49 protein-coding genes, 1 tRNA gene and 1 pseudogene are annotated in these 48,817 nt (G+C 59.0%); 16 read left to right on the forward strand and 35 right to left on the reverse strand.

The annotated features are described in order from the left end of the window. Nucleotides 1–184 precede the first annotated feature (184 nt). From CT676_RS27440 to CT676_RS27455, 4 genes are all read left to right on the forward strand, one after another. Nucleotides 185–760, forward strand: a complete 576-nt coding sequence (locus CT676_RS27440; RefSeq protein ID WP_071917092.1) for a hypothetical protein — start codon at nucleotides 185–187, stop codon at nucleotides 758–760. A 55-nt stretch (nucleotides 761–815) separates the two neighbouring features. Next, entirely contained in the window at nucleotides 816–1,163 is a 348-nt protein-coding gene (locus CT676_RS27445) for a DUF3088 domain-containing protein (RefSeq protein ID WP_085400925.1), read from the forward strand. Nucleotides 1,164–1,334: 171 nt separating this feature from the next. Next, nucleotides 1,335–1,910 carry a cysteine hydrolase family protein gene (locus CT676_RS27450; RefSeq protein WP_085400923.1) on the forward strand — a complete coding sequence of 192 codons (576 nt, stop codon included), beginning with the start codon at nucleotides 1,335–1,337 and terminating at the stop codon, nucleotides 1,908–1,910. A gap of 121 nt (nucleotides 1,911–2,031) precedes the next feature. Continuing rightward, nucleotides 2,032–2,352: a hypothetical protein gene (locus CT676_RS27455; RefSeq protein WP_085400922.1), complete on the forward strand. Its 321-nt coding sequence runs from the start codon at nucleotides 2,032–2,034 to the stop codon at nucleotides 2,350–2,352. A gap of 42 nt (nucleotides 2,353–2,394) precedes the next feature. Here CT676_RS27455 and CT676_RS27460 read toward each other — a convergent pair whose 3' ends face one another. The 3 genes from CT676_RS27460 to CT676_RS27470 are packed head-to-tail and all read right to left on the reverse strand — an operon-like array spanning nucleotide 2,395 to nucleotide 5,065. Further along, nucleotides 2,395–3,663 (reverse strand): NAD(P)/FAD-dependent oxidoreductase, encoded by a 1,269-nt coding sequence (locus CT676_RS27460; RefSeq protein WP_135215754.1) that lies wholly within the window; start codon nucleotides 3,661–3,663, stop codon nucleotides 2,395–2,397. Nucleotides 3,664–3,672: 9 nt separating this feature from the next. Further along, on the reverse strand, nucleotides 3,673–4,383 hold the full coding sequence (locus CT676_RS27465; protein WP_085400920.1) for a dihydrofolate reductase family protein: 711 nt from the start codon (nucleotides 4,381–4,383) through the stop codon (nucleotides 3,673–3,675). 19 nt (nucleotides 4,384–4,402) lie between these two features. After that, entirely contained in the window at nucleotides 4,403–5,065 is a 663-nt protein-coding gene (locus tag CT676_RS27470) for a heme-binding beta-barrel domain-containing protein (protein ID WP_063985871.1), read from the reverse strand. A gap of 143 nt (nucleotides 5,066–5,208) precedes the next feature. On the opposite strand from CT676_RS27470, the gene CT676_RS27475 reads away from it, so the two are divergent. The 3 genes from CT676_RS27475 (at nucleotide 5,209) to CT676_RS27490 (ending at nucleotide 9,042) form a co-directional block, all read left to right on the forward strand. Further along, nucleotides 5,209–7,122, forward strand: a complete 1,914-nt coding sequence (locus tag CT676_RS27475; RefSeq protein WP_244623280.1) for an ATP-binding protein — start codon at nucleotides 5,209–5,211, stop codon at nucleotides 7,120–7,122. 899 nt (nucleotides 7,123–8,021) lie between these two features. Then, entirely contained in the window at nucleotides 8,022–8,249 is a 228-nt protein-coding gene (locus CT676_RS27480; RefSeq protein ID WP_084795314.1) for a DUF3551 domain-containing protein, read from the forward strand. A 409-nt stretch (nucleotides 8,250–8,658) separates the two neighbouring features. Continuing rightward, entirely contained in the window at nucleotides 8,659–9,042 is a 384-nt protein-coding gene (locus CT676_RS27490) for a PLDc N-terminal domain-containing protein (protein WP_028147401.1), read from the forward strand. A gap of 561 nt (nucleotides 9,043–9,603) precedes the next feature. Here the strand turns inward: CT676_RS27490 and CT676_RS27500 are convergent. The 5 genes from CT676_RS27500 to CT676_RS27515 form a co-directional block, all read right to left on the reverse strand. Further along, a complete protein-coding gene (locus CT676_RS27500; RefSeq protein ID WP_244623282.1) occupies nucleotides 9,604–10,101 on the reverse strand; it encodes a hypothetical protein in 498 nt (165 codons plus the stop codon). Nucleotides 10,102–10,209: 108 nt separating this feature from the next. After that, nucleotides 10,210–10,365: a hypothetical protein gene (locus CT676_RS44330; RefSeq protein WP_155794856.1), complete on the reverse strand. Its 156-nt coding sequence runs from the start codon at nucleotides 10,363–10,365 to the stop codon at nucleotides 10,210–10,212. A 384-nt stretch (nucleotides 10,366–10,749) separates the two neighbouring features. After that, on the reverse strand, nucleotides 10,750–11,172 hold the full coding sequence (locus tag CT676_RS27505) for a hypothetical protein (RefSeq protein ID WP_135215756.1): 423 nt from the start codon (nucleotides 11,170–11,172) through the stop codon (nucleotides 10,750–10,752). 196 nt (nucleotides 11,173–11,368) lie between these two features. Beyond that, nucleotides 11,369–12,298, reverse strand: a complete 930-nt coding sequence (locus CT676_RS27510; protein ID WP_167768179.1) for a dienelactone hydrolase family protein — start codon at nucleotides 12,296–12,298, stop codon at nucleotides 11,369–11,371. A gap of 14 nt (nucleotides 12,299–12,312) precedes the next feature. Further along, on the reverse strand, nucleotides 12,313–13,209 hold the full coding sequence (locus CT676_RS27515) for a hypothetical protein (RefSeq protein WP_135215758.1): 897 nt from the start codon (nucleotides 13,207–13,209) through the stop codon (nucleotides 12,313–12,315). An 80-nt stretch (nucleotides 13,210–13,289) separates the two neighbouring features. Between CT676_RS27515 and CT676_RS27520 the strand changes: the two genes are divergently transcribed. After that, nucleotides 13,290–13,517 (forward strand): helix-turn-helix domain-containing protein, encoded by a 228-nt coding sequence (locus tag CT676_RS27520; protein ID WP_193560912.1) that lies wholly within the window; start codon nucleotides 13,290–13,292, stop codon nucleotides 13,515–13,517. Between the two features lie 30 nt (nucleotides 13,518–13,547). Here CT676_RS27520 and CT676_RS27525 read toward each other — a convergent pair whose 3' ends face one another. From CT676_RS27525 to CT676_RS27540, 4 genes are all read right to left on the reverse strand, one after another. Further along, nucleotides 13,548–13,871, reverse strand: a complete 324-nt coding sequence (locus CT676_RS27525) for a DUF3768 domain-containing protein (RefSeq protein WP_135215759.1) — start codon at nucleotides 13,869–13,871, stop codon at nucleotides 13,548–13,550. Between the two features lie 107 nt (nucleotides 13,872–13,978). Beyond that, nucleotides 13,979–14,599 carry a hypothetical protein gene (locus CT676_RS27530; RefSeq protein WP_135215760.1) on the reverse strand — a complete coding sequence of 207 codons (621 nt, stop codon included), beginning with the start codon at nucleotides 14,597–14,599 and terminating at the stop codon, nucleotides 13,979–13,981. Between the two features lie 216 nt (nucleotides 14,600–14,815). Beyond that, the gene (locus CT676_RS44775; protein WP_244623284.1) at nucleotides 14,816–15,739 is read right to left on the reverse strand and encodes a hypothetical protein; all 924 of its coding nucleotides are present in this window, start codon (nucleotides 15,737–15,739) and stop codon (nucleotides 14,816–14,818) included. Between the two features lie 137 nt (nucleotides 15,740–15,876). After that, a complete protein-coding gene (locus CT676_RS27540; RefSeq protein ID WP_135215762.1) occupies nucleotides 15,877–16,452 on the reverse strand; it encodes a site-specific integrase in 576 nt (191 codons plus the stop codon). 251 nt (nucleotides 16,453–16,703) lie between these two features. Between CT676_RS27540 and CT676_RS27545 the strand changes: the two genes are divergently transcribed. Further along, nucleotides 16,704–17,438: a hypothetical protein gene (locus CT676_RS27545; RefSeq protein ID WP_135215763.1), complete on the forward strand. Its 735-nt coding sequence runs from the start codon at nucleotides 16,704–16,706 to the stop codon at nucleotides 17,436–17,438. A gap of 420 nt (nucleotides 17,439–17,858) precedes the next feature. Then, nucleotides 17,859–18,611: a DUF5131 family protein gene (locus CT676_RS27550; protein WP_135215764.1), complete on the forward strand. Its 753-nt coding sequence runs from the start codon at nucleotides 17,859–17,861 to the stop codon at nucleotides 18,609–18,611. Nucleotides 18,612–18,613: 2 nt separating this feature from the next. Here CT676_RS27550 and CT676_RS27555 read toward each other — a convergent pair whose 3' ends face one another. The 5 genes from CT676_RS27555 to CT676_RS27575 form a co-directional block, all read right to left on the reverse strand. After that, on the reverse strand, nucleotides 18,614–19,444 hold the full coding sequence (locus CT676_RS27555; protein ID WP_244623286.1) for a three-Cys-motif partner protein TcmP: 831 nt from the start codon (nucleotides 19,442–19,444) through the stop codon (nucleotides 18,614–18,616). Nucleotides 19,445–19,582: 138 nt separating this feature from the next. Then, the gene (locus CT676_RS27560; protein ID WP_135215766.1) at nucleotides 19,583–20,032 is read right to left on the reverse strand and encodes a hypothetical protein; all 450 of its coding nucleotides are present in this window, start codon (nucleotides 20,030–20,032) and stop codon (nucleotides 19,583–19,585) included. Nucleotides 20,033–20,241: 209 nt separating this feature from the next. Continuing rightward, the gene (locus tag CT676_RS27565) at nucleotides 20,242–20,775 is read right to left on the reverse strand and encodes a hypothetical protein (protein ID WP_205124612.1); all 534 of its coding nucleotides are present in this window, start codon (nucleotides 20,773–20,775) and stop codon (nucleotides 20,242–20,244) included. A 31-nt stretch (nucleotides 20,776–20,806) separates the two neighbouring features. Further along, a complete protein-coding gene (locus CT676_RS27570) occupies nucleotides 20,807–23,917 on the reverse strand; it encodes a hypothetical protein (protein WP_135215768.1) in 3,111 nt (1,036 codons plus the stop codon). Nucleotides 23,918–23,934: 17 nt separating this feature from the next. Then, a complete protein-coding gene (locus tag CT676_RS27575) occupies nucleotides 23,935–25,287 on the reverse strand; it encodes a hypothetical protein (protein ID WP_135215769.1) in 1,353 nt (450 codons plus the stop codon). A 32-nt stretch (nucleotides 25,288–25,319) separates the two neighbouring features. Between CT676_RS27575 and CT676_RS27580 the strand changes: the two genes are divergently transcribed. The 3 genes from CT676_RS27580 to CT676_RS27590 are packed head-to-tail and all read left to right on the forward strand — an operon-like array spanning nucleotide 25,320 to nucleotide 33,089. After that, nucleotides 25,320–28,535, forward strand: a complete 3,216-nt coding sequence (locus CT676_RS27580) for an SNF2-related protein (protein WP_135215770.1) — start codon at nucleotides 25,320–25,322, stop codon at nucleotides 28,533–28,535. A 46-nt stretch (nucleotides 28,536–28,581) separates the two neighbouring features. Further along, a complete protein-coding gene (locus CT676_RS27585; RefSeq protein WP_135215771.1) occupies nucleotides 28,582–30,375 on the forward strand; it encodes a site-specific DNA-methyltransferase in 1,794 nt (597 codons plus the stop codon). After that, nucleotides 30,372–33,089, forward strand: coding sequence for a DEAD/DEAH box helicase family protein (locus tag CT676_RS27590; RefSeq protein WP_135215772.1), 2,718 nt, complete (start codon nucleotides 30,372–30,374; stop codon nucleotides 33,087–33,089). Before CT676_RS27585 ends, CT676_RS27590 begins: the two co-directional genes overlap by 4 nt. Before the next feature lie 164 nt (nucleotides 33,090–33,253). Here the strand turns inward: CT676_RS27590 and CT676_RS27595 are convergent, their stop codons facing one another. The 8 genes from CT676_RS27595 to CT676_RS27630 form a co-directional block, all read right to left on the reverse strand. Beyond that, nucleotides 33,254–33,499, reverse strand: coding sequence for a hypothetical protein (locus tag CT676_RS27595; protein ID WP_135215773.1), 246 nt, complete (start codon nucleotides 33,497–33,499; stop codon nucleotides 33,254–33,256). 119 nt (nucleotides 33,500–33,618) lie between these two features. Next, nucleotides 33,619–34,149 (reverse strand): hypothetical protein, encoded by a 531-nt coding sequence (locus CT676_RS44345; protein ID WP_167768180.1) that lies wholly within the window; start codon nucleotides 34,147–34,149, stop codon nucleotides 33,619–33,621. 117 nt (nucleotides 34,150–34,266) lie between these two features. Further along, a complete protein-coding gene (locus tag CT676_RS27605) occupies nucleotides 34,267–35,424 on the reverse strand; it encodes a hypothetical protein (protein WP_135215775.1) in 1,158 nt (385 codons plus the stop codon). A 24-nt stretch (nucleotides 35,425–35,448) separates the two neighbouring features. Beyond that, the gene (locus CT676_RS27610; protein ID WP_167768181.1) at nucleotides 35,449–37,164 is read right to left on the reverse strand and encodes a DUF927 domain-containing protein; all 1,716 of its coding nucleotides are present in this window, start codon (nucleotides 37,162–37,164) and stop codon (nucleotides 35,449–35,451) included. Between the two features lie 233 nt (nucleotides 37,165–37,397). Next, a complete protein-coding gene (locus CT676_RS27615) occupies nucleotides 37,398–38,261 on the reverse strand; it encodes a hypothetical protein (RefSeq protein ID WP_135215777.1) in 864 nt (287 codons plus the stop codon). Then, the gene (locus CT676_RS27620; protein WP_135215778.1) at nucleotides 38,258–38,752 is read right to left on the reverse strand and encodes a hypothetical protein; all 495 of its coding nucleotides are present in this window, start codon (nucleotides 38,750–38,752) and stop codon (nucleotides 38,258–38,260) included. The genes CT676_RS27615 and CT676_RS27620 overlap by 4 nt, the downstream gene beginning before the upstream one ends. Further along, nucleotides 38,749–39,210 carry a hypothetical protein gene (locus CT676_RS27625; RefSeq protein ID WP_135215779.1) on the reverse strand — a complete coding sequence of 154 codons (462 nt, stop codon included), beginning with the start codon at nucleotides 39,208–39,210 and terminating at the stop codon, nucleotides 38,749–38,751. The genes CT676_RS27620 and CT676_RS27625 overlap by 4 nt, the downstream gene beginning before the upstream one ends. A gap of 384 nt (nucleotides 39,211–39,594) precedes the next feature. Continuing rightward, nucleotides 39,595–40,230, reverse strand: a complete 636-nt coding sequence (locus CT676_RS27630; protein WP_135215780.1) for a hypothetical protein — start codon at nucleotides 40,228–40,230, stop codon at nucleotides 39,595–39,597. 212 nt (nucleotides 40,231–40,442) lie between these two features. On the opposite strand from CT676_RS27630, the gene CT676_RS27635 reads away from it, so the two are divergent. Together CT676_RS27635 and CT676_RS27640 are read left to right on the forward strand one after the other, a co-directional pair. Then, a complete protein-coding gene (locus CT676_RS27635; protein ID WP_135215781.1) occupies nucleotides 40,443–40,691 on the forward strand; it encodes a hypothetical protein in 249 nt (82 codons plus the stop codon). Then, complete coding sequence (locus CT676_RS27640) at nucleotides 40,688–41,725, forward strand: tyrosine-type recombinase/integrase (RefSeq protein ID WP_135215782.1); 1,038 nt, start codon at nucleotides 40,688–40,690, stop codon at nucleotides 41,723–41,725. Before CT676_RS27635 ends, CT676_RS27640 begins: the two co-directional genes overlap by 4 nt. Nucleotides 41,726–41,790: 65 nt before the next feature. On the opposite strand, the gene CT676_RS27645 is transcribed toward CT676_RS27640, so the two are convergent. The 9 genes from CT676_RS27645 to CT676_RS27685 form a co-directional block, all read right to left on the reverse strand. Further along, nucleotides 41,791–41,866 (reverse strand) — tRNA-Phe (locus CT676_RS27645). Between the two features lie 184 nt (nucleotides 41,867–42,050). After that, a complete protein-coding gene (yacG, locus tag CT676_RS27650) occupies nucleotides 42,051–42,233 on the reverse strand; it encodes a DNA gyrase inhibitor YacG (RefSeq protein ID WP_028151429.1) in 183 nt (60 codons plus the stop codon). Nucleotides 42,234–42,378: 145 nt separating this feature from the next. After that, complete coding sequence (locus tag CT676_RS27655) at nucleotides 42,379–43,008, reverse strand: Maf-like protein (RefSeq protein ID WP_085400916.1); 630 nt, start codon at nucleotides 43,006–43,008, stop codon at nucleotides 42,379–42,381. Between the two features lie 146 nt (nucleotides 43,009–43,154). After that, a complete protein-coding gene (locus CT676_RS27660; RefSeq protein WP_085400915.1) occupies nucleotides 43,155–43,622 on the reverse strand; it encodes an arsenate reductase ArsC in 468 nt (155 codons plus the stop codon). 132 nt (nucleotides 43,623–43,754) lie between these two features. After that, nucleotides 43,755–44,252 (reverse strand): UPF0262 family protein, encoded by a 498-nt coding sequence (locus CT676_RS27665; protein ID WP_071909262.1) that lies wholly within the window; start codon nucleotides 44,250–44,252, stop codon nucleotides 43,755–43,757. Then, entirely contained in the window at nucleotides 44,249–45,544 is a 1,296-nt protein-coding gene (gene hisD, locus CT676_RS27670) for a histidinol dehydrogenase (protein WP_085400914.1), read from the reverse strand. Before hisD ends, CT676_RS27665 begins: the two co-directional genes overlap by 4 nt. Before the next feature lie 145 nt (nucleotides 45,545–45,689). Further along, entirely contained in the window at nucleotides 45,690–46,139 is a 450-nt protein-coding gene (locus CT676_RS27675) for a DUF2948 family protein (protein WP_063986739.1), read from the reverse strand. Between the two features lie 81 nt (nucleotides 46,140–46,220). Next, nucleotides 46,221–46,880: an NAD(P)H-binding protein gene (locus tag CT676_RS27680; RefSeq protein WP_085400977.1), complete on the reverse strand. Its 660-nt coding sequence runs from the start codon at nucleotides 46,878–46,880 to the stop codon at nucleotides 46,221–46,223. Between the two features lie 26 nt (nucleotides 46,881–46,906). After that, the gene (locus CT676_RS27685; RefSeq protein WP_135215783.1) at nucleotides 46,907–47,845 is read right to left on the reverse strand and encodes an SDR family oxidoreductase; all 939 of its coding nucleotides are present in this window, start codon (nucleotides 47,843–47,845) and stop codon (nucleotides 46,907–46,909) included. Between the two features lie 84 nt (nucleotides 47,846–47,929). Between CT676_RS27685 and CT676_RS27690 the strand changes: the two genes are divergently transcribed. Further along, a complete protein-coding gene (locus tag CT676_RS27690) occupies nucleotides 47,930–48,583 on the forward strand; it encodes a TetR/AcrR family transcriptional regulator (RefSeq protein WP_085400912.1) in 654 nt (217 codons plus the stop codon). Between the two features lie 83 nt (nucleotides 48,584–48,666). Here the strand turns inward: CT676_RS27690 and CT676_RS27695 are convergent. After that, nucleotides 48,667–48,817, reverse strand: a pseudogene (locus tag CT676_RS27695) (IS110 family transposase); the annotation flags it as partial.

Consider the following 48,817-nt stretch of genomic DNA (forward strand, 5'->3'; position numbering starts at 1 on the left):
ATCGGTCTGGCAGCAAGTGGCCTGCTAGGACGGGATGGGGCGATCGGATGAATCGCCGATGGGTGGTGCGGTGGTATTCCAGTCGGGTTTAGCTGAACAAACGGGATCGCAACCAATTTGTGGTTCGCTCGTTGTTGAGCGGAACTTTTCCGCCGCCGTGGCCCCCTGGCATACGAGCCTGATGATGCGCCTCCGCCGACCGGTCCTCGCCGCGGCCCTCGCGACTCTCGCAAGCCCTTGTTTTGCCGAGTCTTCCGCGCCCATCCCCGTCAACAACCCGCCGGCGCAGAACGCCTTCATCGACCTGCTGGCGCTGATGTCGGGCCACTGCAAGACGCTGAAGGTCGCGGGGCGCACCTTCGCGTGCAAGACGGTGGCTTACGCCCATGGTGACAAGGGCCGGGTCAATTTCGCGGTCGCCGTCGACGATCCCTCCGACGCCAACCATGTCGTGTCGTTCTCCGGCGAGAACGGCCAGCGCGCGGACGACAATTCCTACGAGCTGCGAATCGACCGCATGCTGCTCAATTCCAAGGACCGGCCCAAGGTCGACGGCCTGCCGGTGCCGGCCGAGCAGACCTCGACCGGCGTCTGCCGCCAGACCGGCAATTTCGCCGCAAGGAAGGTGACGGACGTCACCTGCACGGCGACCGACAGCGAGGGCCGCCGATACGAGCTGCTGTTCGTCTCCGACGGCAAGCCGGTGAGCGTACGTCGCATCCGGCAATCGTCGCCATCGATCCAGGATCCGTTCAAGTAACGGCATCATCCGCTGCTGCCGGCATGTATGATCGCGCCATGCTTTGGAGCGATTCATGACGCGCGACCGCCTGTTTCTGCTGCGCCCTGGCTTCGAGGACCCCGCCTTTCCGGGTCAGCGCTTCTATTGCTGGCATTGCGCGCTGATCGAGGGCGTGCTCGCCTCGTTTCCGCAGCTCGCCGAACAGCTCGACGTTGAGCGCATCGCATGGCCGCGGCCAAGGCTGCCGGTGATCGCGCTGGTCGGCGAGGAGAACCAGTCGCTGCCGCTGCTCGTGCTGGCCGACGGGACGACGTCGCCGCATCAGACCGGCAGTCACCACGGCCGCACCTTCATTGCCGACAAGGACGCGATCCTCGCCGCGCTCACTGAACGCCACGGGTTTCCCGATCCGCATCCGTGAGGGCCGAGCACGCGCGCAGCTCTCCGTGTCCCGGACGCAGTGCGGCGCGTAGCGCCGCTCCGCAGAGCCGGGGCACGAGAGCTGTCGCGAAACGAGGGAAAATCGACATTGCCTGCCACGTCGGTCGCCCCGCATACTTCGCGCAGCAAGCAAGTCTGGAAGCCGCTCCTTATGTCCCACTCCCTCCCCGCCCTCGTCGTCGTCGACGTCCAGCGCGCATTCGACGAATGGGAGGCGGCCGGCAAGCGGCGCAACAATCCGGACGCGGTGGCGCGCATCGCCGATCTGCTGAAGGCATTCAGGAAGCGCGGCGCGCCGATCTTCCACATCCGCCACGAGGGCACGAAGCCGAATTCGTCGTTCCTGCCGCAAAGCTCCGGCTACGCGGTCAAGGACGAGGCGCGCGAAGCGCCGGGCGAGGCGGTGGTCGTCAAGCGCGTCAACAGCGCCTTCATCGGCACCGATCTCGAGACACGCCTGCGCGCAGGCAACATCACGACGCTGGTAATCTGCGGCGCCACCACCAATCATTGCGTCGAGACGACGACGCGGATGGCCGGCAATCTCGGCTTCGACGCGAGCCTCGTGCGCGATGCGACCTGGACCTTCGACCGGATCGGACCAGATGGCGACAAGCATTCGGCTGAAGAAATTCATGCGATGACGCTGTCGAATCTCAACGACGAATTTGCGCGCATCGTCGCCGCCGCCGACGTGATCGCTTCGCTCGAAGCGATGCGACAATAGATCGCGCCACATCATTCACACGTCGATCGGAACTACGTCTGCGTCGTTTCGACGCCCGCACTGGCCGGAACGCAGCGGACAGCCATCTGTTATCACGCGACTTCTCAACTGGAGTGATGACATGAAGTATCTCTTTGTCGCGATGGCTGTAGGTGCTGCGGCGCTCGCCGGCGGATCCACGGCCAACGCGGCGGGCAAGGCCAGCGCGAAGCAGAACGCGCCAGCCGGCCAGTCCACCGACATCAGCGCGCAGCACAGGCACCACCACCACGGCCATCGCCATCACCAATGGCGCCATCACCACCACGGCTATTATCGTCCGCACTACCGGAACTATGGCTATTACCCGCGGCACCACGGCTATTACGGCGGCGGACCGTACGGCTATTATGGTGGCGGAGGTCCCGGCGTGACGTTCAGCTTCGGCGGCGGCCGCTGGTGAGAGTCTGGTGAGAGTTAAGGCCCGCCTTGTGCGGGCCTTTTTTCATCCCCGCAAAATCATCTCTGCGGTCTCCAGCCCGCTCGCCAGCGCCGCCTCGACTGTCCCCATGTCGCGGCCGCGATAGAGCGCTTCGCCGGAGAACAGTACCGGACCGTCGGCGCGCGCAAGGATCGCCTGGGCCTCGCGCGTCCGCGGCGTCGCCCAGGAATAGGCGCCGCGGGCGAAGGGATCGTGCAGCCAGTTGGTCGCCGCAGCCGCCACGAGATCGCGCGCGATGTCGTCGCGCGACACGCCGAAGATGACCGCAAGCGAATCGACCCCGGCATCGATCAGCCCTTGCCGATCGAGCTTCGCAAGCTCGGCCGTGCGCGGCCCGCCGAACCAGCCGGTGAGCACGGGATGCTGGTCCGGATGCCGCGTCCACCACACCGGAATCGACTGGTCCGAGAGCAGGAAGGTCATGTCCGCGAGGTCTTCGTTTCGCTCGCGCCACCACGGCCGCGCGAACCGCAGCAGGATTTTTATCACGCTGCCGAAGCCGATATCGTCAGCTGCCGCAGCCTTCGCGCGTGCGGGCTCCGGAAGCGCGATCTCGCGCAACAACGGCAGCGGGACGGTGAGGATCGCGCGATCACAGCCATGCACGTCGCCGCCGGCACAGCGGACGGCCAGCGCGCCGCCCGTCTCCTCGATCGCCGACACCGCGCGGCCGAAGCGAAACGTCACGCCAAGCCCGCGGCACTCGCTCGCCAGAAAATCGATCAGCGCGCCGTAGCCGCCGACGATGCGCGCTTGGGTGTGATGCCCGCCGTCCATCCATTCCTCGCGCAGCGCCAGCGTCGAGGCGCGCTCGGGGTCGGCGGCGTCGTAGCCCTCGACCATGCGCTCGATCGAATGGCGCAGCCGGTCATACCTAGGCCCGGCGAAGTGGCCGCGGAGGAAATCGGCAACCGTGAGATCATCCTTCAACGCCCCTAGCGCGGCGTACAGCTCTGCCTCGTGCGGATCGTGACGGTCTTCGTGGGAGAGCCTCGTGCCGTCAAAGCTCCACTGGGTGCCTTCGATCTCCTGCAGCGACAGCCCCGCCTCGCGCACAAGCTTGCGCGTGACCGGCGCCTCGCCATGGACGAATTCCGCGCCGCCATCGGCGGGGTAGCCGAACTCCGACGCCGGCAGCGGATCGATGCGCCCGCCGCAGCGCTCGCGCGCCTCCAGGATCGTGACCGTCCTGCCCACGCGTGCCAGCTCGCGCGCCGCCATCAGCCCGGCCGCGCCGGCACCGACGATGACGATGTGCTCCAATTGTCCCATGCCGATGCCTTACTTGGGCATCGCTTGCGGGTCGTTCTTGATCAGATACCGCAGCAGCAGAACGCCACTGCCGAGGTCGCGCGTGCTCTCCAGCGTCATCGCGGCGAGCGGCGCGCGCTTGTCGCTGTCCGCGTCCGTCGAATCGAACACGAAGGGTGCGCCCCTGGCGCCATCGATCGCGGGGCTGAGGATCAGGTTGAATTCGTCGATGAGACCGGCGCGCAGGAAGGCCCCATTGGCGACGCCGCCGCCCTCGACCAGCAAGCGCTTCACGCCGAGCTCGCGATTGAGGATGTCCAGCGTCAGCGCCAGGTCGATCTCGGACTTGCCGGCGAAGATGTAGGACACACCCTCGCCGCGCAGCCCGGCCAGATGCGAATCCGGCACGCCCTCGGTCAGCACCACGACGATCGGGTCACCGCCAATGTCTGACCGGCCCCAGCCGATCTTGCCCTGCGCGTCGAGCACGACGCCATAGGTTTTCGCATCGCGCCGCGCGAACCAGCTTTGGCGGGGAAATGTCTCGCCCGCCGTTGCGGGATAGGGCTTGCCCTTGGCGAACTCGGAGCCGGTGACGCGGCCGATCACCCAGGCGTCGCCGCCGAGTTCGTCATGGATCTTCTCGAACCAGTCTGTGCCCGCCCCCTTCGGCCGCCAGCGGCTGGGATGCGTGCGGCCGTCCAGGCTGGAATGCATCAGGCAAATGACGTAGGGCTTCATGCAATTCTCCGGGTACGCTTCAGGCCGCTGATCCATCGCGCCCGGCGCGATCCTTCACGATCACCGCCAGCGGATTGAGCTTGGGCGGCGCGACGAGCTTCAGCGTGTTGCTGTCGTGATGATTGAACGGCGCGCCGCGCACGAACAACTCGGTCTGGATCAGATAGCTCCAGCTTCCGTCATCGTTGAAGGTGATGTCGCAGCGATAGGAATCGGTGCGGAAGGCCTGTTCCAGGAAATCGGTCGAGCAGATTCCGTAAGCCGTGTCGCCGCGCTTCGCCGTGACCGATATCTTCCTGTCATCCGGCCCGGCCTTGCCCGAGGCGAGCAAGACCTGTCCGCGCGGAATCGCGAGCGTCTGCATGATCAGCCCGGTCGCGGGCTCCCACAGCCAATAGCCGACCTGGTCGTGGAAGGTGATGTCTTCCTCGGGCGTGTTGATGTGGATGTGATAGCGCAGCCCGTAAAACAGCTGCGGCCCGTTGGCCTGCGGGTCGATCGGGTCCATGCGGATGCGCTCGATGAAGGTCCGCCGCTCCGGCCCCTCCGCCTTCGGATTGATGTCGATGCCCTTGTCCGCCTGCCAGCTCCCTGCGAGACGGCGGAGCGGGCCGAGATTGGCAAGGCCGTCGGGCGAAACGTCCTCGGGCTCGGTGAAGATGTCGGCGGGAATGGGGAGCATGGGAACCTCGCGTCAAGTTGCGGGGAGCAGCAATAGCACAAGGACGGCGGGAATCGACTGGAATGGAACCAGAGCGCGCGCCGGGTGTTATCTGCGCTTGAGCACGAGCCCTCGAAAGCCGGCTCGAATGGGCAAGGACGCCCGTGTCCTGGGGGCCCGACTTCGTCGCGCTCTACAATGACGCCTACGCCCCGGGCATCGGCGCCAATCATCCCCGCGCCCTCGGTCGCCCCGCGATCGAAAACTGGGGCGAGCTGTGGGACGATCTCGAACCGCTGCTATCAGGCGTGCGCCGAACCAGAAAGACATTCGCCGCCAAGGATCGACCGTTCTACGTCGAGCGCCACGGCTACGGCGAAACCAGCTACTGGGACGTCTCCTACTCGGCCGTGCGGGACGATGACGGCTCGGTCGGCGGAGTGCTTTGCATCGTGTCCGAGACGACGGAGCGCGTGCTGGGCGAGACGCGGCTGCGGGCGAGCGAAGCGCGATACAGGGAGCTGACCACGACCCTCGAGCAGCGCGTCGCCGAACGCACCGCCGAGCGTCATTTGCTGGCGACGATCGTGGAAACCACCGACGGACAGATCCAGGCGCTCGATCTCGATTATCGCTGGCTGGCGATCAACACGTCCTGCGCCGATGCCTATCAGCGCATCTACGGCAAGCGGCCGCAGATCGGCGATTCCCTGCAGCAGTTCCTGGCCGACCGGCCCGAGCATCTCGCGGCGGCAACCGCGATCTGGAGCCGGGCGCTGGCCGGCGAAGCCTTCACCAACATCGATGAGTTCGGCGATCCCCGGTTCGACCGCCGCGTCTACGAGATGAAGTTCGAGGCGCTCCGCGCTCCGGACGGCACGCGGATCGGCGCGTTCCTGACCGGGGTCGACGTGACGGATCGCCTGGAGGAGCAGGCGCGGCTCGCGCAGGCCGAGGAAGCGCTCCGCCAGGCCCAGAAGATGGAGGCCATGGGCCAGCTCACGGGCGGCGTCGCGCACGACTTCAACAATCTGCTCACGCCGATCGTCGGCCTGCTCGACCTGTTTCAGCGCAAGGGCATCGGCGGCGAGCGCGAGCATCGCCTCATCGCCGGCGCAGCACAGGCGGCCGAGCGCGCCAAGACGCTGGTTCAGCGCCTGCTCGCTTTCGCGCGCCGGCAACCGCTTCAGGCCATTCCCGTCAACATTGGTCTCCTCGTTGCCGAGATGGGCGACCTGATCTCGAGCACGACCGGGCCGCAGATCCAGGTGACGGTGGACACGCCGGAAGACCTTCCCGCGGCCATGGCCGATCCCAACCAGATCGAGATGGCGATCCTGAACCTCAGCGTGAACGCCAGGGATGCCATGCCCGGCGGCGGCAAGCTGCGCATCTCGGCGAAGGCCCGGACGATTGGAGACTCTCACAATTCGGAATTGGCACCGGGCGCCTATGTCTGCATCTCCGTCGCCGATACCGGCATCGGCATGGACGAGTTCACACTGGCCCACGCCGTCGAACCGTTCTTCTCGACCAAGGGCGTCGGGCGAGGCACCGGTCTTGGCCTCTCGATGGTCCACGGCCTTGCGTCACAGCTCGGCGGCGCGCTGACGATCAGGAGCGCCATGGGGGCTGGGACGACGGTCGAGCTGTGGCTGCCGGTCAGCCACGCCGTCGCGAGCGCCATTGATGCCGTCCCGCAATCAAAACTGCGGCCACAGCCCGTCGGCACGGCTCTGCTGGTGGATGACGAACCGCTGGTGCGCATGAGCACCGCCGAGATGCTGGGCGAGCTCGGCTACAACGTCGTCGAAGCCGCCTCGGCGGAGGACGCGCTTCAGCGCGTCAGGGAAGGCCTGCGGCCGAACCTGCTCGTCACCGACCATTTGATGCCCGGCATGAGCGGAACAGACCTCGGCCTCGCGCTGCGCAATCAATATCCCGAGCTCCAGATCCTCGTCGTGTCAGGCTACGCCAACAACGAGGGCATCACGCCGGACCTGTCGCTGCTGACGAAGCCGTTCCGAAGCGATGAGCTGGCGGCGAGCCTGGCGGGCTTGGCGAAGGCGGGGCGGTAGGCGACGCAAGCGGGCGAGCAGCTCGCATGAGCGAAAGCGACATGCCGGTGCGATGATGTGTATCGGCGATCACGCCGTGATTATCGATGCGCGGGCGACTGTACCCCAGTCCGATCGGAGGAGCCTGGCCTAGCCGACGAACCTCCTCAACCCCAGCCGCATCTACTTCAACGCCAGACTCTGGGCGTGAACTGAGAAGACCGAGGTGGAGGCCGCCGGTTCACGCTGGCGGGCTCGCTACGTTCTGAGAGCGTCAACCGCGTGGGCGACGAGAACGCCGATGCTGAGTACGATCAGGCAAATAATCGCCGCTTGAAATAACATCGGAGTAAATCCCGTGGGCCAGGGTCGGCTTTTATAAGCCCTCACATTCCGCCAGCATTTGGCCACCCAGAAGGCGCTTCGGTGTCCGCCTCGTTACAAGTATGCAAGGTTCATTGGCCTTGCGCGACGACGTCTCACTCCTTCAAAGCGGTGCGAGAATCTACCAGACGATCAGCAGCACAACGATTACTGACATGGCGTAGATAGTCCTGCGGCCGATCCGGTTCATTCAAGAACCTCATATTCAAACGCCACGCCCTCGGGATCGTTCTCCCCGAACCATGTCTCTGCGGCTCCATCTGGCGCGACATCGGCGCCCGCCTGCCGCAGGCGGCGCAGATGAAACGGGGCTCGATATCCGAAAGCCGTACGTCATCCGGCCAGCGGTCCGCATTCAAGGACACGCAATGGCAATTGTTACGTTTACCTACAAGCGGTTCCGAGCCTGAATAGCATGAGCGCTTTTCGCGCCAGGTAGCATCAATAAACGCCCCAGCGTCTGGCAAGGGCTTTTACTGGCGGTATTCCCCTCGCGCCGCCAGTATATTCACCTCCATCCATCCACGGAGATCGATATGCATCGTGTCGCTCCGATGCTGACGTTACTCACTGCCGCTGTATTCCTTGCTTTTTTGGAGCCAGTCCGAGCTGCCGAGGCGGATCGATACTGCCTGCGAGGTCGCAATTGGGGCTTTCCGGGCAATTGTCAGTTCGCCACCCGCTCGCAATGCCTGGCTGCTGCTTCTGGCACGAACGCATATTGCGGCATCAACCCGCGCTATGCCGCTCCGCGGCGGCGCTAATCACCGCTCGGAGCTATTCGGCGGCACGGCATGGCAGAAGCAGTCAATCAAGGGAAGGCCCCCGATGCGAAAGCTTGCACTGTTCGTCATCCTGCTCTCGTTCGCAGGAATGGTCCCTTCCAGCGAATCATTTGCTCAGAGTGCGCTTCGAGGTGCCGTCATCGGTGGTGCTGTTGGTGGTCGCCGCGGCGCTGCCATAGGGGCGACGGCCGGAGCCATCGCGGGCGCCCACCGGCGACATCAACATTGGCATCGATATTATTGGAGGAACGGCAACTGCTGGTACCGCTCGACCAGCGGAAGGTCGCACCGCGTGTCGCATCGGTACTGCCGTTGAGCCTTCGCGTAGCGGGCCGTGCGACTGGCCTACAGGAAAGATCGAGAACGGCAACTCAATAAGGGGATCGCAATGTTCTTCGCTCAGGAAGGATTCACATATCGAAATTTTCTGATGGATATAATTGCTGTATTCGCATTTGTCGTTTGGTTCTGGCTGCTCATTGTCATCTATGGCGACCTGTTCAGGCGCCACGACATTTCCGGATGGGGTAAGGCACTGTGGGTGCTTGCACTTGTTCTGACCTCCTACCTCGGCATCTTTGCTTACCTCATCACCCAAGGCAGGGGGATGGCGGAACGCAGCGCTGAGCAGGCTCAGCGGGCGCGCGAGGAATTACGGCACATCGTCGGCTTTAGTGTCGCCGACGAGCTTTCCAAGCTCGATCAGCTCAAAAAATCGGGATCTATAACAGATACCGAGTACGGGCGCCTTCGCACCAAGCTGGTCTCCTAACCATCGGTGAGGGAAGCGGGGAGGCCCATGATGTTCGCAAAGCCTTTTGGCACCGTTGGAGCTCTTATTGCTGGCTTTGCAATTGCGTGGACTGAAAGCGCGCATGCGGAAATATTCATAACAACCGCCACCATATCGCAGGGCGAGTTGGTCATCGTCGGAAGAGTAAGACGGCCCCGCGAGTCCAGCGTGGAAATCAAGATCAGTCCGAGCAAAACCGTGAAAGTCGAGAGCACTTCGACCGGAGGATTTCGGTGGATTGGACCGGAGTTTCCATCGACTTGTATCGTAAAGATCACGTCCGGACCGGATACGAGAGACGTGGTGATACAGAATTGCGGCCTCCCCGGGCCAGCGGGTCCTCCAGGGCCGGCCGGACCTGCGGGCCCGATCGGACCGCCCGGGCCCAAAGGGAATTAGAAGGCAGACTTCGTCTTGCGGGTTTGCAGGTTGCCCACCGGATCGCTCTCGCATCAACCATCGAGGTGCGCGGGCGACTGTGCCCAGTCCGATCGGAGGAGGCTGGCCTAGCCGACGAGCCTCCTCAACCCCCAGCCGCCCCTACTTCAACGCCAGGCTGCTGCAATACGCCGAGGTCTCGCCCGATCGCCAGCCGGTGACCCGTCCGGCTTCCTTGCACTCGTCGTAAGTCTTGAAGTTGCCGACGTTCCGGCACGTGAAGGAGTACACGCCGCCCGAAGCGTTGCAGCCGACCCAGGGCTGATTTCCCGTCTTGAAGCTCGATTGGCAACCGCCGGCACAGCTGCTCGTTTCGCGTTCGAGCTTGGCGAGCCTCGCGGCATCCGACATCGGCGCCGCCACGGCCGTCGATGTGGCTGGCGATGTCCGATACCCGGTGCTGCGGATGGCCACGTGATGCGTTGGCTTGTGCGGCCTCGCCACCTGTCTCGGCGCGTCGACCGTGATGCTGGGAAGCTGAGTCTCGGTGGGCGTCGGTTGAGACATTGCCGTGCCGCTCAGGCCGCACAGCAACAGTGCAATCGATGGGAATGTGACAGCGGGACGCGCAACGAAGCGTGACGACAACGTCATGGCCATGTCCTTCCAGATGCGGAGGGACAGTCCATTCCATCCCCCGAGACGAGGATATCACGCGCCGATTGAAGTTGCATCGCCGAACCCTGCAACTTGATTCGGCCGCTCTCGTCATCCGCCCGTGGTGATCAACCACTGGAAGAACGTCATCAGAACGGCGACCGCGATGGCGACGACGATGAGGTTTGGCTCCTGGAGCGGGCGGAAATCATCGTTGCATTCCGCCTTGAAGCGGGCGCAGCCATGAATGAGCATCGTCAGCAGCACCGCGCCCGCTAAACCAAAGTTCGCGCTCAGCCACGGTGGCGTTCCTGGAATAGGCCGGAGAAATTGGCGTCAGCGGATGCCGGAGAACGAGGGCAAACACCAGGATGGTGCCCAGGGGCGGAATCGAACCACCGACACTGCGATTTTCAGGCTCATTTTTCATAAATAAAATCAGCAAGATAGGCAATCTGGGCTGTCTAATCGGCCCACCGAGATCAATGAGTTACCTCGGATTCGTCTAACCATCCGGCCCGCCTGCTTCGTCACGTGACGGGCAACTAGCTGGAAGCTTTCCCAAACCGCGTAAAATCGCCCAAGAGCAACGAAGAAGGCGGCTTACTACGATACCAGCCACCTTTTCACGCCAAGCCCCTTCTCAGAGCGTTATTGTTCGTCGATTTCCTTATTCAGCTCTTCAACACCCGTCATAACGATCCGCTCGTTCTCGTCCTCGTCCGACGGCTTTGCGTAGAATTTTACCCGTGCCAGCTCTGCCACTTGCGTCCGCGCAGCTTTGGCCGTCTTTGCGTCGCGCTCTGGCTGCGTTTGTACCTGGCGCGAAAGCTCGATGGACATGGCCTCCATCGCCGCCTGACGGTCCACAATGCACATTTTTTCGAGAAGCGTGGGGAAGTCGTTTGGGCCTATGTCCACCTCAACCTCGGTCTCGCCGTTATTATTGCCCGAGATGGAAAACTTGATGCGGATCACTCCGGCCGCATCCATCCTCAGTCTGTCAACCGTCTCATACCAGCGGCGCGCAGTCGCCCCGCCTCTGCGGGCCTGGCTATCGGTAAGTGCCGTCAAATGGACCTCCCTCGGTTAAAACCATGGGCAAATGGGGTTCCGCTTGGTGAAAACAAGAGCCACTATGCACACCGACTTCTTCAGCGGCTCCCCCCAGTGCTAAAATGTTGGTAGGGCAAGGACAAATAGCAGCCGCATCTTCCATGCGTCGCGTCAACTGGACTGGACCTCAGGCAAAGAGACAGGACCCGGCGCTCTATTTGAGTGCTGCGCCCTGCGCTGTCCTGACTTCGATCCCGCTCTTAATCTTTTTCGCCTTTATGGCGGAGATGATCGTCTGCATCATGTCCTTCTCCGCCACTGGATTGTAGGTCAGAGCCCAGCCATGATCGCCAAGATGCGACGGTACGTCGAGCACGAACCCATGGTTGGCACCTTGGTACTCGATCATCTGCACCGGAACTGATCGTTTCTTTTTTGTCAGTTCTCGACACCACTCTGGATTATTTGCGTCGTCCTTGTCGCCCATAAAAATCAAAACCGGACCGGTATAAAGGGCGGAATGCTGCAAAGACGGACTACAGCCTGGAGCAATTGCGAATGCCGCCGCAAAACGGTGCGGATGATCAGACTCTTGTGTCGTCATCGACACCAGTGCCGTCGTGCCCCCGTTACTGTAGCCCATGATATAAACTTCATTGAACTTGGTGAGCTTCTTCTCGATTAGGTAGTCGAGAGCGGAGTAGGCGTCGTCAGAACGACGCCTCCCCCAGTGCAAGTCCGACAAGCCGCAACTGTTATCCACGTAACGTGTGGTGTAGCTGTCTAGCACCAGCGCGCCGAAGCCTTCCTTGTTGATCGCGTTGGCAACGCGAGCCGTCCACTCTTTCTCTGTCGTGCTCATGCCATCACAACCATGCATGACGATCACGAATGGCACCGGCCCCTTCGCTTCCTTCGGCGAATAAATGAAGGCATTCAACTCGCCGTCCTTCTGCACGTCGCCGAACTCTTGGGGCGTGCCATTCTTGAAGTTTTTACTGAAGCCGCTGTCGTATGGATTGTCCTTCGACCAGTGCTTGCTCGAATTGTGAGCGTAATCGCCGTTCCACGTGATCTTGACTTCGGCCGGTTCGGCCTGTGCCGCGTCGAAAGATAGAACAAGAAGTATTGTAAGAAAGCGCATTTGCATTCTCACTGTTAAGACCACCGCGTGATCCGCACGTCAGGCCGGATCGTTCGCAGAATGCTCAGAAATTGATCGCGTTTGAATTTGGAGCGGAACATCAAGCGCCGTGCACCGAAATCTCCCGACAAATTCACATGGTAGTGGTGCACCGTTTTGTATTTTGGATTCTTTTCGCCCAGGCTCGCCAAAACATCGACGCCGCGCTTGTTAATGGTCTGGGCGTTGGCATCGTTGATACCGGACAATGGCAATCCTAGCCGCCACGCAAAATAGGGGTAAGAGAGCCGATCACCCGGGACGTTAAAGTGGGTGCCCATGAGGTGAGACGTTAACGCCAAACCAAAAGCTATCGGTACGACAACAAGTCCTATCGTTCCAAACGTTGGCGAGAGCGTGCCAGCGAGACCGACAAAGACAATTGAGGCATTGAAGGCGATCAAGACTGGAGTGGTGCAGACCTTCAACCAATCGACTATTCGATTTGACTCTACGGGAATCTGATCAATATCGTCTTCGATATCCTCCCTAACTAGTCCGGCTGTCGCCTTATGCCCCCCAACCTCGGCGGGCTCGTCGCTTCGGCGTATGTCGTGTTGCACCGCTTGGCCAATCGGCAAAGGCGGAGGAGCGCTGGCGGTAGTTCGCGCTTGCTGCTTTTGTGAAGGCGGAGAGCGCCTGGCTCTGATCAGCAGATAGATTGACCCAACAAAGCCGATAAGTGTGGCGGCCAGACCTAAACGGGCCTGCAAGTCGGAATTCTCCACACCTGCGATAACGCACACGATCATGGCCGCAAAGACGGACACGGAAGTACCGGCGAAGACTAGGAGCAAAGACAGAACAAGAAAGAATGGGGTGGAAACACGCTGAAGGAAGCTTTGCTGATAAGAGCTTTCGGCGCTGGACATTGTGCGATCCTTTCGATGCTTGGCGCGCCCGCACAGGTTGATACGAATATGGACTATAATCCCTAGAGACTATATGCCCGATGGTGCTCGATCCTGCAATGCAGGACTGGCGCGCGGTGTTGGGGAGTAATGTTCGGAGGATCCGTCAGCAACGACGGATGACACAGGAGAAGTTGGCCTTCGAAGCCGAGATCGACTTGACCTATATGGGCGGGATCGAGCGAGGCAAACGCAACCCCAGCCTGTTGGTCATGGCCCGTATCGCTGAGGCGCTTTCCGTACCTTTGTCGAAACTTCTTTCTGACTAGCGGTGGTGCGTTGGTCCGCCCAGCAGTCGCCTAATATTCTTCCGCCAGCATGAGCGTGATCACTCGCTGGGTGACGGTGGGATCGGCTGGGTCGGGTGAACCGAACTCGAAATTCGCATCGAAATACTCGATCTTGAAGATAATGGACGAGTCCTCAAATTCGAACATGCCGAAATCATGCTCGCCGTGCGGATCGTTAGCTATACAGAAGTCGTCAAACGTCCCTATAGCCGTCACGAGACGCTGAACGGCCTCTGGTCCGAGGGCGGCAATGCCAGGCGTCATGAACGCCTTGCCGCCCGTGAGAGTGGTTCGAAGCTGATCATTGAGCGCACGAATCCGTTCAACCGACATGGTTGCTTTCTCCGGTGATGTTGGGGGAATGCCGGAATCTGTCCGGCTCGTGGGTAGGGGGGCCCGGGCCGCAGTCCGAGCCAATTTGGGATCGAGGGCGGGTAGAATCAGGCGAGGCCGGGGTTGACCAACGCGACCGTGTTGATGTGCCTGATGAACTTCGGCAGCTTGGGTGCGTCGCGATAGCGCAAGGTCAGAATTTCTGCGTCCCTCGCTATAACTACCGCTTCCCACCAGCCATCATCGGGCGACTCATGGGCCAGAACCATGTGGCCGACGGCTATTTCCTCCCAACTGCGCGGTAAGCCGGACGTTACCGGCGAGATACATCTTACCTCGCCGGTCGCGGCTTCCGTTTTCCCGTTTGTCTGAGCGTTGTCGGACGCCTGCCCTGGAGCATTGTGTTTTTCAGCAGCAGGCTCTCCGTCTGGAAGCGGTCCGGCCGCTTCCAGTATCTTGTCGTAGAGTTCACGCCTGATGTTCGGGACGAACAGCTTGACGACCTTGCCGCCGCCATAGACTCGTCCCACCGGCAGCTTCATGCCCAATGCTGACACTGCTTCCGGTTGGTCGATCAGTACCCGGCAATTCATGTCCATGGCCGCCGATACGATGCTGTCCTTTAGCTCGGCGAACCGAGCGCCGCGCGGCTTGCCATTGGCGTCGAGTCCTAGGACGTAGACCTGATCAACCTTTGCCGGTGCGGCCTTCCCAGTTTTCTTGCCCATCTACTAGCTCCCAGAAATGCAGAAGGGAGCCGACAGGCTCCCTCAATCTGCGATTGAATGGTGATTTTAGTCCAAGAAGTGCTCAGGGTAATTCAGGTAATCCCGGAAGTATCTCCAAGTCTAAAATCAGCTAAGTCGTGAATCGACCTTGCTTGCACAGTATACGCTAATAAATGGTCGAGAACAAGCACCTGCAAATACAGTAAATATATGAAATTACATCGATTTTAGCGATTTTCGACCGCAGATTCGAAACAGGTAGCAGTAGCTGATTTGGCACGCCTCGCGGTCGTCAATTCGGTTGCCGTTGCACAGGTCGAGACCGTCCGCGGCGCAATATCGCCAGATGGCGTGCTGGACAAAACGCGGGAAAAACTCTGGAAAGCTCGGATTAAAGGAGCGAGCATCAATCCGCTCCGCGGCACGTCGGATGATTTCGGCACAGCCGCCTTCCGCGTAGCAGGCTGCGCCGTACCGATGGGGAATACCGCATTTTTCCGAAATGCCGGTCCTGTGCAAGAAATTGTGGACCAGCGTATCAATGACCAGCATGGCCTTTCCGGTCTCGAACCAAACGGGCCTGTGGTTGCGCGCGCCTATCATCAGCCAGGACAGCGCATTGGTCAGGACCTTGTCGGCCACACCGAAAACCTCTCGGAGCGGGCCGATCAGGGCTTCCTGTCTGGCAGCCTCCAGATCGGCGTCAGACAACCCTGTGGTGGCTTCCAATTGGCTATCGATCCAGCCGATGAGATCGCCCCCAGCGATGTCCCGGACGAATAGAAAGAGGCTGTAGGCGGTCTGATTAAGCCGCCCGTTCCGGAGGTGTGGACGAGGTACTGGACAGGCATCGATATGATCGGGCTCGGCACAGGTGAAGCTCCCCTTGTCGTACCGGCAGCCCCTGTAGTCCCAGAAGTTTTGGAGCTTTGGACAGGAGGGCGAATTTGGAAGGCTTGCCTCCATTTTGGACCAGGACGCGGTCCCGTGCTTCTCCATGTAGCTCCGGGCGACCTGGTCGGAGATACCCTGAAAGCTGAACGCCGTTAGGAGCCAATCGAAAATCGGCGGCGTATTGCCCGACGCGACAGCTTGATCCAGGCCCGCGTGACGAAACTCGTCGTCGATCTCATCGAGCAACGATAGCGATCCAGCGACTGTACAGACGGCGCGGATCAAAGCGTTGGCGTGCTTGTGTGGTTCAAGAAGGTCGGTACACGGAGCAGTCAGCTTTGCCGCCATCTTCCGGGACGGTTGTAGGTTAGGCGAGCGGGGCACTAGATCAGGGATACCAACCTCCGCTGGGCGTCACTGTCGCCATCGATGTACCCCTGCGTCGTCTGGATCGAGCGATGCCCTGCAAGCAACTGAACATCCCGCAAGGAGCCACCGGCTTTATGCACGAGCCGGGCCGCACGCGTGATGAATGTTCGGCGACCCGAATGTGAGGAGCAGCCCTTCAAATCGAGCGCTTTGAATGCGCGGTGAAACCAGACAACGATGCTAAGTGGCGTCATTGCCCCACCTTGCTGTGACCGAATGACCGGCCCTTGACTTACGCCTAGCTGCTGCGCTGCTGCGAGCGCTTCTCGTAGGTCGGCGTGCAGCGGAATCGACCTCCCGCTGCCTTTCTTTGCGATTTTGTCTTGAAGCTCGATGGTGCTGCCGACTTCGCCGCTCGGTCCGAGCACCATTTCCCAAGTTAATTTGGCTATTTCTGCCGCGCGAAGACCAGCCTTTACCGAGAGTAGTACGATCAGGCGGTTGCGTAGCGGATGGCGAGAGCGCTCGGCGAAAAAGAGGAGATCGTCGATATGATCGGTCGAAAGCGTCTTAGCTTGTTTGCCTGCCATGTCACTCAGAATGAATATCTCTTGATTCTAGAATGTTTTCTTCAACGCGCAACGGAAATTTCGCGACGCGATTATCGGTAAGGTTTCTATGAAAAGCTTATCGTTTGCGGCCGACTTATCTGCCTGAGCTGGCAGAAGCGCGCCCTCGATCAAGTGTGGTAAAAAGTGATCGAATTAGCCTATCGAGAGTTAGCTGCGCCGCGCCGCCCAATCTGCCTCGCTGTTGCAATGAAAAATGACGAGAGCTCCGCATGAATGCTGATCGTCACCACGCCGTCGCCTCTATCCTGTTTGATTACGTAAAAAGCCCTACCCTGAGGCACCTGCGCGATCCACACAGCGTTCACAAGGTCTCGCGCGAAATTGTGAAAGCGCTGGATGGCGCAAGCTCCGTGTGGAAGAAGTGGGAGAGCCAACGGGAAGAGGTCGCACAAGCTGCGGCTCCATGCTGGATACCCGTCGAGGACCTCCAAGCGTTTCTGAATACGTTACCCGGCCCGCCGCTGACGAAAACCGATGTTGAGCAGCGTCTGCGTGCTCTTTGGGAAGAGCCACATACAAATTATCCCAAGGACGAACTTAAGGACGGTTGCGTTGCGCTGTATCAGTCAGAAAAGGAAGACGGTACCGAGATGCGCGCAATCATTGGAGCGCTGCAGCAGTACATCGAGTGCGAGGAAGAGAGGCTTAGGTACGAGCAGGAACAAAACTATCGGCGCTGGAGAGAGGAAGAACGAGTCAAGCTGGAACAGCGGTTTCTCTTGGGAGCCGATTGTGGGTGGACACAAATCGAGAGGTCCGAAGCGCTCTATTGTCGCCGCAATGGCCGTGCGTTCCGCATCGCACGGAGTAAGGACAAGCGCTGGACCCTATATCGTATTGAAGAGATTGGCGACAGGGGCGAGTTGCTCGGCAACTATCAAGGTCGCGGTGATGCAAACAAGGCGCTGAAGAAGATTGCTTACGCCCCAGAACCGCAACGGTGATTGAACAGGAGCTAGTTTGCTAAATGGAGCGGTGACGAACGAGGATACATTCGAACGCGTCCGCTCTTTAGGTAAGGATGGCCATGCACCACAAGAGCACCGTGCCAAAGCTTTGAAGACAAGAACGGATCACGTATCCACGGCCTCGGCTTTGGATTGAGTGACAAGTGGCACGCCTGGCGTTATTCGGGAATGAACCAAGAACCCGGCGTCCTCGTGAAAATAAGCAGGGCAGGAGCATGGTCAGAGGATAGGACAGAGGGCGACGGGTTCAATCTGCGAGAAAGTGCCGTCGCGTTAGCCCTCAACCGTGGCGGCGTGTTATTGCTTTCTTGAGAAAAAACACGCGATAAGGGCAGTTAAACTCGATCTCGACGAGTGCGTTGAGACAGAAGTTGTGGAATGACGTTGAGGACTGTGATGGCTGAAACCTCAATCGAGTGGACCGACGCAACTTGGAACCCAGTCGCAGGATGCACTATCCTGACGGCGGGCTGCACGAACTGCTATGCCATGCGTATGGCGGCCCGGCTGGACGCGATGGGCACCAAGAAATATCGCGGACTGACCAGAAAAAGCGGGAAGAGAGCGGTTTGGACGGGCAAGATTCGCCTCGACGAAAATGCCCTCAACATCCCGCATTCGTGGTCAAGGCCACGAAAAGTCTTTGTCAACTCGATGTCCGACCTCTTTCATGACGACGTGCCGATGGACTTCATAGCGAAGGTCTGGTCGGTGATGAAGCAAACGCCGCATCATACCTACCAAATACTCACAAAGCGCCCTGAGCGAATGGCCGAGGTCTTGGCTGCGGCCCCTTTTGAAGTTCTGCCCAACGTTTGGCTTGGCACCAGCATCGAGGATGGTCGAGTGCTGCATCGGTTGGACGCAATCCGTCGGGTACCAACAGTGATTAGGTTTGTTTCGCTGGAGCCTCTGATCGGGTCCGTGGCCTCGGGCGACCTGACCGGCATTCACTGGGCTATCGTGGGGGGAGAAAGTGGTCCGCGCGCTCGCGAAATGAAGCCTATTTGGGTCGATGAGATCGAGGCGATGTGCCGCCGATCCGGTACTGCATTCTTCTTCAAGCAGTGGGGCGGAAAGAACAAGAAGGCCGCCGGGCGCACGTTGAACGGGCGGACCTATGACGAGATGCCCGCCGTGATAGCTTGATCTCACCGATACTTCTTGAAAATGTCGTCGATGATCTTTTTGGCCACGGGCTTCTGTGAAGCAAAAAACAAATAATAGACGACGGCGTTCATGCTGTTCTTCATGGGCAGAGGGTCCGGGACAAACTGAAAGCCCGCCACCTTACGAAGTCTCTCCTGAAATGCAGCTACGATAGCGTCGTTTCCTTGCTTAACGATGGGCGTGCCGAAGAAGTCGCCCTGCGGGTGCTCGACATAAGCGGCAGTTCTCCAAGAACCGTCTCCCCAAAACCGGTTCATGCGGTCAATGCCGTCTTGAGGGACAGTGCCGGGATTGCGCCAAATCGCATTCCTGTTCATGTCCATCACAGGAAAATTAAGGAACATATCGACTGCGCGCGACTGGCCCGCCATCTCCATGGCTTGCCACTCAAGATGCAGTCCATAAGGGTCGAACAGGCAAAGAGCACGATTGTAGTTTTCGTACTTGATCGTTGGGAGCAACGTTTGTGTGAGATAGTACGATGCGTCGCCTGTTTCGATATGAACATCCCCCCGCACGCCGCAAAGCGCCTTCAAGTGTGCCGTTTTCTTCTCGTTCATGTCGATGAAATAGAAGCCGTCGAACGGCGGGGCAATCTTTAAGGCGCGAGCGGGGCTGCCGTCGATTTGACTTCCGCTGCTTTTCGAGATGTGAGCGCCAGCACCACTGAAGGCATCTACGTAGAATTTCTTAAGTCGAGGATAGCGTGAAAAAACGCCCGTATAGGCAGCGCCATACTTCTCGACGATCTCAAGTTTAATTTCGGACCAGATGTTTACCTCGTCGAACTTAAACGGCGGCGCATCGGTCATTGTCACCTAAGCCTCTTGCAAGGGATACGTTGCGCACAAGCTATCGCAGGTTGCGGGTGGGCGGAAGCTGTCCTCACGACAAGGCGACGGCGTGAGGCCCTAGGAAACCGGCCGAGTTCTATATTCGAGCGCAGAGTGTCAAATCTTTTGAGCAAGATACTCGAAGTGACGCGCTCGTGCAGGTGCAAAGAATTGTCGATACTCAGCTTCCGAATAGACGTATGACTTGTCGTTGTTGCAGTAGTAACAAATGAGCGCGCAGTTTTCCGGCGAGTAGTCCAAATTAGGGTTTTTACGTTCAAGCTCAAGACAAGGGCCGCGCTTGCCATTGCGCTTCACTTTTCTCGTTCTGAGCAAATCCGCGTTGATTAGCCTATTGATGCGGTCAATCGATGTCTCGCAGTAGGCGCAGCGACCATCTTGCTCGTCAAACTTCCTAATCCACCAGTCAACCAGTTCGGTTGAGCTAGAGAACCCACCCAACGTTCCATGCTTTGTGCGAGAATACAGCCTCTTCACCCGAATGCGTTCGCGTGCGCGATAATTTTCGTTTCGATAGGAATGGCCTGCGTCAATTTGATAGTTCACGTCGCTCTCCTCCCAGATTGCGAATCCATGTTCGCAACCACGATGACGCGTCCGCAATTGTTGTCAAATAACTCGAATAAAGTCTGTTGAGCTATGAATGGCCCTACCACTACAGGAGGGCGCTCTCAAATTACTCCGAGCAGCTTCTTGTCGCAGTTCTCAATGCCGCCTTGAACGATGTGCAAAGCTGTCATCTATCGATTGCACTCTCAGCTCACCGTAGGTGTCGGCTCAATGAGGCGATGAGGGCCAGGACTAACGGTCTGCGCGTCGGCGGCGAGTTGCAGCGTGCGCAGCAACGGGAGATTCGGCGGGACCGCGCCACTTGAGGGAGACTTGCCGGTGAGACCGCTAAATATCTCATGTATGAGGTCCCGCGTGTGCAACAGGCGTCCGCCGCCAAGTTGCGATACGTCTTTGTTCGGAAATTGAAGAACCGCGACAGAATCGAGCTTGTCGGCGTCAACGCTTAGCCCGACGAAGACCTCACTAATGAATTTTCGCCCCCGCGCAAATTTGTCGCTGAACCGTTGCTCACGCTTTTCCTTAGAATCAGCATCTAGGGAGCACTCAACATGAATCAGGTGATCGCGTCCCAGGTGTATTCCGACCACGTCTAGTTCACCCTCAAAACCACCCTTGGGTCGTCGTCCTACTAGGACCGAATTACGAACAAAATATCCGTTATATTGAAGCCATTCCGATACTAGTTGCTCCAGGTGGTTCATTCCCGCACCAATCATGTTCTCATTTGGCTGTTAATTAGACGGGGCCTCAGGCAGCGTTCTCATCCTCAGCGTCTGGCGGAAGCGTTGCTTCTGCTTCAAGAACGGCCTTAATGTCCAACAGGTGAATTTTGCTCAGATATATCGTCACGTCTCTCTGCGCGAGAACAACGTCAAGCTCATTACCGGTCAGAGTCTCCACCATGTCGCAGATAATCGCCTTCGACCCATTAGCATGCCGGTACATGGCCGAGTGATTTGGGCAAAGCGCGAGATAGTTCTGGAAGTGCCGCTTTCTTAGTTCCGGCAAGAACTCCACCGTCTCAAAGAATTCGGTACCGTCGTCCAATTTGAACGGCAGCGGACCTTTGCACACCTGGCAAGTCATCTCACCGTCTGGGTTGCGATAGTGCTGGCGCAGGTATTGTTCCGCCTCGACCTTTACCTCTTCCCTACCGACAGACACCGAGCGGTCGCGGATTTCGCTCTCTTTATCGGGAGCGTTCATGGCTTCCTCAATCACATTGCGCGTGCGTACCTGAGGGTTAGCGACGCCTCGATCCGGAATGGCCGCTCTAGCGGCGTGATCACGCTCTGCGAAGAATTGTTCTTGCTCTTCCACGGGTAGGGCGGCAAAACGCTTTGCGCGCTCCAGCTCGGCAGCATCCGCAAAGCCTGCTCTCTTAGCTAGGTTGTCCTTCCTGTCTTCTTCCGCTGTTCGGTGATATGCGTCATAGCCAAATTCGATTGCACTTATGCCCTTATTGCCCGAGTCAAAAGGAAACCCTTCCGGCAACAATTCGCGCGATGCCGCTCCCGGACCAACAAACGCGCCATTGCCTTGTGGAACCCATTTGGCAACCCGAAGCTCATGCACCAGGCGCGAGGCCGCAGTATTCGTACCTCCCGATAAGTTACGACGATAGGCAGCCTTCCAATAATTGGACTCGGCAGGAAGCGATGTGATCGTTCGCCAGATTAAACGCGAAAGCTCAAGGGATGGCGTCTTCAAGAGTTTCTGGATGTGCGGAATGTAATAGTCCCGATCAATCGGCGACGTGTGTCTGTCACCGCCGACCGAACTCAGATGCGCCCACTCTGGATTTTGTCGGCAATATCCCTGCTCAATTTTCAGTTGCACCGTAGCGCCTACGGCTTCAGCAAATGCTGCGATCCGCTTTATCGAGATTGCACAGTCCTTATAGCGTGCGTGAAGCGCAACGCAGTCGGCGTCTTCTCCGATACTGGTGTAATAGGCGGAGAGATCGGTTTGTTTATAGGGCTCATCGAGATAGACGCCATTTGGCGTATGCCAATCGTCGTCCTCGCCTTGAAAGATGAAGTAAGGTGCGAACAGCTTTGCCGTTTCTGGCTGCTTCTCCGTGAGGGCAACAAAGCGCTTCAAATCCCGTAGATATGTCTTGTCATTCGGAATTATCGCTTCTTTCGTGTAGCGGTCTTTCAAGATGAGTTCGACTTCCTCGGCCTCGCCCAATTCGCGCACGCCGAGGTCGGAAAGAAATTTTCTCGCCTTCTCTTGCTGGGATTTCGATCTGCCGGACGCATAGACCCGCGAGTCCACTGTGGAGATGTCGTCGCCTGTGTGATCGTTTGCAAAGAAACAGTTCGCGGGAACACTGAAAGTGCCGTCGTGCAAGCGCACGATCTTCATATTCTTGAGCCTGTGTATACCAGACTCAAGCGTCTCGTCATGCAACAGCGCATAGAATTGTTGCAGCCACTCGGCCTTCCTCTGGCCCAGCCACCGCATGAACTCATCATCAGGCTGCTGCGCAAAGTAACCCCAGCCGGTATTCGCTCTCTTTCCCAAGGTCTCGACAAACTCGTCAAGGCCATATTCTTCTATCTCCAGACCGTCGAGGAAGTTGTCGATGCGGCTGTTCTTCTGCGTCACTCCGACAGCCCACAGCGGTGGGTCGTCTTCGTACTCGACGAGAAATTCAATGTCCTCCTTCGACAGAAGGCTTTTGAGAGACGCCTTCGCTTGAACCAGGCGATTGGCTGCCGCATGATCGCGCTCGTGAGTGGGCGTCAAGGGGCGAGATTTCATCTCCTCAATGATCGCGCTGCGGATTAGCTGATAGCGAGGAGGAATCTGGTCCTGCGGATTTGGCAGGACCGCCAAGAATTCAGGCGTTAAGAGGCCGAGGTCTCTGATCTTGGAGAGCGATTGCGCGCAAAGCCCGGCGAGCTGCTGGAACAGCGGCTCGTTCGCTGCCGTCTCCTTGATGCTCGCGCGGCTCAATTCCGGAACAAACGGGCCATGAAGATGGAACAGCAGGCCGGAGGTTTCCTTGGCAGCGGTAAAGAAGACTGCGACGCGGCCCTGCGTCGCGGGGACGATTTTCAGTTGCGCCGCCAATGGTTGGCTTGGCTCGAACTGGCGGACGCCTGCCAGAAAGTCCAGCGGGAAGGCGACCGCAACACATTGCGTGCCAAGGTCGGGAACGGCTTGGTCGAACTTCAGAAAGTGAGAACTCGAAGTAGTCCGGCCTCCGCCTTGCTTTATTATCTCGAAGTGCGATTCCGTATGCATGTGCCGCAGCACTTCGCCAGATTCGCCATTGCCGACCCGCCATTTGATCGCTTGAAGGTTGGTCAGGAACAAGAGCGTGGTCTCGTCCAGGTCATTGAGACCCGCCGCAATCTCAGCGTACGCCTCTTTCGGCGGCTTGCTCGGGTTGTCGAAGGGGAAGTGGAAGCGGGTCAGGCTCCCAATAGAAGGATCGGGTGCAATCGGCTCGGGAAGGATCAGCTTAACGATTCGAAAAGAAAATTCACCGGAGCGGACGGTCGGTGACTGCGTATAGACAAACACGGATTTGAAGCCGACGCCGAACTTTCCGATCCGGTCCTGAGCTGTTTTCTTTTTGCTGTTATTTATGCCCGTGATCGCCGATACGTCATCTTCGGTGAAAGTGCGGCTCCCGTCGTGCTCGCAGACGAGGCAATCCGTCATAAGCGTGAACGTAACTGCCGTCGCCCCAGCATCCTCCGCGTTCTGAAGAAGTTCGTAAACGAAATGAGCGCGATCCGGGTAGAAATCCTCGAAGATATCGAGATTGATTTCATCCTTGTTAGCATCCATGCCTTCGATAAACTTGCGGCGTCTCTCGATCAGACCGTCAATGAAACGCATAGGAATTCCCCTTCGTCCTAATCGACCTGACCAATAATTCGACCCACATCGGTTCGCAGGCTGCCCTCTGCTCTTTGTAAGGTCTTCAGCAGGGCACCGCGGTTTTCCCACACCTTACGATGCGCCCTTTCCTCAGCAACATCTAAATCAAACAGCTTTTGAGTGTTCGTATCGATTGCATCCAAATGCTGCGCAAAGCGACCGGAGAGAATGTAAGAATATAGCTCGCCCTGCTTTTTATCGCGCTCCATGTTGCTCAGCCCCAAGGTGTGGGTTTGCACGACGTGCTCACGCAGGATCTCTGCGACAGCCGTCACCCGGGCAGGATTTGCCAGAATGACCCCTTCTCTAACGTCGAGTTGCTTAGAATCGGATGGAAACTTTAACAGCGACAAAATTGCATGTTGTGCTCCCTCGGCGATCTTGTCTTGGCAAAGCTTGGTCGCGTACTCCGCCTTCCAGGCCGCGCGTTTCTTTGAATCGTAGACAATCTTGCCGCAGACTTTTCCGTTTTCGATCACCTCATGGATGATATCCGCGCCCGGTGTTCCCTTTGGAACGCGGCGAATCCGATCCCCCTCGAACGCGCTCTTCAGAATTTCAAACAGTTCCAGCTCACCACCTTCCCCAACTACGTCAGCTCGCTCCTTCTCAAGTTGGCGCTGAAGAGCCTGAACGGTTGTTTGCAGCTTTTGCCGCTCGTCGAAAGTCTTTGTTTGCTCGGCACGAACCGCGGTCTCCTTGTCCTTCTCATAAGCTTCGCGCTGTTCTTGCAAGCGCTCGTTCAAAACGGTTTCGTGACTCTCCCTTGCCGCTTTCGCCTCATGCTCGGCTGAAAGTCTGGCGGTTTCGGCGACCGCAATTCGATCTTGAGCAACAGCTTCGATCTCCAACTTAGTCTGTTCGACGAGCGCAATGCGTTCCTGCGCAGCCGATATTGCGCGGGTGTGAGCCTGTGTCAGCTCATCAATCCTTTGATCGGTGGTGGATCGAAGTTCGGCGTTGGCAGCCGTCAGCAAATCGATCTGCTGCTGTGCGGCTTGGCGTGCCATTCTTGCGGCATCCTCACGAGCGGCCTGCTCGCGAGCGGTCGCCTGTGCCCTCAAAGCGTCGAGCGCACCTGCACTCTCGCGCCTTACCTTTTCAAGGTCGCCCTGCGCGTTCGCTTCAAATTGAGCCCGCTCATTCGCGAATTGCTCCCGCAACCTTAAGCTCACCGCCTCTGAAGCCGCGCGTTCTCGCGCATCCATGCGTTCTCGAACCTGATCGGCTTTGTCATTTGAAATCGGCTGGTCGCAGACCGGGCACTGCAGACCGGCGAGATGAAGATGAGGGGGAGAGAAGCTCGGAATAGCGCGCTGTGTATCCATGCGGTCCTCCTGAAAGCCAGGGCGGCGCTCCAATGGCCGCCTCTGATACCTTAAGCCAATTTCCTCAATTTTCCATAATTTTCCCGTTTCGTCAATTGGTGGTGGATATTTCCTCAATTTTCCTTTATTCTCAGAGGGAAGGTAGGTATTTGAGGCTCATGCCGGAAAGTATTCTCACCATCCGCGAAGTCGCGGACCTGCTGAAGATCAACGAAAAGACGGTCTACAGGCTGGCCGCCGACGCCAAGATTCCTGGCTTCAAAATCGGAGGGTCCTGGCGCTTTGATCGCGCGACCATAGCCAAGTGGATCGAGGAGGGGTCGGTCGTGAGCGCCGCGCCCACGCCTAACGAGGCGCAGCCAACCGCCAAGCCGAAAGCGGAAACACCGGTACGGGCGACGCTCGCCTCGGCTTGTTATTCCCCACAGCAAGCCACGTTTTTTGCGCACCGAATCACGCTAGAAGGCACCGGCGAGGATGCCCTCGCGCAATCGCTTTCCACCGCCCGCGTGGACATGAACCCGCATCAGGTGGACGCTGCCCTGTTCGCGCTGGCGTCGCCCTTGTCAAAGGGTGTGTTGCTCGCCGATGAAGTCGGCCTCGGCAAGACCATCGAGGCGAGCCTTGTCATCGCACAGAAGTGGGCAGAGCGTCGCCGCCGCATCTTGTTGATTGTCCCGGCTTCGCTGCGAAAGCAATGGAGCCAGGAGCTTTACGACAAATTCTCGCTCCCTTCAGTCATCGTTGAGCGCAAGAGCTACGCCGACGCGCGTAAGAAGGGCATCGCCAAGCCTTTCGAGCAGGGCGAGAACATCATCATCACGTCCTATGAGTTCGCGGCGCTAAAGGCCCACGATGTCAGGCACGGCGGCTGGAGCCTTGTCGTTTTCGACGAGGCCCACCGCCTTCGCAACGTCTACAAGAAAGACGGCGCTACTCGGGCCAAGGCGCTGCGCGACGCGACGCGCCCCTTTTTCAAAATTTTGCTCACGGCCACACCGCTGCAAAACTCCCTCATGGAACTCTACGGCCTTGTTTCTGTGCTCGACGAGCATCACTTCGGCGACGAGGACTCCTTCCGCGGCCAATTCGTCAGCGGTTCGGGTTCAAAGAACGGCCTTGTCTTCCTGCGCAAGCGGTTAGAACCTATCTGCAAACGCACCTTGCGCCGTCAGGTGCAGCAGGCTGGTCTTATCCGCTACACCGAGCGCAGCCCGCTCACGATGGAATACGAACCGTCGGAAGCCGAGCACAGGCTCTACAACGACGTATCCGCCTATCTGCAAAGCAAGGACTCCTTCGCCTTCGGCAACAAGCCGAACCAGCTTGTCACGATGGTGGTGCGCAAGATTTTGGGATCTTCGACGTTCGCCATCGCCGATACACTGGCCAAGATCATCGAACGCCTCAAGCTGATGCAGCCGCCGATCATCGAAACGGTCGCCGACTACGACGTTGCGGACGAAGAAGCGGAAGAACTTGAGGATACCGAGAACGACGACGCTCAGAACGAACCGCCGATTGACCTGGAAAAGCTCAAAGCCGAACTCGCCGAACTTGAGGAATACCGTAAGCTGGCACTTTCCATTGGCGACAACCGGAAGGGCGCGGAGCTTATCAAGGCGCTGCCGAGCGTGTTCGACGCCATCGTCGCCAAGGGCGGACAGCGCAAGGCCGTGATCTTCACCGAGTCCGTGCGCACGCAGTACTACTTGGCGGAATTGCTCGCCGCCAGCGGCTACAGGGATGACATCGTTCTTCTCAACGGGTCGAACAGCGATGCGCAGAGCAAAGCCATCTATCAGGACTGGCTGACACGGCACAAAGGTACGGACGCTGTATCGGGATCGAAGACGGCGGATATGAAAGCTGCCATCGTAGAGGCGTTCCGCGATAGCAAGAGTATCCTGATTGCCACCGAATCCGGTGCGGAAGGCATCAATCTTCAATTCTGCTCGCTGGTCGTTAATTTCGATTTGCCGTGGAACCCGCAGCGTGTAGAGCAGCGCATCGGACGCTGCCACCGCTACGGCCAGAAGATCGACGTGACCGTCGTCAATTTCCTGAATCTCAAGAATCACGCCGAGCAGCGCATCCACCAGCTTCTGGACCTCAAGTTCAACCTGTTCAAGGGCGTCTTCGGCGCAAGCGACGAAGTGTTGGGCGTGATCGAGCGCGGCGTGGACATCGAGCGCCGCATCTTTCAAATCGTCCAAAATTCCCGCAGCGAAACTGAGATCGACGCCGCTTTCGATAAGCTGCAAGAGGAGCTTCAAGCCCAGATCAACGAGCAAATCCTTGATGCCCGCGAACGGCTTCTCGAAAAGGTGGACGAACAGGTCATCGACCGCCTGAAAGTACGCAAGGACGCTATCGACCGCCGCCTTTCCGATTTCGATAAGCAGCTTCTCTACGTCGCGCGGGCTGAGATTCCAGACGCCCGCTTCCATATCGACGATGAACGTCGCTTCGACTATCGCGGCGAAACCTACACGACAGAATGGCCGCTCGCCGACGAAAAAGGATGGAAATTCTTCCGCCTTCAAGAAGGCACGCTGGCGACAGATGTCGTCGGCAGGGCAAAAGAACGCCGTTTCGATGCGCCCTCATGCCTACGCTTTGACCTGGCCGCCTATTCGGGCGGAAGGTTGGCGGACGTAGAGGATTTGCGCGGCAAGACCGGATGGGCGCGCGTTGCCAAACTCAACATCAGGACGCCTGCGGTCACGCGCGAACAGCTTGTCGTTGCCGTTGTCACCGACGACGGCAGCACCGTCCATCCCGAAACCGTCGAGCGCCTGTTCCGCGTCCCGGCGCAGAATGAGCCGGTGACGGTAGACGCGCCCGCAGCGGACCTGCAACGCCGCGAGGTTGAGCGGAAGAAAAACCTACTGGACGAGGCCGAAAAGCAGAACGCCGAATGGCTGGATGTCGAAAGCGAAAATCTCGACAATTACGCCGAAGACCTGGAACGTTCCTTCGAGGCTGAAATCAAGTCCGCGGAAGCGGAGATCAAGGAATCGAAGAAAGCTCTTCGTGGTTCCAATCTGCCCATGGCCGAGAAAGTCGCCGAAAAGCGCCGTATCGGCAGTCTTGAGGCCAAGCGGGACAAACTCAAGCGCGAGTTCTTCGACCGTCGCGAGAAAATCCGCGCCGAGGTCGACGCTATGCTCGATAAGATTCAGGAGAGCCTGAAACTCGAACCGACCATGACCGATCTGTTCACGATTCGATGGGAGGTCGCGTAATGGCCGATATAACGACACAAAGCCACAAGCGTCAGGGGGGCGCACTATGAGCAACCGCAGACAGCGTCTGGAATTGACGTGGATCGGCAAGGATGAACGCCCGCGCGTTGAGCCGCGCATTTTATTGGAGGATGAGGAAAAGTCCTACCATGCCAAGGCTCGTGTAACCGACCACGATCTCTTCGACAATATCCTAATCCACGGCGATAACTTGCTCGCGTTGAAAGCGCTAGAACTGGATTTCTCCAGTCGCGTGAAGTGCATCTACATAGATCCGCCGTTTAACACGCAACAGGCCATGCCGAACTATGACGACGGTATCGAGCACTCGCTGTGGCTTACGCTCATGCGTGATCGTCTCGAAATTCTGCATCGCCTCTTGGCTACAGACGGGACTTTGTTCGTTCATATTGACGACAATGAGCTAGGATACCTTATTGCTCTTTTGGACTCTATCTTTGGGCGTGCAAATCGCCTGTACGTAGTCACCTTCAAACAGGGTTCCGCTACCGGCCATAAGTCGATCAATCCGGGATGCGTCAGCACCACCAACTTCATCCTGCTCTACGCGAAAGATAAGAGCGCATGGCGGCCAAATCGCGTTTTCACTGGGCGCGAGCGCGACTCCCGCTACGGTCAGTTTATTGCGAATATTGATGAGCATTTTGAGCGATGGCGCTTCGTTACGTTGATGAAGGCGTTCTCAGCGGCACATGATTTACCAGAAAAAGATGCGCGAAAGCTTGTGAAGGACAATCCCGAGAAACTTGACGAGTTCGTCTTGCAGAACGCCCGACGCGTCATCCGTTCTGCACGACCCGACTACGAATCCGTTAGCGAAGCAGCCCGTGAGATGATCGACATCTCTAAGAACAGTCCTTCCAAGGTCGTTAAGCTGACGCGGGAAGACCATTCCGACATGTATTTCAAGGCGGGAGAGCGAATTCTGTTTTACGCTGACAAACTTAAATTGGTGGACGGGGAGCTTGTTGCTGGCGAACCACTGACAACTCTTTGGGATGATATCCTGTCCAACAATTTGCACAACGAAGGCGGCGTTGAATTTCCGAAAGGAAAGAAGCCAGAATCCCTAATTAAGCGCATCCTCGAACTTACAACCAGCTCTGACGATCTCGTTCTCGATTCTTTTGCTGGTTCCGGCACAACCGGCGCTGTCGCGCACAAGATGGGCCGCCGCTGGATCATGGTCGAGCTTGGAGAGCATGCCACCACGCACATTGTTCCGCGCCTAAGGGCCGTTGTGGACGGCACCGATGCCAGTGGCGTGACCAAAGCCGCGAAGTGGACGGGCGGCGGAGGGTTCCGATACTACCGCCTAGCATCCTCACTGCTTGAGAAGGATGCGTGGGGCAACTGGGTCATTTCCAAAGGCTACGATCCGGCTAAGGTCGCCCAGGCTGTGTGCAAGTTGATGGGATTCGTCTATCAGCCGGATGAAACCAATTACTGGATGCAGGGCCGTTCGTCCGAAACTGACTTTATCTATGTTACCACGCAAAGCCTGACTTACGAGCAGCTTACGGCGATTTCCGAGGAGGTCGGGGACGAGCGTACCTTACTTGTCTGCTGCAAGGCGTTTCGTGCCAACCCGGACGCATTCTCCAACCTCACGATCAGGAAGATTCCGCAGGCCGTGCTGCGTAAGTGCGAATGGGGTAAGGACGATTACAGTCTCAACATCGCCAGCCTCCCTGAAGCCTCGCCGCCCGGGCCTGACGAACCCGGCGACCCCGAACCGACTCTCAAGGAGGGCAAGAAGCGCGGCAACGGCAGGGCCGCTTCGCAGAATGATCTTTTCAGTCAGGGGGACGGCAAGTGAACGACCGTACCGTCCGCACCATCAGTCATCGTCTTTCGCTTCGCAAGCCGCAATCCGATTCGTTGGAAATCCTCGCCGACGTATTAGGCAGGATCAACCTCTCCAAGGATTCCGATCTCGACGCCACCCTCGCTGCAATCCGCGACGCCTTTCCAAGCGTCGAAGCATTCGAGCATGACTTCCCGTCGCTGTGCTTTGCGCTGGCGACGGGAGTGGGCAAGACACGCCTGATGGGCGCGTTCATTTCCTATCTCTATCTGACCGGCAAGAGCCGTCATTTCTTTGTGCTCGCACCGAACAAGACGATCTATGAGAAGCTTATTTCCGACTTCTCGCAGGAAAGCCTGAAATACGTGTTCAAGGGCATCGCCGAATTCGCGGCCAACCCGCCGCTGATCGTCACCGGCGACAACTACGAAAGCGGCGTCGGCGTCCGGTTCGAGGGTGGCCGTTCGTCCGACCTGTTCGGCTCCGACGTTCACATCAACATCTTCAACGTCGATAAAATCAACAAGGAGGAAAGCCCGCGCGGCAAGCCGCGCATGAAGCGCCTTCAGGAAACAATCGGCGAGAGCTATTACGCCTATCTTTCCCGCCTTGACGACCTCGTCCTTCTGATGGACGAGTCGCACCGCTATCGCGCGAGCGCCGGTGCGAACGCCATCGACGGCTTGAAGCCGATCCTCGGCCTGGAATTGACTGCAACGCCGAAAACCGTGGGAGCGCGTCCCGTTCCCTTTCGCAATGTCATCTACAATTATTCGCTCGGCTTGGCCATGGCGGACGGCTTCGTCAAGGAGCCTGCCGTTGCCACGCGCAAAGACTTCGACTCCCGCTCCGTTGGAGAACAAGAGCTTGAACAGATTAAGCTCGAAGATGCCGTGCACCATCACGACCATGTGGCCGTCGAGCTAGATCGCTATCACCGCACGACCGGCGCGCCAAAGGTCACGCCATTTATCCTCATCGTGGCGGCGGACACGACCGAGGCCAAGCGGCTGCGGGAATTTGTCGAGTCCGAGAAGTTCTTCAAAGGGCGCTTCAAGGGCAAGGTCGCCGAAGTTCATTCCAACCTGCGTGGTGAAGAAAGCGAAGAGGCCATGCAGCGTCTTGTGGCGCTGGAAACGGATGGTCGCACCGAGATCGTCATCCACGTCAACAAGCTCAAGGAGGGCTGGGACGTAACAAATCTTTACACCATTGTGCCGTTGCGGGCTTCGGCTTCCGAAATCCTTACCGAACAAACCCTTGGACGTGGCTTGCGGCTGCCCTTCGGCAAGCGCGTATCCAAAGGCGGCAATGAGGAGTTTGCCGCCCTTGATCGCCTCACCGTCATTGCGCACGAGCGCTTCGACGACATTATCGCCAAGGCTCGCGAGCCGGGATCCATCGTCATGAAGGCGCTCGAAATCGGCGAAGGCTGCGACATTTCCGCGACCGGGGCCACGCTGGTCAACACCCCGTCTATTGCCGAAATGATTGTAACCGGCGCGCAGCCGGAGATTTCCGGTTTCACCGAGCAGCCGCGCCCGGCTTTCGTCTTCAACTCGCCCGAGGAAGGCAGGGCCGCCGAAGTTACGCTGGAAGTCATCAAGCGGTATGAGCGCAAGCTCGGCAGCGCTGAGGCGCTTCGTGACACGGCCATTCAGCAGCAGATCGCCGACGAGGTGCGCGATCTTGTGCGTCCCATTCAGGGAACGCTTGAGGGCGTAGTGCGGGAGCCGCGCATCGACCAGATAGTACAGACCGTGGCTGTTACGGTTGCCGACCGCACGATTTCCATCCCGCAGATCGTCGTCCTGCCCAAAAAGCAGGTGACGTTCACCTTCGAGGACTTCGACCTCGCGAACCTTGAATCGGTCAATATGAGGCCGATTGAGGACGGCCTCATTGTCGAGGATTTGCGCACGCAAGCGCGTGTCTATCTGGCGCGAGCCATCGACGACCCACGCGAGGCACGGCCCGAGGACTATCTCGTCCGCTACCTGATCGAGCGCAACGAGATCGACTACGATGCCCATGCCCCCCTGCTCTACAAGTTGGCGGGGCAGATGGTCGCGCGCATTCGATCCTATCTGGCCGACGCAGCCGAAGTTGAGAACGTCCTTCTGCGTCACGGGCGTCAGCTTGCCGATCTCATCTTCGCTCAGATGATGAATTATTACAGGGAGACACCGCTCGGCGAGGACGACTACGAAGTCACCGTCACGCGCGGATTCACGTTGCTCCAAGCGCAGCCGATGAACGTCCCCCAGGGCCAGCGCGTGCGCGACTTCAGACAAGCTGTTGCGCCTCTTTCGGACACGCGCAAGCACGTCTTTGGTGGGTTCAAGAAGTGTTGCTATCCGCTTCAGAAATTCGATACGGACCCCGAACGGCGGCTCGCCGTCACCATCGAGGGCGATGTCAGCGTTGAAAAGTGGTTGAAACCGGGTCCCAACCAGTTTCGCATCGACTATCGCTCCGGCGAAGGCTACTGGCCAGACTTCGTGGTCGAAACCAAAACCAGGATGCTAATCTGCGAAGTCAAAGCCAAAAACGAGCTGGAAGACCCCACCGTGAAGGCTAAGGCGGCAGCAGCGACGAAGTGGTGCAAGACCGCAACGCAATATGCTGGCGGTGCCAAGCCATGGACTTATCTTCTCATTCCCGATGACCAGATCACGGGCAGCGCCACGCTTGACGGTTTGGCTGCGAAGTTTTCTACGTCATAGACGCATGGGTACCTACGCATTCGATTTTAACGGCCATGATCTGTGCGATCAAGACTCCCGCTTCGGGGGAGCATCCCAGGCGCTCGGCATCGGAAGAAGCAAGCTAGGTACCTCAGGACCACCAGCTCGGAGGAGAGGACACCTAGCCTGTTCATCCTAAAACGTCACTTTTCAGAAGGACGTTTGACCCAGCCGTCCTCAACCAATTCCTTGAGGATGGAATATGAAATAAAATTCGTGCCGTAGTAGTATTGCGACCAATAGAGTGTTTCCTCGCACAACTTATCGAATGTTTGGCGTAATTCTTCGGGCAGGGCTTCGCGTGCCTCTTGCTTGGTCAGCCTCTTCGGTGGATGCACGTTATGCGTTCCCTTTCTTGGAATAGGTTGCCTGGCTCGCCATTCGGTCAAGATCGATTCTTTTGCAGATTCGAGAGAGAAGCAGGTCTGCTTGGGCAGTTCAATGATATCGACCTTTCGCTAAGCCCCCGGTTTCATCCAGCCGAGCAGAGGCCCGCGAGTCGTAACCCTCAGCGTGCATTACAGCGGTGTTTAGTCAAACTGCTGATCGAGCCGCCGCGCAGCACGCTCTCTCTGGGCTGTCCTGGCATTTTGAAAGCCGGACCGTAGGCAAGCGAATAGACGTTCTGCGTCCGCCCTAGGAAGACCTTGACTGGAGATGATGCACAGTGTCCCGCGACGCGAAGCAAAAGCCCTCGTTCAAGCTGCCCGATGTAAAGCCGGGGAATTGGCGCGGTGAAATCCTTGGAGGCTGCACCGTTAACTTTGGACAGGTCGTTCAGCCCGGCCCACCGAGGCAGTCCGTCGAGTTCAGTTACGTCATAATGCCCGCGGCCTTCACGATGCTTGAAGCGCGCTTCACCTGGCCCGGCATCATAATAATCATGACGCCGACTCCCATGAAAACGGAATTCCCGGACGCAGGCCACCTGTTCAAGGCCGAGCACTTTCCTTCTCTCCACCTCTCGCTTCAGGTTACGCGCGGGCAGTTTTCGGACATGCTTAGGATGTTCGAGGCGAAGCGCCTGAAGGATCTTCATTTCACGGTCGAGGACGGAGCCAACGGCTCCTGGCCAGTGTTTAGCTGGGGCATGTCGGCCGCCTTGGCCTAAGAGATTATTCACAACCCATCAAGCAGGTGCACTCTTTCTGGCAACCTACCTGCATTTGCGAATGGTCATTCCTGACAGACAGGGACAAAGATCATCCTTCCGAAACAAAGTTTTATGGTTCTTGCGCACAACATGCGCGAAGCCTTTCGCCATATCGTTTGCCTTTTTAGATAAAGCGTCCAATTCGGCCATGATGGATGGAAGTAGCTGAATTGCTTCGCAGGATATCGCTAGAACTTGGGACATAACCGCCATCAGGTCTAGAGCGGTCGAGGAGTCCTTTGCACCAAGGCCAATCTCCCTAATGACATGGCGAGTGCCGAAGGCGTCCGAATACGATGTCGCCTTCAGCGTTGCTGAATACAGGTCACCGACGTTCGGGTGCAAAAACTCACAGAGCACGTCATAGGAAACGCGGATCCCGCGGATTCGTTTGTCGAGCTTGTCCATCGAGGACAGCACATTTCGCGCCGATACGTCCATTGTCAATTGCTTGCGTACATACGTGAGGTCCTCCTTTGCTGTAGTACGCAGATCAGAATTGCTCAGTTTCAGCCAATCGAGCCTCGTGCCATAAAGAGCCTTTCCGATTTTGTCGGCTGCCAAAATTAACGGCTCGCTAGGTTTCTCGGGTGAAGCGGTCGCGCGCGCGAAATCCTGCAAAGCGTCCTCCAGCGCCGCGACGTTAGCAATCCGTTCAACCATGCTGCGAATCATCATGTAGGAAGCGGCGATTTCGCGGGCCTCAAAATGTCGGATCGCAGCCCGACATAATTCTAAAACAATGACGCCAGAAACCTGTAAGAACGCTTCGAGCTGCCTTGCTGCTGCCGATTGATTGTAGATCATTGACCGCGTTGTCGCGGCGTCGAAAACGGGTTGGGGCAAAATTGCACCCGCATTGTTCCATAAGAAATAAGCCTTCTCTGCAGGGGCGGCCTGAGCTTGGCTTACCATTCGATATTTGAGCGGCGTGCTGAGGCGATGTTGCAATGCGATTTCGAGATCACGGAGCCTTGTCAGAGCGAGGCGCTGAACATCCCTGTAGTGTTTTGCCTCAGGCGGTTCTTCAATCATTCGGCCCCCTTCGACCTGACTGCGAGACGATTTCGTAGTTGGACGGCACACCAAATCTTGCGGCTTCTGGCCAGTCCAGCATTCGTGATAATGAAGTTGTGCACCCCATTTGAGATCATGCGGCATTGAGCGTTTCCATCGCGAGTCCGATCAAGCGTCACTAGCCGCGATAACTGCTGCGAGTACTTCCTCGTCGATGACATAGTAGCGTGGCTTCCCGGGTATTCCGATGATTTTCCTGTCGAGCGTGGCAACGTCCTCGCGCTGCGTTCGGAGGATATGATGCCCAATAAGCAACGCCTTGTCCGCGTCACTTGGCTTCCACGCGTGTGGTTTGACAAGCGTCTTATTGGCAACACGAAAGCCGTCTGCTTGTTGGCGATTAAGGGCTTCACTTGTGGAACAAGATTCGCCCTTTTTTACCGGAATCAGAGTAAGGCGGTGCAAAGCTTCCTTCAGTCTACGAGTGGCAGCCTCGATGCTTGAGGCGGTGACAGTAGGATGAACGGACGGCGGGAAGCTGCGAATAGTGGCTAGGGCACTGGCCATACACTTTTCGATTGCTGCCCGGGTCGCCTTCTTCTTCCAAGGCAGTATTCCATACTCGATACCGAGTGCTGCAGCGGCATACACGACTGAAAAGTTCGCTCCGATGCGCTGATGAGGACCTGTCTCCAACCTCACAGATAGTTTCGCGGTGAATTCGCCCATGTGGTGCCTGATCCGTACTAAGGCAGCTTCGGGATCTCGCATGAATCTCTTCAAAAAGGCGTCCATCGCGAAGCCTTGGTTGGCCGCCGCGTCCTGGCGAAGGTTATCAGCGAGCATGCGGCCAAATTCGCCAGGATCACGACCGCTTGGTACCTTGATGCCGTCAAAAACACCTATACTGCCGGGCTCTGTGACGGGTACATCGATGAAGCGTACCTCTTCGCCTCCAATGCGAGCGTGTCCTGCAACCTCGGCTATCGTCTTAAGGGCTGACTCACTCGTGCTCAACACAATCACTCGAAAATCTCTAACGGTTAGGTTGATTTTCTTCTGATAGGTCTTGTCGAGAGTTTTCGCTCGATTGCGGGAGAATAAGAAAGCGAGCTTCTTAGCCTTCTCGTGCGCCTCCACCCTGCCCCCTTGATCACCGCTTTCGTCTAAGGGGAATAAGCCATCGCGGTGACCAATCGCTAACTGCTCAATCGCCGTTTCGGACTCCGACCACCTCGGCAATCCACTGTCCTTGTTGTTCAGGCCGGGTACCGATGCCGCAGCGCAGAGGAGACTGGACTTGCCCGTGGAGGTCGGGGCGAAGAGATTGAGGGCGAACGAATCCATTGACAGCGGGCGGATTAAGGGGGCTGCTAGGGCAGCGGCTATAGATAATCGAAGTCCGGTTGATTGTTTGGCGAGCCTTCCCACAGTTTTTCGCCACGCCTTTAGTGACCCTGGACCTGTCGTGTAGGTGGCAAGGTGAGCGCCACTTTCCGGGTCGATTACGATCCGTTTCGTTCCGCCGTAATACCGCAGAGGCGTCACTATCGCAGTGCCGTGCCATCCAGGAGCGCCCACGAAAATAAAGCGACGATTCGGTATTTTGGAAACCACCACCTTGAGTATCTCCAGGGCAGATACTCCATCAGTTGGCCAAACGTAACCCTTGTTGCCGAGCGCGTCGGCAATGGTCGATAGGTTTCTTGGGTTGATTGCAGCCATGTCAAATTGTTCGGATAGCTTTTCGCCATCACAATTCACGAACCGGATTTCCACGACCTTGGTGCGATCCATCCGTTCGCCGATGGCATGGAAGCGAATCGGCTCAGCAATACGTCGCTCGCCGCTGCCCGTCATGAGGATGACGCCGGTCTTGCTCAATTTGATGCGCTTACGTCTATCATTCATTAGATTACCTGGATGCTCAGTGCTCAGATGCTCAGTCACAAATTAGCGTTCGCACCGCCGTCGATATGAAGCGCAAAGCTGCAAAATCAGTTCGGTTGAATTTCTCAGCCAAAGTGGCTCCTTCAGACGAGTTCTCTTGATGCGATTGCCCGCAACTCGGGATTTCATCGCCTTTCGTCGATACGACGCCCTCGATGACTTCCGATTCACCGGGGCGCGATCTTTTTGAATTTAAGGCCATCCTTCTGAGCACTCAGCCGGACGCCGCACAGAACCATCAGTTCCAGTGGCTCGGTGCGGTCGAGGGCCAGCAAGAGGTAAGGCAGGCCACGGCGGTTGTTTCTCAGCAAAGCTGGAAGCTTGATCGCCTTGTCCTTGTAGGCAAGGAATTCGAGGTCGTAGGTTTCGCTGGTGTGGACGGGGCGGTCACCGCGTTGGAGGCCGGGGAAGATGCGTTTGAGACGGCGCTTCAGGCGCTCCCGGTCGGCGGTCCACATGCCGATGTGCCAGTGCGGTTGGTAAAAACCGTCCTCCCAACTCAGGTCGAGGCTCCCAAGCATGACCCGTTTGAAGCCAGCTTTCGTCAGCGCATCCTTGAGCCACCGATTCAGCTTCCGGACGTTGAGGGAGGCGAGTTCATCCAGCTTGTACGTAACCATCAGCGGGATGATGGTCACCATCACCAGCAGCCTGCCCTTTCGGGTGGACTTCAACTGCCTGATCGTGGCCCGTTGAGCTGCCACCTTTGCCTTCTGAAAAGCGCGTAGGCATTCGGGGCAAGCCAGCGATCCGCAACGTCCACCGGGCTGACAGTAGAACAGTTTGTCCGCCAGCAGCTCGAACCGTAGGGCGACGCCAGGATCACCATCGCGCCGCTCACGCTTTGCTGCCCGGAACAAAAGGTTGATGATCTCGGCTTTCCGCTCCCTGGCCTTGGCGGCAGTGAACTGCTTGCCGATGTAGGGCTTACCGTCGCCGAACCAATCCTCGGTCGCTAGAACCTCGTGGTGGGCCTTCTCGTGGGTTTCGAAGACAGGGCCGTCGCGACGCAGGCGCTCATGAAAATTCATGCCACGGGCTCCTCGTCGTCGGCGAGATCATCATCCATGTCATAGAGATCATCGTTATCGAGGTCTTTGAGGACTTCGACGACGAAGTCCTCATGCTCATTTTCAATCAGCTCATTCCAGGACTTGCCCAGCATCAATCGCTGTTTCTCTGCCACGAGCGCGGCGCTTGCTCGATTTTCAGCCTGATCCGAGCCCAGCATGTGAAGTGCTTTGATCAACCGTTCTCGCGTTAAGCTGCGGACCTTGGGGCCCTTCCGATGGATGTCTCGCTTTTCTCGATAGGCTTCGACGCGCTTTGCTCTTTCTCGCTCCCGGAGAGCCTCTCGTTTCCAGAACGCCGCGGACTTCGCCATCTTCTTTTGGTTGGCAGCGGCTTCGGCAGCTTCCTCTTCGGCTACGAGCACACGGGCAGCCATGTGATTCATGACGCCAGCACCGAAGGTTTTTCTTGCACGCGATTTCTTTAGCTTGAGACGGTCGATCTGCTTCATCGCGCGCTCCAATCTACGGACGGCAACGAAGCAACCGGCTTCGGTCTACTCAAGTCAGCCAGCAGCACGTCGCGCACAAAACGTTCCTGCGCAGCCTTCGGTGAGTCCAGGAATAGGTCACGAAATGCACTGGACGACCACTGGTTGGCGAGTCGCTGAAACGCTCGCTCAGGGTCTTGCCGATTGAACTCTTGCGGAAGGTGGCAGTCGGCAAGCGGCGCATCCGACCGCGTGTTCGTTGCCTGTGCGATTGCGGGTGCGGCGGAACGCTCACCTTCACTGGTCGCGGTGGCCTCGTCCGTCAGTGCCAAAGGGCCAATAACATCCGACGCGGGTTCCGTTGGTGCGGCTGTGGGCGGCGAGTCGTCTTTGTTCACCCCCTGAACAATTTTGTCGGCGAACGGTGCACCGACACGTCCGCTTTCCCGCCACTTCAGCAGCCGATTGACCCATGCCACGGATTTTCCGACACCTATAGCTACCTCGCGCTGCGTCGCCCCTTGAGCGCAAGCGCGGGCCATGTCTTCGGCAGCCGCACGAAAGGAGGTAGTACGTGAGGTCTCGCCGACTCCGATGTGGTGCTTGGCTCGGTTGATTAGCTCCTCATTCGTCATCGCGCCGGTTGTGGGCTCTGACGGAGAATCGGCTAGGGCACTTGATTTTTGCGGAGCCGGGATTTGCTTCGGCGCGGAAGGCGTTCCTATAACCTCTGGCGGCGCGGCGATGCGCCGAGGTGATTGGAGACCACTCGATCTTAATTTCATGCTCAGCTCCTCTTTCATTGAGAGGAGCCGTTATTGCTCAAACGGCAGACCGATCTGGTTGTCGGGCCGAAACCAAAATTACAACCACACTGCGGAAAATTTCACGGTCTCTTCGTCGCGAATTGTGAACTGCTTAATGTCGGGGAGCATACTGCGATAATATTCGGAAATTTCGATAACCTCTGCAACGTATTCGGGTAGCATACAAAGGGCGAATAGTTTGTCTACTTGCGGGTTGCGGCTCCACTTCTCCCAGAGCACCTCTTTCCAAACGATAAGCGCAGCGGCCGCATGAGCAACAGGGCGCGAAGGCTTCCACACCTGCGTTTTGACAGTCGAGTGACTGTCTCCCTTCCAGTCAAGAAAATCTAAGACTTGGTGCGCCATATTATTGACGGTCGGTTGGAAGCCTTGAACCTTCCCCAGGGGCTGTCCCGTCTCGACGGCACGAAGATGAGGGATCAGAAAGAATGAGGCAGCGGCAAACCGGTGTTTCAGTTTCTTATTCCCCCTCCGCAGGCAGGCGTCGATTTGCTTTTCCTGACCACTAAAATATGCGGGCCTGATCAGTTGGGGTTCTTGGGCCCATTCCGGATGAACATCGATCCGCTTTTCGAGAGTGTACCTGACGATTGCCTGCCTGAACGCATCGCGCTCGTTTTTGTCGAGAGGATCAGGATAGGCGATAGCAGCAATTAATTTGGCCGCTGGCATGTACGGGTCCGCTTCCGTGAGCGTGATTTCTATTGTCTCTCGCGGCATAAAACGTAGCACCTATCCCGGTTGCAAAAGAAGGAGAGCTTACGACAACCAGCAGCGCCCGGAAACTGTCCTAGCAGAGTCTCCGAAACACTTTCAAAAGCGGAGGACGGTGGTCGGATCGCAAGCGCGCTGCGTGCGTGGCAATTCTTGAGCGCCGTGCTAGAATGTCGAAAAGCAATACAGACAAATTTCCGGTTATTCCGCGTCTGCTGACTAGACAACAAGCTGCGGCTTATTGTGGGGTTAGCGTTCCAACATTCGATGGCATTTGCCCCGTCAAGGCAATCGCCTTGGGCAACGGAAAGAGGCTCGAACGCTTCGACCGGATTTCGCTGGATGGGTGGATCGATTCCCTCGCTCTGAACGGTCGCGAAATGAGCAAAGATTGGTTAGCCGAACTGGAAAAGCAATGACGCTTCTTCGCATCAAGGGATTGAAGCGTTATCGCGCCAAAGGGCGATGGTACGCCTACCATCGAAAGACCGGCATTCGCCTGAAAGCAGAGTTCGGCACCGCAGAGTTCATTGCCGAGCTGGCCTTGATCGAACGAAAGCTTAAGACGGCCAACGCGCTCCCCGGAACGTTGGGCTCACTACTTGCGTCTTACAGAAACTCGCCCGCTTTCACCGATTTAGCGCCCGCTTCTAGGGACGGCTACGGGCGCATGATGAACCTGCTGAAGCCGCTCGATGCCATGCCGCTTGTCGAACTATCTTCGCAATTCGTTGCGGGATTGAGGGATCGTATCGCAGCTAAGCACGGTCGCAGGCAGGCCAACTATGTGATGGCAGTTATATCAGTCGCTTTCGAGCACGGCAAAGAACACGGCATCGTCTCGGAAAATCCGGTTAAAGGGGTGAAACGGGTCAAGCGAGCGAGGGATGCCAAATCCGCGAATCGTCCTTGGACCCTGGATGAGTGCAGAACAGTAATCAGCAGCCTTCCCCAGCAACTGAAGGTCCCAGTTGCGCTCGGAATGTTTACAGGCTTGCGCAAGGGTGACGTGCTTGCACTTACCAAGGCAGCAATCAGAGACGGCAAGATTTGGCGAAGGACTAACAAGACTGGACAGGAAGTCTCGATTCCGGTGCACCCCGATCTAGCTCACTTGCTGGCAACCGCACCAAGGCACGATGCGATTACGATTGCAGCCACGACCAAGGGCACCCCTTGGACTGAGAGCGGGTTCAATTCGTCTTTCATCAAAGCGATGGCCGCTTTGAAGCGAGATGGAAAGATCGGGGACGGCCTCACATTCCACGGCCTACGGCACACGGTCGGAACTTTGCTGATCGAAGCTGGGTATGACCTCGACACTGTACGCCGATGGCTGGGTCAGAAAACCTTGGCGATGGCGATCCACTACTCGGAGTCGGCCGACACCTCGGATCGCATGAATCAGGTGATCAAAAAACTCGACCCACTCGGGAGCAAATCGAGAACATAAGTGTCTAACCCGACACCAAGACTGTCTAACCGGCCTGGCTGCGTCTCGCTAAGCCATTGATTTTATGGTGCCCAGGGGCGGAATCGAACCACCGACACTGCGATTTTCAGTCGCATGCTCTACCAACTGAGCTACCTGGGCGTGCTCCAAAGAGGGGCCAAGGCCCATCGAGCGGGCGGTTTATAGTGGGCTCGGAGCGGCATGTCCACCCGGCTTCGCCAAGTGGCTTCGCCGGGCGCGGCCCGGCTGTGCACAAGGTGGGGCGGGCTTGCTGCGGCTGGTGCGCGGCGAATCGGAAGTCGAAATAAACATCTGATATTATTGGCTATTCTTCGCCATCCGCCTCGTCATCGCGGCCGGGGATGACGTAGGAGCCTTTCAGCCAGCGGTTCAGGTCGACGTCGCGGCAGCGCGAGGAGCAGAACGGGCGGGTGGCTTCCGACTGCGGCTTGCCGCAGATCGGGCAGGTTTTGAGCGGGCCGGCGGGCTTTTTGACGTGGTCGTCCATGATGTCGGCAGCTTACTCGGGGTGAAGGCGTTCAAGAGCCTGTCGGTAAAGCGGTTCCTCGGGCGGTCGCGCAGGCGTCGCGGGCCGGGTCAAGCGGGCCCATTCTACTGTGCATGGGGTTGTTTTCGAGATTTTTGTCGGCGCGCTAGATGGCCGTGGCGTTGAGCCAGCCGAAGCGGATCGGAAAACCTTCGCCGCCGAGCAGCGTCGTGGTCTCGTAGAGCGGCAGGCCGACGACGTTGCTGTAGGACCCGACCATCTTGACCACGAAGGAGCCGGCGATGCCCTGCACGGCGTAACCGCCGGCTTTGCCGCGCCATTCGCCGGAGCCGATATAGGCTTGGATGTCGTCCTCGGAGAGGCGCTTGAAGCGGACGCGGGTCTCGACCAGGCGCTGGCGGAAGGCCTCGCGCGGCGTCACCAGGCAGATCGCGGTGTAGACGCGGTGGTTGCGGCCCGACAGCAGCCGCAGGCACTGCGCCGCCTCGTCCACCAGATTGGCCTTGGGCAGGATGCGGCGGCCGACCGCCACAACCGTGTCGGCGGCGAGGATGAAGGCGCCGCGCAGCTCGTCGTCGAGCTGCACCGATTTCAGCGCCGCATCGGCCTTGGCCCTTGCGAGACGGTTGGCGCAGGCGCGCGGCAGCTCGCCCCGCTTCGGCGTCTCGTCGACGTCGGCCGGCCGGAGCGCGTCCGGCTCGATGCCGGCCTGGTTGAGCAGCGACAGGCGCCGCGGCGAACCGGAGGCAAGTACGAATTTGGGGCGGCCGAGCATCAGGTGATTTGGGGGATGAAGCAGGGGATGAATTGCGCGCGGAACCTATCGGAAGGGGGCTGATTTCACAACCCGGGAACCCGGACTTTACTGATTCGAGGCGTCCAACATGCGTGTGCCCTCGGTCTGTGACGCGGGTGTTACGGCTAACCGCTCGCCGCGCCGACCTTCGCAAAACGCCTGCGGATGCGCATCAGGAGCTGGTCGCAGACCTCGCGGTAGGCGGCGAGCTTCTGGTCGCGGGTGCCTTCGATGGTGGTGGGATCCTGCGTCGGCCAGTATTCGACGTCGGCGGCGAGCGTGCGGGTCAGCTCCAGCGCCTTGTGGTGCGCTTCGGGCGAGAGCGTGATGATGAGGTCGAAATTCAGCCCCTCCCAATCCTCCAGCTCCTCGAAGGTCTGCGGCTTGTGGGTGGAGATGTCCTGCCCCAGCTCGTCCATCACGGCGACCACGAAGGGATCGAGCTCGCCTTTCCTGGCGCCGGCCGACTTCACGTAGAGGCCCTGCGGAAACATGTGCCGGAGCAGGCTCTCGGCCATCGGCGAGCGCACGCTGTTCATCGCGCAGGCGAACAGCACCGATTGCGGATCGCGTGCGCGTGGCGGACCCGCCATCGCGCCTAGCCTCTTTTGAAAGAGGGCATGGCCTTGTCGGAAAACCGCTGCACATTTTTCCGGGCCATTAAGCCGTTTGTCTCGCGCATGATCTGGTCCGAAAACCGGTGCCCACTTTTCGGGATCATGCGCCTAACCCTTCCAGTGCAGGACGGTGATGAGCGTGAACAGCCGGCGCGAGGTCTCGAAGTCGACCCGCACCTTGCCCTTCAGCCGCTCCTGGAGCGTGCGCGATCCCTCGTCATGGATGCCGCGGCGGCCCATGTCGATGGCCTCGATCTTGTCCGGCGTAGCTGTCCGGATCGCCTGATAGTAGCTGTCGCAGATCATGAAATAGTCCTTCACGATCCGCCGGAACGGCGTCAGCGACAACAGATGCGCGACCACGGGCGTGCCTTCCTCGCGGCGAATGTCGAACATCAGCCGGCTGCCGGTGATGCCGATATGCAGCGTGAACGGCCCCTTCCCGTCGGCGCCATCGGGCGCGAACAAATTCTGCTCGATCAGATCGTAGATCGCGATCGCGCGCTCGTGCTCGATGTCCGGCCCGGAACGGCCGATCGAGTCCTCGTCGAGGGTGACCGCGACGATGCGATTGGTCGAGTCGTCCTGTTCGGGCGGCTGGGTCATGACAGATTGAGGCGCAATCCAATCGAGCGCGAATGAGCGTCCAGCCCCTCCGCTTGTCCGAGCGTCATCGCGGCAGGTCCGAGCGCACGCAGCTGGTCCGGACCGCATTTCAGGATTGAGGTGCGCTTCATGAAGTCGGCAACTCCGAGGCCTGAGGAGAACCGCGCCGAGCGCGCCGTCGGCAGCACGTGGTTGGAGCCGCCGACATAGTCGCCGATCGCCTCCGGCGTATGCGCCCCGAGGAACACCGCGCCGGCGTTGCGGATCTTTCCGGCAAGCGCGTCGGGATCATCAGTCATGATCTCGAGATGCTCGGCCGCGATCGCATCCGCGAGCGGAATGGCGTCGGCAAGATTTTTGACCATGATGATGGCGCCGAAATCGGCCCACGACGTGCCGGCGATCGCGGCGCGCGGCAATGTCTTCAGTTGCGCTTCGACGGCCTTTTCGACATCCGCGGCGAGACGCGCGGAATCCGTGATCAGGATCGATTGCGCGCTGGCATCATGCTCGGCCTGCGCCAGCAGATCAGCGGCGATCCAGTCGGCATTGCCGGTGTCGTCGGCAATCACCAGCACCTCGGAGGGTCCCGCGATCATATCGATACCGACCTTGCCGAACACCAGGCGCTTTGCGGCGGCGACATAGGCGTTGCCGGGGCCGACGATCTTGGCCACCGGCGCGATCGTGGCGGTACCGTGCGCGAGCGCCGCCACGGCCTGCGCGCCGCCGACCCGGTAGATCTCGCTGACGCCGCCAAGCGAAGCGGCCGCCAGCACCAGCGGGTTGAGCTTGCCGTCCGGTGACGGCACCACCATGACGAGGCGCGCGACGCCGGCGACCTTCGCGGGGACCGCGTTCATTAGCACCGAGGACGGATAGGCCGCGGTGCCGCCGGGCACATAGAGGCCCGCGGATTCGATCGCGGTATAGCGCCAGCCGAGCTCGACACCGAGCGGATCGGTGAAGCGCTCGTCCTTCGGAAGCTGGCGGCGGTGATAGGTCTCGATGCGGTCGCGCGCGAGCTTGAGCGCATCCAGTGTCGCGGCATCGCAGGCCTTGACGGCCGTCTCGATTTCGGCGGCGGTGACGCGCAGGCCGGATGCATCCAGCTTCAGCCGGTCGAACTTTGCCGTGGCCTCGAGCAGGGCCGCATCGCCCCGCCGGGCGACGTCGTCGACGATGGTGCGCACGACGGCCTCGACGTCGGCCGAGACCTCGCGCTTGGCGGCGAGGAAGGCCGCGAATCGCTGGTCAAAATCGGCGCTGCTGCGGTCGAGACGAACGGGCATTTTTGGCTTGGCTTCCGGCTGGTCTTTGGGGCGGATTGGCTCACCCGACCCCCTGCTCAATGGCGCGGCGGGGAAGCTGCGTCAACCCTCGGGAGATGCCGTTCCGGCAGCGGCCCGACCTGGCTTGACTGGTATACCGGCCAGCTCACCCCTCCTCCTCGAGGCCCAGTCCGGCCCCGAGCGCGTCCGCCCCCAGATCGGTCAACTCGCATTCCAGACATTCGACGTCGAGGCGGATGGCGCCGCCATGGGCGAACAGCAGCAGGGCGCTGCCGCCGGGCTCCTCGTCGCGGCCGTCCTGGGAGTGAAACTCGATGCCGACGAGGTCCAGAACCTCGTCCGGCGCGCCGAGGTCGATGTTGCGCGACTTGCAGGCGAGCACGCGGTCGAAGCGGAGCGCGGCGACCAGCCGGCGGGGTTCGGCCTCGCCGTCCAGTGACTGCTCCCAGTCCAGCCGGCTCATCCCGACCACCAGCCGCTTCTCGCTTTGCCGCCAGATGATGTCGGCGGCCTGGACGCGGGCGTCCTGCACATGGGTCGAGATCACGGCGAGATCGTCGGCGTCGAGCGCGATCAGTTTGAGCTGGGGCGACATCGCCGGCATTTCTCCTCGGGGGCCGATAAGGCTCAACGCGCGCGGACGCGGAAATTTCCGTGAAACTAACGGGCCAGCCGGCTAGAGGCTATTGATATCCTCCATCTCCAGCACCTTCCGCGGATACCCCTCCCGGGCGACACGAATCATGGCGCGGCCCATCTGCTCGGTCGAGGTGACGAGCCGCGGCGAGATCCGGCGCAGCGCCGACCAGAGCGGCCCGGTTGTGGCATACACGGCCTGCACCCAGGCGGTCTTCGAGCGGGCGCCGTGCAGGGGCTGGATCGCGCCTGGACGGAACATGTAGGCGCCCCGGAACGGCAGCTTGAGCAGATCGTTTTCGGTCTTGCCCTTGATCCGCGCCCACATCCGCGATCCCTGCTCGGTGGAATCGGTGCCGGCGCCGGTGACGTAGACGAACGTCATCTGCGGATTGAGCTTCGCGAGCGTCGTCGCCGCCGCGAGCGTGAGATCGTAGGTGAGATGGCGATAGCGATCCTCGCTCATGCCGATCGAGGAGACGCCGAGGCAGAAGAAGCAGGCATCGAAGCCCGTGAGCTGCGCTTCGATCGCCGAGTAGTCGGTGAAATCGCCGTGCGTGATTTCGGTGAGCTTGGCATTGCGGACGCCGGTCGGGCTGCGGCCGACCACGAGCACGCGGTCGATGCCGGTGTCGATCAGGCATTCGCGCAATACGCCCTGCCCGACCATGCCGGTCGCGCCGAAGATGATGACTTGCATCGTGACGTCCCCAACCGGCCCGTGGCTCATGCGGCGACCGCGATCTCGTCGAAGGATACACCGGTCAACGTCGCCGAGACATCCCACAGCATGGCGGCCGCGGCGAAATCCTTCGCCTCCGGCATGATCTTCGCCGGCGCGGGCGGCCCCTTCAATTCGTAGAACCAGTTCGGACCGTAATAGCCACCGGGCTCTGCAGCCGGAGAGGTTGCCGCGAACAGCGTGGGCAGCGCGCCTTCGGCTGCGGAGTGGCTTATGAAAGGCTGGAGCCAACGGCTCACACGCCACTGGAAGCTGTTGGCGCCCGGCCCGTTCGGAATGAGATCGGTCCGCGCGTAGCCGGGATGGGCAGCAAGGCTCGTCAGGCCCCAGCCGGCGGCGAGGCTGCGGCGCTGCAGCTCCAGCGAAAACATCAGCATCGCCAGCTTGGACTGGCAATAGGCACGCCAGGGACGATAGGAACGCTTGCCTTGCAGATCGTCGAAATTGATCGCGCCGGAGCGGTGCGCGAGGCTCGACAGATTGACGATGCGAGGCGCTTTCGCGCGGCGAAGCTGCGGCAACAGCTGTGCTGTCAGCGCGTAATGGCCGAGATAGTTGGTGCCGAGCTGCATCTCGAAACCATCCTCTGTCTGCTGCCGCTTCGGCAGCGCCATCACGCCGGCATTGTTGATGAGGAGATCGAGCTGCTCATTGCTGGCGGCAAAGCGCCTGGTAAAATCGGCGACGGAGGCGAGACTGGCGAGATCGAGATGCTCGTAGGCGATCAATGCGTTGGGAAACCGCTCGCAAATGCCCTCGATCGCCCGCAGGCCCTTTGCGTCGTTGCGTCCGGTGAGTATGACAATGGCACCGGCGCCCGCCAGCGCCATCGCCGTCTCGTAGCCGAGGCCGCCCGTCGCCCCGGTCACGACGGCGGTCTTGCCGCTGAGGGAGGGGATGTCTGCCGTGCTCCAGTCGGTCATGCCGTATCTCCGTTCGGGGCTGGAATGAGGCCCGCGACCGGTCTAAATGTGCACTGAGTGCAAGTTTGCAAGAGGTGAAATAATTTGAAGGCTTCAAAGCCCGGCGGGAAATCGGTCAGGACAGGCGCCAAGCCATTGCCGGCAGGAGCAAAATCCCCTGACGGCCCCGGCCTGCGCCAGCGTAAATTGCAAGAGACCCGCGAGCGGCTGACCCGTGCGGCGATGGCGCTGTTCCTGGAGCGCGGCTTCGAGGCCACGACCATCGACGACATCGCGACCGCGGCCGACGTGTCACGCCGCAGCTTCTTCCACTACTTCGCGTCGAAGGAGGACGTGGTCGCCGCCTGGCAGGAGGGCGCAGCAAGCGCGCTGGTCGCAGAGGTCGTGGCGCGGCCAGCGGGCGAAACCATGCTGACGGCGGCGGAGAATGCGATCGCGGCGGCGGTCAGGCGGATCGACCCGGCGGAAGCGGCGGCGATGTCGCGGCTCAAGCGCGACAATCCCGCGCTGCAGGCGCGCGACCAGCTCAAATACGAGAAGCTCGAGCGCGCACTGGCCGAAGGGCTTTCGCAGCGTGCCAAAACCAAATCGGACAGGCTCAAGGCACGGCTCGTCGCCATGATCGCCACCGGCGCGATGCGCGTCGGCGGCGAAAGCTGGATCGGCGAAGGTGTGCGCGAGAAGCCGGAGGTTTTCGTGAAGCGCACGTTCGATGCGATCAGGGCGATCTTGAAGTGACGCTCTTCCCCTCTCCCCTTGTGGGAGAGGGTGGATCAATCGCGCTTCGCGCGATTGAGACGGGTGAGCGACTGTGTTCGCTGTCAAGCGGGTTGCCATGGTGTTTTCGTCCTGATCATGACATTGAGGATGGTCAGCAGCTTGCGGGCGACGGCGATCAGGGCAACGAGCTTCGGCTTTCCATTGGCCACGAGGCGCTCAAAGAAGGCCTTGAGGACGGGGTTGTGACGTCTG

The organism is Bradyrhizobium sp. MOS001 (genome assembly GCF_004634465.1).
Lineage (GTDB): Bacteria > Pseudomonadota > Alphaproteobacteria > Rhizobiales > Xanthobacteraceae > Bradyrhizobium > Bradyrhizobium barranii.

Coding starts and splice junctions, on each gene's coding strand:
- CT676_RS27440 (WP_071917092.1), top strand. CDS start 185: ATGCGCCTCCGCCGACCGGTCCTCGCCGCGGCCCTCGCGACTCTCGCA.
- CT676_RS27445 (WP_085400925.1), top strand. CDS start 816: ATGACGCGCGACCGCCTGTTTCTGCTGCGCCCTGGCTTCGAGGACCCC.
- CT676_RS27450 (WP_085400923.1), top strand. CDS start 1,335: ATGTCCCACTCCCTCCCCGCCCTCGTCGTCGTCGACGTCCAGCGCGCA.
- CT676_RS27455 (WP_085400922.1), top strand. CDS start 2,032: ATGAAGTATCTCTTTGTCGCGATGGCTGTAGGTGCTGCGGCGCTCGCC.
- CT676_RS27460 (WP_135215754.1), bottom strand. CDS start 3,663: ATGGGACAATTGGAGCACATCGTCATCGTCGGTGCCGGCGCGGCCGGG.
- CT676_RS27465 (WP_085400920.1), bottom strand. CDS start 4,383: ATGAAGCCCTACGTCATTTGCCTGATGCATTCCAGCCTGGACGGCCGC.
- CT676_RS27470 (WP_063985871.1), bottom strand. CDS start 5,065: ATGCTCCCCATTCCCGCCGACATCTTCACCGAGCCCGAGGACGTTTCG.
- CT676_RS27480 (WP_084795314.1), top strand. CDS start 8,022: ATGCATCGTGTCGCTCCGATGCTGACGTTACTCACTGCCGCTGTATTC.
- CT676_RS27490 (WP_028147401.1), top strand. CDS start 8,659: ATGTTCTTCGCTCAGGAAGGATTCACATATCGAAATTTTCTGATGGAT.
- CT676_RS27500 (WP_244623282.1), bottom strand. CDS start 10,101: ATGGCCATGACGTTGTCGTCACGCTTCGTTGCGCGTCCCGCTGTCACA.
- CT676_RS27510 (WP_167768179.1), bottom strand. CDS start 12,298: ATGCGCTTTCTTACAATACTTCTTGTTCTATCTTTCGACGCGGCACAG.
- CT676_RS27515 (WP_135215758.1), bottom strand. CDS start 13,209: ATGTCCAGCGCCGAAAGCTCTTATCAGCAAAGCTTCCTTCAGCGTGTT.
- CT676_RS27520 (WP_193560912.1), top strand. CDS start 13,290: ATGGTGCTCGATCCTGCAATGCAGGACTGGCGCGCGGTGTTGGGGAGT.
- CT676_RS27525 (WP_135215759.1), bottom strand. CDS start 13,871: ATGTCGGTTGAACGGATTCGTGCGCTCAATGATCAGCTTCGAACCACT.
- CT676_RS27530 (WP_135215760.1), bottom strand. CDS start 14,599: ATGGGCAAGAAAACTGGGAAGGCCGCACCGGCAAAGGTTGATCAGGTC.
- CT676_RS27540 (WP_135215762.1), bottom strand. CDS start 16,452: ATGGCAGGCAAACAAGCTAAGACGCTTTCGACCGATCATATCGACGAT.
- CT676_RS27545 (WP_135215763.1), top strand. CDS start 16,704: ATGAATGCTGATCGTCACCACGCCGTCGCCTCTATCCTGTTTGATTAC.
- CT676_RS27550 (WP_135215764.1), top strand. CDS start 17,859: ATGGCTGAAACCTCAATCGAGTGGACCGACGCAACTTGGAACCCAGTC.
- CT676_RS27555 (WP_244623286.1), bottom strand. CDS start 19,444: ATGACCGATGCGCCGCCGTTTAAGTTCGACGAGGTAAACATCTGGTCC.
- CT676_RS27565 (WP_205124612.1), bottom strand. CDS start 20,775: ATGATTGGTGCGGGAATGAACCACCTGGAGCAACTAGTATCGGAATGG.
- CT676_RS27570 (WP_135215768.1), bottom strand. CDS start 23,917: ATGCGTTTCATTGACGGTCTGATCGAGAGACGCCGCAAGTTTATCGAA.
- CT676_RS27575 (WP_135215769.1), bottom strand. CDS start 25,287: ATGGATACACAGCGCGCTATTCCGAGCTTCTCTCCCCCTCATCTTCAT.
- CT676_RS27580 (WP_135215770.1), top strand. CDS start 25,320: ATGGCCGCCTCTGATACCTTAAGCCAATTTCCTCAATTTTCCATAATT.
- CT676_RS27585 (WP_135215771.1), top strand. CDS start 28,582: ATGAGCAACCGCAGACAGCGTCTGGAATTGACGTGGATCGGCAAGGAT.
- CT676_RS44345 (WP_167768180.1), bottom strand. CDS start 34,149: ATGAAGATCCTTCAGGCGCTTCGCCTCGAACATCCTAAGCATGTCCGA.
- CT676_RS27605 (WP_135215775.1), bottom strand. CDS start 35,424: ATGCCGCATGATCTCAAATGGGGTGCACAACTTCATTATCACGAATGC.
- CT676_RS27615 (WP_135215777.1), bottom strand. CDS start 38,261: ATGAATTTTCATGAGCGCCTGCGTCGCGACGGCCCTGTCTTCGAAACC.
- CT676_RS27620 (WP_135215778.1), bottom strand. CDS start 38,752: ATGAAGCAGATCGACCGTCTCAAGCTAAAGAAATCGCGTGCAAGAAAA.
- CT676_RS27630 (WP_135215780.1), bottom strand. CDS start 40,230: ATGCCAGCGGCCAAATTAATTGCTGCTATCGCCTATCCTGATCCTCTC.
- CT676_RS27635 (WP_135215781.1), top strand. CDS start 40,443: ATGTCGAAAAGCAATACAGACAAATTTCCGGTTATTCCGCGTCTGCTG.
- CT676_RS27640 (WP_135215782.1), top strand. CDS start 40,688: ATGACGCTTCTTCGCATCAAGGGATTGAAGCGTTATCGCGCCAAAGGG.
- yacG (WP_028151429.1), bottom strand. CDS start 42,233: ATGGACGACCACGTCAAAAAGCCCGCCGGCCCGCTCAAAACCTGCCCG.
- CT676_RS27655 (WP_085400916.1), bottom strand. CDS start 43,008: ATGCTCGGCCGCCCCAAATTCGTACTTGCCTCCGGTTCGCCGCGGCGC.
- CT676_RS27660 (WP_085400915.1), bottom strand. CDS start 43,622: ATGGCGGGTCCGCCACGCGCACGCGATCCGCAATCGGTGCTGTTCGCC.
- CT676_RS27665 (WP_071909262.1), bottom strand. CDS start 44,252: ATGACCCAGCCGCCCGAACAGGACGACTCGACCAATCGCATCGTCGCG.
- hisD (WP_085400914.1), bottom strand. CDS start 45,544: ATGCCCGTTCGTCTCGACCGCAGCAGCGCCGATTTTGACCAGCGATTC.
- CT676_RS27675 (WP_063986739.1), bottom strand. CDS start 46,139: ATGTCGCCCCAGCTCAAACTGATCGCGCTCGACGCCGACGATCTCGCC.
- CT676_RS27680 (WP_085400977.1), bottom strand. CDS start 46,880: ATGCAAGTCATCATCTTCGGCGCGACCGGCATGGTCGGGCAGGGCGTA.
- CT676_RS27685 (WP_135215783.1), bottom strand. CDS start 47,845: ATGACCGACTGGAGCACGGCAGACATCCCCTCCCTCAGCGGCAAGACC.